Annotated in this window: 54 protein-coding genes; 24 read left to right on the forward strand and 30 right to left on the reverse strand. The window is 34.5% G+C overall.

Features of this window, described 5'->3' with window-relative positions; genetic code table 11:
- Nucleotides 1–139 precede the first annotated feature (139 nt).
- Entirely contained in the window at nucleotides 140–1027 is an 888-nt protein-coding gene (locus FLACHUCJ7_RS00400) for an SAM hydrolase/SAM-dependent halogenase family protein (protein WP_180907490.1), read from the reverse strand.
- A 192-nt stretch (nucleotides 1028–1219) separates the two neighbouring features.
- On the opposite strand from FLACHUCJ7_RS00400, the gene FLACHUCJ7_RS00405 reads away from it, so the two are divergent.
- A complete protein-coding gene (locus FLACHUCJ7_RS00405) occupies nucleotides 1220–3883 on the forward strand; it encodes a TonB-dependent receptor (RefSeq protein ID WP_180907491.1) in 2664 nt (887 codons plus the stop codon).
- A gap of 184 nt (nucleotides 3884–4067) precedes the next feature.
- Here the strand turns inward: FLACHUCJ7_RS00405 and FLACHUCJ7_RS00410 are convergent, their stop codons facing one another.
- The 7 genes from FLACHUCJ7_RS00410 to FLACHUCJ7_RS00440 all read right to left on the reverse strand — a co-directional run bounded on the left by FLACHUCJ7_RS00410 (nucleotide 4068) and on the right by FLACHUCJ7_RS00440 (nucleotide 13999).
- Nucleotides 4068–6833, reverse strand: a complete 2766-nt coding sequence (locus tag FLACHUCJ7_RS00410; RefSeq protein WP_180907492.1) for a M4 family metallopeptidase — start codon at nucleotides 6831–6833, stop codon at nucleotides 4068–4070.
- Nucleotides 6834–7266: 433 nt separating this feature from the next.
- Nucleotides 7267–7920 (reverse strand): CoA transferase subunit B, encoded by a 654-nt coding sequence (locus tag FLACHUCJ7_RS00415; RefSeq protein WP_180907493.1) that lies wholly within the window; start codon nucleotides 7918–7920, stop codon nucleotides 7267–7269.
- Between the two features lie 91 nt (nucleotides 7921–8011).
- Complete coding sequence (gene bla / locus FLACHUCJ7_RS00420) at nucleotides 8012–8902, reverse strand: class A beta-lactamase, subclass A2 (protein ID WP_180907494.1); 891 nt, start codon at nucleotides 8900–8902, stop codon at nucleotides 8012–8014.
- Nucleotides 8903–8992: 90 nt separating this feature from the next.
- A complete protein-coding gene (locus FLACHUCJ7_RS00425; RefSeq protein WP_078228931.1) occupies nucleotides 8993–9694 on the reverse strand; it encodes a CoA transferase subunit A in 702 nt (233 codons plus the stop codon).
- A gap of 167 nt (nucleotides 9695–9861) precedes the next feature.
- Complete coding sequence (locus FLACHUCJ7_RS00430) at nucleotides 9862–12171, reverse strand: penicillin-binding protein 1A (RefSeq protein ID WP_180907495.1); 2310 nt, start codon at nucleotides 12169–12171, stop codon at nucleotides 9862–9864.
- Between the two features lie 9 nt (nucleotides 12172–12180).
- On the reverse strand, nucleotides 12181–12660 hold the full coding sequence (locus FLACHUCJ7_RS00435; RefSeq protein ID WP_078228929.1) for a gliding motility lipoprotein GldH: 480 nt from the start codon (nucleotides 12658–12660) through the stop codon (nucleotides 12181–12183).
- Nucleotides 12644–13999 (reverse strand): PSP1 domain-containing protein, encoded by a 1356-nt coding sequence (locus FLACHUCJ7_RS00440; RefSeq protein ID WP_031456695.1) that lies wholly within the window; start codon nucleotides 13997–13999, stop codon nucleotides 12644–12646. Before FLACHUCJ7_RS00440 ends, FLACHUCJ7_RS00435 begins: the two co-directional genes overlap by 17 nt.
- 353 nt (nucleotides 14000–14352) lie before the next feature.
- On the opposite strand from FLACHUCJ7_RS00440, the gene FLACHUCJ7_RS00445 reads away from it, so the two are divergent.
- Together FLACHUCJ7_RS00445 and FLACHUCJ7_RS00450 are read left to right on the forward strand one after the other, a co-directional pair.
- Entirely contained in the window at nucleotides 14353–15534 is a 1182-nt protein-coding gene (locus FLACHUCJ7_RS00445; protein WP_180907496.1) for an ankyrin repeat domain-containing protein, read from the forward strand.
- 24 nt (nucleotides 15535–15558) lie between these two features.
- Entirely contained in the window at nucleotides 15559–16896 is a 1338-nt protein-coding gene (locus tag FLACHUCJ7_RS00450) for an ankyrin repeat domain-containing protein (RefSeq protein WP_230408768.1), read from the forward strand.
- 252 nt (nucleotides 16897–17148) lie between these two features.
- Here the strand turns inward: FLACHUCJ7_RS00450 and FLACHUCJ7_RS00455 are convergent, their stop codons facing one another.
- The 8 genes from FLACHUCJ7_RS00455 to FLACHUCJ7_RS00490 all read right to left on the reverse strand — a co-directional run bounded on the left by FLACHUCJ7_RS00455 (nucleotide 17149) and on the right by FLACHUCJ7_RS00490 (nucleotide 25803).
- A complete protein-coding gene (locus FLACHUCJ7_RS00455) occupies nucleotides 17149–17961 on the reverse strand; it encodes a virulence RhuM family protein (RefSeq protein ID WP_317170843.1) in 813 nt (270 codons plus the stop codon).
- A gap of 207 nt (nucleotides 17962–18168) precedes the next feature.
- Nucleotides 18169–19527, reverse strand: a complete 1359-nt coding sequence (gene trhO, locus FLACHUCJ7_RS00460) for an oxygen-dependent tRNA uridine(34) hydroxylase TrhO (RefSeq protein WP_180907498.1) — start codon at nucleotides 19525–19527, stop codon at nucleotides 18169–18171.
- A 270-nt stretch (nucleotides 19528–19797) separates the two neighbouring features.
- Nucleotides 19798–20208 carry a BrxA/BrxB family bacilliredoxin gene (locus FLACHUCJ7_RS00465; protein ID WP_031456700.1) on the reverse strand — a complete coding sequence of 137 codons (411 nt, stop codon included), beginning with the start codon at nucleotides 20206–20208 and terminating at the stop codon, nucleotides 19798–19800.
- 238 nt (nucleotides 20209–20446) lie between these two features.
- Entirely contained in the window at nucleotides 20447–21604 is a 1158-nt protein-coding gene (locus tag FLACHUCJ7_RS00470; RefSeq protein WP_078228921.1) for a lycopene cyclase family protein, read from the reverse strand.
- 17 nt (nucleotides 21605–21621) lie between these two features.
- The gene (locus FLACHUCJ7_RS00475) at nucleotides 21622–22086 is read right to left on the reverse strand and encodes a thioredoxin family protein (RefSeq protein ID WP_031456702.1); all 465 of its coding nucleotides are present in this window, start codon (nucleotides 22084–22086) and stop codon (nucleotides 21622–21624) included.
- A 108-nt stretch (nucleotides 22087–22194) separates the two neighbouring features.
- Nucleotides 22195–24417 (reverse strand): TonB-dependent receptor, encoded by a 2223-nt coding sequence (locus tag FLACHUCJ7_RS00480; protein WP_180907499.1) that lies wholly within the window; start codon nucleotides 24415–24417, stop codon nucleotides 22195–22197.
- A 115-nt stretch (nucleotides 24418–24532) separates the two neighbouring features.
- Nucleotides 24533–25438, reverse strand: coding sequence for an NAD(P)/FAD-dependent oxidoreductase (locus FLACHUCJ7_RS00485; RefSeq protein ID WP_180907500.1), 906 nt, complete (start codon nucleotides 25436–25438; stop codon nucleotides 24533–24535).
- 11 nt (nucleotides 25439–25449) lie between these two features.
- Complete coding sequence (locus FLACHUCJ7_RS00490; protein ID WP_180907501.1) at nucleotides 25450–25803, reverse strand: MerC domain-containing protein; 354 nt, start codon at nucleotides 25801–25803, stop codon at nucleotides 25450–25452.
- Nucleotides 25804–25899: 96 nt separating this feature from the next.
- On the opposite strand from FLACHUCJ7_RS00490, the gene FLACHUCJ7_RS00495 reads away from it, so the two are divergent.
- The 3 genes from FLACHUCJ7_RS00495 to FLACHUCJ7_RS00505 all read left to right on the forward strand — a co-directional run bounded on the left by FLACHUCJ7_RS00495 (nucleotide 25900) and on the right by FLACHUCJ7_RS00505 (nucleotide 28983).
- Nucleotides 25900–26292, forward strand: a complete 393-nt coding sequence (locus FLACHUCJ7_RS00495; protein ID WP_078228918.1) for a Fur family transcriptional regulator — start codon at nucleotides 25900–25902, stop codon at nucleotides 26290–26292.
- Nucleotides 26293–26366: 74 nt separating this feature from the next.
- Nucleotides 26367–28235: an Nramp family divalent metal transporter gene (locus tag FLACHUCJ7_RS00500; RefSeq protein ID WP_180907502.1), complete on the forward strand. Its 1869-nt coding sequence runs from the start codon at nucleotides 26367–26369 to the stop codon at nucleotides 28233–28235.
- Between the two features lie 94 nt (nucleotides 28236–28329).
- Nucleotides 28330–28983: a metal-dependent transcriptional regulator gene (locus tag FLACHUCJ7_RS00505; protein ID WP_031456708.1), complete on the forward strand. Its 654-nt coding sequence runs from the start codon at nucleotides 28330–28332 to the stop codon at nucleotides 28981–28983.
- 61 nt (nucleotides 28984–29044) lie between these two features.
- On the opposite strand, the gene FLACHUCJ7_RS00510 is transcribed toward FLACHUCJ7_RS00505, so the two are convergent.
- From FLACHUCJ7_RS00510 to FLACHUCJ7_RS00545, 8 genes are all read right to left on the reverse strand, one after another.
- Entirely contained in the window at nucleotides 29045–29572 is a 528-nt protein-coding gene (locus tag FLACHUCJ7_RS00510; protein WP_180907503.1) for a hypothetical protein, read from the reverse strand.
- Between the two features lie 55 nt (nucleotides 29573–29627).
- Nucleotides 29628–30029: a hypothetical protein gene (locus FLACHUCJ7_RS00515; RefSeq protein WP_078228915.1), complete on the reverse strand. Its 402-nt coding sequence runs from the start codon at nucleotides 30027–30029 to the stop codon at nucleotides 29628–29630.
- A 100-nt stretch (nucleotides 30030–30129) separates the two neighbouring features.
- Entirely contained in the window at nucleotides 30130–30912 is a 783-nt protein-coding gene (locus FLACHUCJ7_RS00520; protein ID WP_180907504.1) for an enoyl-CoA hydratase/isomerase family protein, read from the reverse strand.
- A gap of 10 nt (nucleotides 30913–30922) precedes the next feature.
- The gene (locus FLACHUCJ7_RS00525; protein WP_078228913.1) at nucleotides 30923–32338 is read right to left on the reverse strand and encodes an ATP-binding protein; all 1416 of its coding nucleotides are present in this window, start codon (nucleotides 32336–32338) and stop codon (nucleotides 30923–30925) included.
- 129 nt (nucleotides 32339–32467) lie between these two features.
- Nucleotides 32468–33016 carry a CopD family protein gene (locus FLACHUCJ7_RS00530; RefSeq protein ID WP_031456713.1) on the reverse strand — a complete coding sequence of 183 codons (549 nt, stop codon included), beginning with the start codon at nucleotides 33014–33016 and terminating at the stop codon, nucleotides 32468–32470.
- A gap of 82 nt (nucleotides 33017–33098) precedes the next feature.
- Nucleotides 33099–34112: a ferrochelatase gene (hemH, locus tag FLACHUCJ7_RS00535; RefSeq protein WP_078228912.1), complete on the reverse strand. Its 1014-nt coding sequence runs from the start codon at nucleotides 34110–34112 to the stop codon at nucleotides 33099–33101.
- Between the two features lie 153 nt (nucleotides 34113–34265).
- The gene (locus FLACHUCJ7_RS00540; protein ID WP_180907505.1) at nucleotides 34266–34739 is read right to left on the reverse strand and encodes a hypothetical protein; all 474 of its coding nucleotides are present in this window, start codon (nucleotides 34737–34739) and stop codon (nucleotides 34266–34268) included.
- Between the two features lie 68 nt (nucleotides 34740–34807).
- Complete coding sequence (locus tag FLACHUCJ7_RS00545; RefSeq protein WP_031456716.1) at nucleotides 34808–35674, reverse strand: AraC family transcriptional regulator; 867 nt, start codon at nucleotides 35672–35674, stop codon at nucleotides 34808–34810.
- Between the two features lie 367 nt (nucleotides 35675–36041).
- Here FLACHUCJ7_RS00545 and FLACHUCJ7_RS00550 point away from each other — a divergent pair, with 367 nt between their 5' ends.
- The 10 genes from FLACHUCJ7_RS00550 (at nucleotide 36042) to hemF (ending at nucleotide 43640) form a co-directional block, all read left to right on the forward strand.
- Nucleotides 36042–36476, forward strand: a complete 435-nt coding sequence (locus FLACHUCJ7_RS00550) for a hypothetical protein (protein WP_078228910.1) — start codon at nucleotides 36042–36044, stop codon at nucleotides 36474–36476.
- Between the two features lie 18 nt (nucleotides 36477–36494).
- Complete coding sequence (locus FLACHUCJ7_RS00555; RefSeq protein WP_078228909.1) at nucleotides 36495–37082, forward strand: globin family protein; 588 nt, start codon at nucleotides 36495–36497, stop codon at nucleotides 37080–37082.
- Between the two features lie 360 nt (nucleotides 37083–37442).
- Nucleotides 37443–38747, forward strand: a complete 1305-nt coding sequence (gene hemA / locus FLACHUCJ7_RS00560) for a glutamyl-tRNA reductase (RefSeq protein WP_180907506.1) — start codon at nucleotides 37443–37445, stop codon at nucleotides 38745–38747.
- Between the two features lie 43 nt (nucleotides 38748–38790).
- Nucleotides 38791–39714 carry a hydroxymethylbilane synthase gene (gene hemC, locus FLACHUCJ7_RS00565; RefSeq protein ID WP_180907507.1) on the forward strand — a complete coding sequence of 308 codons (924 nt, stop codon included), beginning with the start codon at nucleotides 38791–38793 and terminating at the stop codon, nucleotides 39712–39714.
- A complete protein-coding gene (locus FLACHUCJ7_RS00570; RefSeq protein ID WP_180907508.1) occupies nucleotides 39714–40379 on the forward strand; it encodes a uroporphyrinogen-III synthase in 666 nt (221 codons plus the stop codon). Before hemC ends, FLACHUCJ7_RS00570 begins: the two co-directional genes overlap by 1 nt.
- 86 nt (nucleotides 40380–40465) lie before the next feature.
- On the forward strand, nucleotides 40466–41491 hold the full coding sequence (hemE, locus tag FLACHUCJ7_RS00575; RefSeq protein WP_180907509.1) for a uroporphyrinogen decarboxylase: 1026 nt from the start codon (nucleotides 40466–40468) through the stop codon (nucleotides 41489–41491).
- Nucleotides 41492–41530: 39 nt separating this feature from the next.
- A complete protein-coding gene (locus tag FLACHUCJ7_RS00580) occupies nucleotides 41531–41893 on the forward strand; it encodes a hypothetical protein (RefSeq protein WP_180907510.1) in 363 nt (120 codons plus the stop codon).
- A gap of 14 nt (nucleotides 41894–41907) precedes the next feature.
- Nucleotides 41908–42294, forward strand: a complete 387-nt coding sequence (locus FLACHUCJ7_RS00585) for a hypothetical protein (RefSeq protein WP_180907511.1) — start codon at nucleotides 41908–41910, stop codon at nucleotides 42292–42294.
- Between the two features lie 33 nt (nucleotides 42295–42327).
- Nucleotides 42328–42726, forward strand: coding sequence for a hypothetical protein (locus FLACHUCJ7_RS00590; protein WP_180907512.1), 399 nt, complete (start codon nucleotides 42328–42330; stop codon nucleotides 42724–42726).
- 11 nt (nucleotides 42727–42737) lie between these two features.
- On the forward strand, nucleotides 42738–43640 hold the full coding sequence (hemF, locus tag FLACHUCJ7_RS00595; RefSeq protein ID WP_180907513.1) for an oxygen-dependent coproporphyrinogen oxidase: 903 nt from the start codon (nucleotides 42738–42740) through the stop codon (nucleotides 43638–43640).
- Between the two features lie 57 nt (nucleotides 43641–43697).
- On the opposite strand, the gene FLACHUCJ7_RS00600 is transcribed toward hemF, so the two are convergent.
- Both FLACHUCJ7_RS00600 and FLACHUCJ7_RS00605 read right to left on the reverse strand, forming a co-directional pair.
- The gene (locus FLACHUCJ7_RS00600) at nucleotides 43698–45494 is read right to left on the reverse strand and encodes a hypothetical protein (protein WP_180907514.1); all 1797 of its coding nucleotides are present in this window, start codon (nucleotides 45492–45494) and stop codon (nucleotides 43698–43700) included.
- A 14-nt stretch (nucleotides 45495–45508) separates the two neighbouring features.
- A complete protein-coding gene (locus tag FLACHUCJ7_RS00605; RefSeq protein ID WP_180907515.1) occupies nucleotides 45509–46141 on the reverse strand; it encodes a hypothetical protein in 633 nt (210 codons plus the stop codon).
- A 224-nt stretch (nucleotides 46142–46365) separates the two neighbouring features.
- On the opposite strand from FLACHUCJ7_RS00605, the gene hemB reads away from it, so the two are divergent.
- Complete coding sequence (hemB, locus tag FLACHUCJ7_RS00610; protein WP_180907516.1) at nucleotides 46366–47358, forward strand: porphobilinogen synthase; 993 nt, start codon at nucleotides 46366–46368, stop codon at nucleotides 47356–47358.
- Between the two features lies 1 nt (nucleotide 47359).
- A complete protein-coding gene (locus tag FLACHUCJ7_RS00615) occupies nucleotides 47360–47767 on the forward strand; it encodes a c-type cytochrome (protein WP_078228900.1) in 408 nt (135 codons plus the stop codon).
- A 70-nt stretch (nucleotides 47768–47837) separates the two neighbouring features.
- Here the strand turns inward: FLACHUCJ7_RS00615 and FLACHUCJ7_RS00620 are convergent, their stop codons facing one another.
- A complete protein-coding gene (locus tag FLACHUCJ7_RS00620; protein WP_180907517.1) occupies nucleotides 47838–49898 on the reverse strand; it encodes a M13 family metallopeptidase in 2061 nt (686 codons plus the stop codon).
- Between the two features lie 158 nt (nucleotides 49899–50056).
- On the opposite strand from FLACHUCJ7_RS00620, the gene FLACHUCJ7_RS00625 reads away from it, so the two are divergent.
- The 5 genes from FLACHUCJ7_RS00625 (at nucleotide 50057) to FLACHUCJ7_RS00645 (ending at nucleotide 54303) form a co-directional block, all read left to right on the forward strand.
- A complete protein-coding gene (locus FLACHUCJ7_RS00625) occupies nucleotides 50057–50995 on the forward strand; it encodes a DMT family transporter (RefSeq protein ID WP_078228898.1) in 939 nt (312 codons plus the stop codon).
- Nucleotides 50996–51067: 72 nt separating this feature from the next.
- Nucleotides 51068–51733, forward strand: coding sequence for an SCO family protein (locus tag FLACHUCJ7_RS00630; protein WP_180907518.1), 666 nt, complete (start codon nucleotides 51068–51070; stop codon nucleotides 51731–51733).
- A 102-nt stretch (nucleotides 51734–51835) separates the two neighbouring features.
- The gene (locus tag FLACHUCJ7_RS00635) at nucleotides 51836–52075 is read left to right on the forward strand and encodes a FeoA family protein (RefSeq protein ID WP_031457556.1); all 240 of its coding nucleotides are present in this window, start codon (nucleotides 51836–51838) and stop codon (nucleotides 52073–52075) included.
- Entirely contained in the window at nucleotides 52075–54174 is a 2100-nt protein-coding gene (feoB, locus tag FLACHUCJ7_RS00640) for a ferrous iron transport protein B (RefSeq protein WP_180907519.1), read from the forward strand. The genes FLACHUCJ7_RS00635 and feoB overlap by 1 nt, the downstream gene beginning before the upstream one ends.
- Nucleotides 54175–54180: 6 nt before the next feature.
- Nucleotides 54181–54303, forward strand: a complete 123-nt coding sequence (locus FLACHUCJ7_RS00645; protein ID WP_078228895.1) for a FeoB-associated Cys-rich membrane protein — start codon at nucleotides 54181–54183, stop codon at nucleotides 54301–54303.
- A gap of 110 nt (nucleotides 54304–54413) precedes the next feature.
- On the opposite strand, the gene FLACHUCJ7_RS00650 is transcribed toward FLACHUCJ7_RS00645, so the two are convergent.
- The 3 genes from FLACHUCJ7_RS00650 to FLACHUCJ7_RS00660 form a co-directional block, all read right to left on the reverse strand.
- Entirely contained in the window at nucleotides 54414–55067 is a 654-nt protein-coding gene (locus FLACHUCJ7_RS00650) for an HD domain-containing protein (RefSeq protein ID WP_078228894.1), read from the reverse strand.
- A gap of 225 nt (nucleotides 55068–55292) precedes the next feature.
- The gene (locus tag FLACHUCJ7_RS00655) at nucleotides 55293–56285 is read right to left on the reverse strand and encodes an acyl-ACP desaturase (RefSeq protein ID WP_180907520.1); all 993 of its coding nucleotides are present in this window, start codon (nucleotides 56283–56285) and stop codon (nucleotides 55293–55295) included.
- A gap of 53 nt (nucleotides 56286–56338) precedes the next feature.
- The gene (locus FLACHUCJ7_RS00660) at nucleotides 56339–57079 is read right to left on the reverse strand and encodes a lysophospholipid acyltransferase family protein (protein ID WP_180907521.1); all 741 of its coding nucleotides are present in this window, start codon (nucleotides 57077–57079) and stop codon (nucleotides 56339–56341) included.
- 126 nt (nucleotides 57080–57205) lie between these two features.
- On the opposite strand from FLACHUCJ7_RS00660, the gene rnpA reads away from it, so the two are divergent.
- Nucleotides 57206–57610, forward strand: coding sequence for a ribonuclease P protein component (rnpA, locus tag FLACHUCJ7_RS00665; RefSeq protein WP_180907522.1), 405 nt, complete (start codon nucleotides 57206–57208; stop codon nucleotides 57608–57610).
- Nucleotides 57611–57671: the final 61 nt, after the last annotated feature.

Raw genomic sequence — 57671 nt, forward strand, 5'->3', positions numbered from 1 at the left:
ATTACACTAAAAAGATACAAAAAAAGGAGCAGAAAACTTTTAGCTTCTGCTCCTTATTAATTAACAATTTATTTGTGAAAAGACTTTTTCAGTGCCCTCTAAAAATTGAGCGGTTTTTTTTATTTCTTCATGGTAAGGACTATTTACTAAGCAGGATACTCCAGTCTGCTCCACTGTAAATTTTATGTTTTGCTGAAAAACTACCTTGATTTACAGCTAGTGAAAAATTCAAAAGACTGTTAAAATAGCAAACATCTGTTCCTACTGAAACTTCTCCAAAAGTATTTACAAACTTTAATTTTCCTTCGTATGCTTTTTTAGTTCCGTTGAAAATTTGAATTTTAACCAAATCTCCTGCTTTTAAACCAAGATTAGCAAATGTTTTTTTATCAATATTTGTCCAGACATTTCCGTATTGAATATCCAAAATCGGAATTCCTCCTTTTATAATTCCTTTTTCGAAAACAGGCTTTTGGTAATCAATTTTTACCACTTCGCTGGCTAGTTTAGGACCGACTTCTTCAAAAGTAATCGTTTTAGAAGCTAAACGGGCTCCGGTAAAAGCATATACATCACGCCCGTGAAAGGTATAAGATTCATTTGAATTCTGACGGCGGTTTTTTACTTCATCAATTTCACGGACTTCCTGAATTCCTAATTGCTCAGCGATTAAGGTTAAAGTTCCATTATCCGGAGTTACAAAATAATGACCGGACTTTGTCAATAATACTACAGAATGTCTTGCTGTACCCACACCAGGATCACAAACCGAAACAAATACGGTTCCCGCAGGATAATACTGAGCCGTTTGCGATAAGCGGTATGCTGCTTCCCAAATATTAAAAGCAGGAATTTCGTGTGTTATGTCAAATATTTTCAAATCGGTTGAAACTCCCATTGCAACTCCTTTCATAGCAGAAACTGCTCCATCTTTCAAACCAAAATCTGATTGAAAAACCAATACGTTATTTTGTGAAAAGCCATTAAATGTAACGACAAACAAAAAAAGTAATAACCGTAATTTCATTTTTTTTATTTTTAGAATTTACGCAAAGGTATTTTATAAATATCAAAAAATAACATATAAAACTTATAAAAAGCATCATTTTATAAATCAATTTTAATGTTTTACAGTTACATTTGTATTTTATTAATTATCCCATGTAATTAATAGGGAATAACTATTCTTTGCAAAACAATACTTAAACCAAACGAATTTATGAGAAAAAAACTAAAACTTATAATTACACTGATTTTCACCTTATCGTGCAGTTTGTTTTTCGCCCAAAATCACGAAATCAACGGAACAGTCACAAACGAAAACGGAGATCCCTTAGAATTTGCAACAGTTCTTATTAAAGGTTCTCAAACCAGCGTTACAACCGATACATCTGGAAAATTTAAAATTACTTCCTCAACAAATTCTCCAAGCTTAATTGTTTCCTTACTTGGATATATACCAAAAGAAGTGGTAGCAAGAGATCATTTTGTTGAAGTTCAGCTCTTCTTTGAAAGCAATAATCTGGATGAAATTGTGGTTGTGGGAAGCCGGAATCCAAAGAAAAGTAAACTTGAAACTGCAGTACCTGTAGATGTTGTGAATTTAGCCAAAATCAGAAATATAACTCCACAAACTACTACAAACGACATATTGACTTATTTGATTCCGTCTTTCAATTCCAACCGACAATCTTCGGCTGACGGAACAGAACATATTGATCCTGCTTCTTTGAGAGGTTTGGGACCAGATCAGGTGTTAGTTTTGGTCAATGGCAAAAGAAGGCATACGACTTCGCTGGTTAATTACCAAAATACCGTCGGAAATGGCTCTGTTGGAACAGATTTAAGCGCAATTCCGGCATCGGCAATTAAGCGAATTGAGGTTTTACGTGACGGCGCAGCTGCACAATATGGTTCTGATGCCATCGCCGGTGTAATCAATTTAGTTTTAAAAGATAATACAGGCTTAGAAGCCAATGCAACTTATGGAGGAACTTCAAGAAATGACGGACAAACGACAAATTTAAATCTAAATTACGGTACAAAAATTGGAAGCAAAGGAGGTTTTATCAATCTTTCGGGAGAATTCAATAACCGTGAAAAGACAAACCGTTCTCAAAACCATAACCTGATTATTTTTGATCAAACCTCTATTGGAAATGGCTCTGGAACTACTTCTTATGATTTTGCAATTGATGCTGCAGAATCTCGTCAGTTTGATGATAACTTGTTAGCCCAAAACGGATTGAAGCGTGATGATTTTAATTTTCAGATTGGAGATGCTAAAATTCAAAATATACAGGGTTTCTTTAATACTTCTATTCCATTAAACGAACAAATCGAATTTTATGCATCAGGAGGTGTCAGTCACAGAAAAGGAACCGGTTACGGATTCAGACGTTTACCAAGTGAAACTGAAAATGTTGTAGCTTCTATTTTTCCATTTGGATTTCAGCCCGAACTAAACTCAGTTGTAACAGATCTTTCTTCTTCTTTTGGGTTTAAATTTAAATTTGGAGAGTGGAAGCTGGATTTAAGCAATACCATCGGACAAAATAAATTTGTTTACGAAGTATCAAATACAAATAACGTTTCATTAGGAAATGCAAGTCCAACAGAGTTTGAGGCCGGAAATCATTCTTTTCTTCAAAATACTGTAAATGCAGATATATCAAGATTATACAAAGAAATTTTTAATGGATTGAACGTTGCTTTTGGTGCTGAATATCGTTTTGAAAAATATAAAATTGTTCCTGGTGAAGAAGCTTCTTATATTGATGGCGGGGCGCAATCGTTTCCGGGATTTTCTCCCTTGAATGCAGTAGATGAAAACAGAAACAGTGTTGGAATTTATGCGGATGTTGAAGCGGATGTTACAGAGAAATTATTGATTGGAGTTGCCGGTCGTTTTGAAGATTATACCGATTTTGGAAATACAATTAACGGAAAATTATCTGCCCGATATAAAATTCTGGACAACCTTTCAGTTCGCGGTGCCATTGGGTCAGGATTCAGAGCGCCTTCATTGCATCAACAATATTTTAATAATATAGCAACCGATGTCGTTGATGGAGAAGTTCTAAATTCTGGTATTTTCAGAAATGACAGCGACGTTGCAAAACAACTCGGAATTCCGAAATTAAAAGAAGAGACCTCTAAAAATTATAGTTTTGGAATTGTTTATTCTCCAACAAAACAATTACATATCACGGCTGATTATTACCACATCAAAATCGACAACAGAATCATTTTGACCGGAAATTTAGGAAACGATGCTTATGGAGAACCCGTTGAGGAACTTCGCAAACTGTTTGCCCAATATGGAGCTGAAACCGGACGTTTTTTCACCAATGCAATTAATACCACTACAAATGGACTTGACGTTGTTATTGATTATGATTTAAACCTTGGAAAAGGAAAATTAAATCTTTCGTTATTGTACAATTACAATGACAACAAAGTTGATGATCAGTTAAACAATATCCCATCCCTATTTGTTGGTCAGGAAGATGTTTACTACGGTCCGCAGGAAAGAAGTTTGATTGAGACCAATACTCCAAAACATAAAGGTACTTTTGCCATTAATTATGGTTTAGACAAATGGAACTTTTTATTGAGAAATACTTATTTTGGAGAAGTAACCAGAGATGGTTTTCCGTTTGGGGGAATTCAGAAACATGACGGAAAAGTCGTAACTGATTTAACTGCAGCATATAAAATAACACCAAAAATTCAGTTTGCATTAGGGGCCAATAACTTATTTGATATTTTCCCGGATAGACAAATTTATGAAAACAGCTATTTCGGAGTATTCAAATATGCTCCGGTTCAGATGGGAACTACAGGGGCTTATTATTTTGGAAGATTGAGTTTAACTTTATAATTTTTAACCAAAAATAAGGCAAAAAGTAGCAAAACCCCGGAGAAGTAAAGTGTCTAAAAAAGCAATAACCGCCCAAATAGGCGGTTATTTTACTTCGGTTCTTTTTGAAATTACTAGTTGAAAATCTACATAAGAAAGCCCCGCAAAATTGCGAGGCATTCCGTTTTTACTAACTCAAATTCAATTATTTCTTAACAAATTTCTTAACGATTTTTTTACTTCCGTTATTTAATTCGATAATATAAACCCCCGTATTTAATGTACTTACATCAATAGGGTTTCCTGAAAATGCTCCAGTAATAATTTGTTGTCCTAATGTATTTACAATTTTAAAAGTATACCCTGAATTGTTTAAAAACGATACATTTAACTCATCGGCTACCGGATTTGGGTATAATGCAAAACTTGAAGTTTCAGTAGTTTCGACTAATCCTGCAGCAATTTCTTCGTTTGTAATGGCCCCTGAAGCTGTAATGTTTATCGAATAATCTTCTACCTGACCATAAGAGAAAGCCTCACAAGATGTTGGAATTCCGTTGTATTTCATAGAAACTCTAACTCTGGTTGTTCCAAGTGTTGCTGTTGCCGGTATTGTGATTGTTCCCGTTACCGGAGTTGTTGTTGATGTGGCTTTTGTCCAAACAGTTTCACCTGAATCGGCAAAATCACCATCCTGATTATAATCTATAAAAACAGCATAACCTTCGCTATAAACAGAAGAGGTCCAACTTGGAGTAATCGTAATAGTATAAGCATTTCCTCTTGCTGCATTTGTAGAAACAGCAGTGTAATTTTCATAACCGGTAGTTCCTGTTGAAGTATTATTAATTGTTCCAAATACCACTTTACCAATTCTCTCGTCTGCGGCACTATTTCCCTGAGAAGTACAATAGGTTACAGTCGCTGCAGTAGTAGTAATATTTACAGTATTGCTGGAAGCAGAAAGATTTCCTGCAGCATCTTTGGCTTTTACACTAAAACTATAAGCCGTTAAAGCGCTTAAACCTGTTACGGCATAAGTTGTTGTAGTAGATGATCCTTTTAAAGTTGTTCCCTGATAAATATTATACCCTGTAACAGCTACATTATCTGTTGAGGCCGTCCATGATAAGTTTGTTGTTGTGCCTGTAGTACCTGAAGCTGCCAGACTTGCCGGTGCCGTTGGCGCTGTTGTATCTGTAGAACTGCTGTAAGCTGCTCCAACCCCCACAGCATAAAATGCATTTGTTGTTGCAATTACCTCTGCTGATCCCGCACCATATAAATCAATTGCCGATTGTATTCCGGAAGTTCTTGCATTTGCAAAAGTTGAATTAGCGGTCAAATAAACGCTCTCCAGCCGATACGCTATTTTTGCTGCCTTGTCAATTGTAATACCCGTAACATTATAGGCATTTCCGATGTCATTTGTACCTGTCTTACCAACTGCTAAAATATAAAACCAGTGATTTAGTACCCCGGAATTTGTATGTACTCCGCAATAATCATTGGATTCTGTAGGTGTACAGTTTGGGTTGATCCAATAGGTTCCGCCATAAGTATCTGGTTGCCCTTCAGCATTTGGGTTACTCATTGATCGTAAAGCAGCATGTCCTGATCTTCTTTCTATATCTTCTCCAATTAACCATATAGATTTTGTTGGTGCGGCAAAATACTCAATACAGGCTCCCCAAATATCCGAAAAAGCTTCGTTCATTGCTCCGGACTCTTTTTGATAAGCTAAGTTTGCTGTGTAGGAACAAATGGCATGACCGATTTCATGACCAGCTACATCAATAGATGTTAAAATATCAAAATAGGTTCCGCTTCCATCTCCGTAAGTCATTACACTTCCGTTCCAGTAAGCATTATCATATGCATTGCTGTAATGCACATAACTTTTTATGATAGTACCTGCGTTATCAAAACTGTTCCTGCCATGTACACTAGACCAGTAATCATAAGTTTTTTCTGCTCCCCAATGCGCATCCAATGCACCATTATCTTTGTTTGTATTTGCATACTCAGCAGCAGTCCAGTTATTATCTGCATCTGTAAAATTTACTGCAGCAGTGTAGCTGGTTCCCTTTTGCATATTAAAGGTATTAATACCCAACCCTCTTGTTGCATCTGCCAATCTATAAGACGATCCGCTTAGAGTTGTTTGTATAACCTGCGTTCCGCTATAACGTGTAGCTGCATTTGCGGCTACAATGGCAACTTTAGAGCTTGAAGATGCTTTTGAGTGGTCTATACTTGTTGCTTTTGATTTGCCATGGCTATATTTTCCAAGATGCTTTATCGTTGCATTGTAAAATAAAACTTTTCCGGTAATAGCGTCTATGTAAACATCACCACGACTTACGGGATTTGTGGCATAAATATCAAACTTGTAAGCCAAACGAACATTATCCCTTGTCCTTTTTTGCCCCTGATCTTCCATCGCTGGTAAAAGGACCAATTCTCCTTTTGGTTTTTCATAATTCATTTCTTTTGCATCAAGCGGAGTCTCCCACAGATATTGCTTTGCGCCAATTTGGCTTATTGCTTTATTAAAAGCTTCATCTGTAGAAAGTTTAGGTGTTATTTCTACATTTTCAAGGTCATAATATTCACCATTCATAGAAATTAATTTGCCACTTTTATAATGTAGGCTATAGTTTGCAAACTCAACTTTAATTCCCTGATTATACAATTGAAATTTTTCATGAGTATAACCATCTTTATCCGTTTCGGTCCTGATTTTGGCAAAAGACTGATTCTCTTTTAGCCCTAATTGATCCTGAAAGACCTTTCTTGAATCGGAATCTTTGTAAGAAGCACTTTCGTTAAAGATAATTGAACTTGGTAATCCGTTTTCGGATACATTTTTCTGACTTACGCGTTTGTCTGTTATTTGCGAAAATGCGGTTAAAGAAAATGTGAACATAATAACTGTCGTAGTGACAATTTTTGGTAATTTTTTTTCCATAATAAAAGGGGTTTAAAATTTTGGTAAATAAATTAAAACAAAATATTTAATGTAGGTAAATACTTTAATTTATGACAAAAATATTTCAATTTTGTTATTTTATCGACGAATTTTGCCTTTAATCGATAAAATACAACGCTTTTTATCTTAAACTCACTTTTATTTAACAATATGTAAAGATTTTGTAAAAATTTACATCAAAAACGATATATTACTTAATTATAAAATATTGTAAAACAATAATTAATAGAAAAAAGAAAGGCATTTTAGAATTTATTCAACAAAAAAGAGGCTGTCCGAAAAGTCGAAGCTAGCCTCTGAGAATTGCATAAATGAAATTCGTCTCCAATAGGAGTCCAAATATTTTAGTATAAAAAAGAGGCTGTCCATACTTTTCGGACAGCCTCCTCCTATTTTAGCAGAACGAAATTAATTATCTTTCCATTTCCGGAATTTCTCCTTCAATTATCAAATCCGCTTCAGTTGAAGCAATAATATATTCAACAGAAACACCTGGCGCACGTTCTAAGAGCTTAAAACCATTTTTCGTGACTTCGAGAACTGCAAGCTCGGTTACTACTTTTTTAACGCATCCTACGCCTGTTAAGGGTAAAGTACATTTTTTAAGAATTTTAGATTCTCCTGCTTTGTTAACGTGCATCATGGCTACTATGATATTTTCGGCAGAAGCCACCAAATCCATAGCGCCTCCCATTCCTTTTACCATTTTACCCGGAATTTTCCAGTTGGCAATATCACCGTTTTCAGAAACTTCCATCGCTCCCAAAATCGTTAAATCAACTTTCTGGCTACGGATCATTCCGAAACTAAAAGCAGAGTCAAAGAAACTCGCCCCCAGGAGTGTTGTAATAGTCTGTTTTCCCGCATTGATAATATCGGCATCTTCTTCTCCTTCAAAAGGAAAAGGTCCCATCCCGAGAACTCCGTTTTCACTTTGAAATTCTACAGAAATATCATCTCTTACATAATTTGCAACCAGTGTTGGAATCCCAATACCAAGATTGACAAAATAGCCGTCTTTTACTTCTTTTGCAATTCGTTTTGCTATATCTTCTTTTGTTAACATATCTTCATGTTTCAATTTTTTAATGTGTCAATTAGATAATGCTCTAGTTATACTGAACATTAATTATTCAATTGACAAATTATCTCATTATCTAATTCTTTTTCGTAAAATACTCCCAGGTTGCTTTTGTAATATCTGCAATTATTTTCTCTGTATCTTCTTTGCTTTCAGTGATTTCTTTTAAATAAACCGAAAGAATAAAGTGCTTTCCATTTGGAAGTTTCACAATGCCTACATCATTCAGGGCAACTCTGAGATTGTTATCATTTGTTCCTGATATACCTGTTCTGTGTGCCAATTCCGTTCCTTCGGGAAGTCCGGCTTTCATCCAGGTAAGCCCTCTTGATGTTTCTACCATTATTTGGTATAAATATTTGGTTGTATTTTCTTTTAAAACTGCTCCTTTATAAAATTTTTCAAGCAATTCAGTTGTTGCTAAAGGAGTTGAAGTATTTACATAAAGGTTTTCCCAAGATTGCATTTGCTCTTCGTTGACCTTGATAACGAAATCCTTAATTCCTTGTTTATTTATAAATTTTTGTACTGTTTTTGTACCTCCAACTAAATTGATCAATATATCACATCCATTATTATCGCTATGCGAAACAGTATAACGCAGCAATTTATCCAGAGTTAAGTAAATATTCCCTTCTGGAAAATCTTCTCTGATAGGACTCCAGGTATCAGGAAGTAAATCTTTCTTTTTAATAAAAATCTTTTGGTCTAATGAAATTTTTCCATGATCAACCTGGCTTAAAACTGCTAAAGCAATATGAAATTTAAAAACGCTCATCAACGGAGCTTTTAGTTTTCCATTAATACTCAAAGTATCTTTATCTTCAATATTCTTAATAGAAATCCCAACCGTTGCATTCTTTCCTAAAATAATCTGATCTAATTTTTCACGAAGTTCATTTGTACTTTGGGCAAAAGTCTGAAACGATAAAAAAGAAACCAGAATTGTATAAAAAAGTTTAGTCATCTTATTAATTTTGAATGTGTTAATTTGATAATTAGACAAATGCTCTTCCTTACACTCAATATTTATTTAATTGACAAATTATCTCATTATCTAATTCCTTTGTCTTACAGTACGTTGTTCTATACGTTTTTCAAATTTTTCTCCCTCAAAAATACGCTGTACCATAATTCCCGGAATATGGATTTGGTTTGGATCTAAAGTACCAACCGGAACCAGCTCTTCTACCTCAGCAATGGTAATTTTTGCAGCACCCGCCATGCAGGCGTTGAAATTTCTGGCTGTTCCTTTGAAGATTAAATTTCCGGCTTCATCGCCTTTCCATGCTTTTACAATGGCAAAATCGGCCTTGAAAGCGTGTTCCATAATGTGCATTTTTCCGTTGAATTCTCGAATTTCTTTCCCTTCGGCTACTTCAGTTCCGTAGCCTGCAGGAGTAAAAAAAGCAGGAATTCCGGCCTGAGCAGCACGGCATTTTTCAGCCAAAGTTCCCTGAGGCGTTAATTCAACTTCGAGTTCACCTGAAAGCATCTGACGTTCGAACTCAGCATTTTCTCCAACGTAGGAAGAAATCATTTTTTTGATTTGTCTTTTTTGAAGCAGCAAACCTAGACCAAAATCATCAACGCCTGCATTATTAGAGATGCAGATTAAATCAGTAATTGGAGTTTTTACTAAGGATGCAATGGTATTTTCAGGAATTCCGCATAAACCAAATCCTCCAAACATAATGGTCATTCCGGATTCGATACCTGTTATTGCGTCGTGTACACTGTTTACTTTTTTTGTAATCATAACAAACTGTCTTTATTACTGGGTAATTTTAATAAAAATAAGATTTTTAGATTGAATTATAACGATTTCGTAAAAATAAATCTATTGTATATCAAAAAAATATCCTTTTGCATTCATCTAATTTAAGATGGTAACAAAAGGATATTTTTAAATTTAAAAAGCTAAAGCTATAGTTCGAACTCTTCTGTATTTTGTTCTGTCTGAGTAGTATCTTTTACAACGGCAGCAGGTCTGGTGTAACAATCTACTTTGATTGAAAGATTCGCCGGACGCTCAAACTCTGATTTTGAAACCTGAAGTGCAGGATCAGCATAACATTTTTTCATAAAGTAAGCCCAAACCGGCAATGCAGCTGTAGCTCCCTGTCCGTAAGTTAAACTTTTGAATCGTGCCGAACGGTCCTCGCAGCCAACCCAAACTCCTGTAACTAAATTTGGAACCATTCCCATAAACCATCCATCTGACTGATTTTGCGTTGTTCCGGTTTTACCCGCAATAGGGTTCGTAAACATATACGGATAACCTGTCCAACGGTTGTCTCCACTACCCCCTCCTTGCGTACGCAAACGAGCTCCCGAGCCTGTCTCTGTAACACCCTGAAGCAATTTGATCACAGCAAAAGCAATGTCTTTGTTTAAAACGTCGTGTGATTCAGGAATTGGTTCATAAATCACCTCTCCGCTTTTATTCTCAATACGGCTCAAAAACTGAGGTTTCACATATACACCCTGATTCGCAAATGTACTGTATGCGGCAACCATATCTTCAACCGTAATATCAACAGCTCCCAATGCGATAGAAGGCTGTACCGGAATTTCAGTTTTAACGCCTAATTTTCGTGTAAGCTCTACAACAGCCTCAGGACCAGTTCTGTCTATTAATTTTGCAGAAACGGTATTGATGGAACCGGCTAACGCCTGTTTTAAAGTTACCATCCCGCGATAGGTATGGTTTGAGTTTTTTGGTTCCCAGTCCTCTGTTACGTGATGGCGTCCTTTGTGAATCATAAACGGTCCGTCTAAGATTGAATCACAAGGCGACATATTTAATTGTTCAATTGCTGTAGCATAAACAAAAGGCTTAAAAGTAGAACCTACTTGTCTCGCCCCCTGCCCTACGTGATCGTATTGGAAATATTTATAATTAATTCCTCCAACCCATGCTTTGATATTTCCGGTTTGTGGTTCCATTGCCATTAAACCAGATTGTAAAAAGTGCTTGTAATAACGAATGGAATCCATTGGCGTCATAGTCGTATCACGCTCTCCTTTCCAGGTAAAGATTCTCATTTTTGTTTTTACTTTGAATGAAGCAATGATATCATCTTCGCTTTTGTCCATTTCTTTCATCTGGGCCCAACGAACAGAATTTTTCATCGCCTGCATCATGATTCTGTCTGTTTCAGCTTTGGTAATATTTACAAAAGGCGCATTTTTATTGGTTTTCATTTCAATAAAAAACTGCTGTTGCAGATTCTTCATGTGTTCTGCTACAGCTTCTTCTGCATAGCCCTGCATTCTTGAATCGATAGTTGTATATATTTTCAGGCCATCTTTGTAGATATCATAATCGGATCCGTCCGGTTTTTTGTTATCCGCCATCCACTTTTTCATGTAATCACGGAGGTATTCCCTAAAATAAGTTGCCATACCTTCACGGTGGCTTTCTAATTTAAATTTTAAAGCTATTGGTAATGCCTTGTACTTCTCTTTTTGAGATTCCGTAATCATCTTGGCTTTTACCATTTGACCGAGTACAACATCACGACGGTTTTTAACACCAGCAGGATTTCGCAATGGATTATAAAGAGATGAATTATTAAACATTCCAACCAATATTGCCGATTCGTCTATAGTTAAATCTTTTGGTTCTTTTGAAAAATAAGTTTGAGCTGCCGAACTTACCCCAACCGCATAATTTCCGAAATCATAAACGTTGCAATACATCGCTAAAATTTCATTTTTAGTATACTGTCTTTCCAAACGAATGGCAATAATCCATTCTTTTATCTTTTGCACTATTCTAAAGGGCAAAAAGCTAGATCCTCCACGATGAAATAACTGTTTGGCCAACTGCTGTGTTAAGGTACTAGCTCCTCCATTAGTTCCCAAGGAAAAAGCAGCACGTAAAGTTCCACGACCATCAATTCCTGAATGCTCATAAAAACGTGCATCTTCAGTTGCAACCAAAGCATCTACAAGATTTTTCGGTAAATCCGAATATTTCAATTGAGACCTGTTTGTTTTAAAATACTTTCCAATAACAACTCCATCTGAAGAGATAATTTCAGTGGCTAAATTAGAATCCGGGTTTTCTAAGTCTTCAAAAGATGGCATAGACCCAAAAATACCCCATGAAGCAAATAAAAAGAAGGCCAGAATACCAACTAATCCATAAGCAAAAAATCTCCAGAATTTTTTTTGATAGTATTTAATATCTTTTATACTATTTGTTTGATTGTTTTTTTTAGTAGCCATAACTATTTTCTAATCTTTTTGTTCTATTCTAAAACCTACATCTGTAATACCTTCTAATTCCTGAACTCCCGGAATTTTTCCTGACTGCCTGACAGCTTGTTTGATATTTACTTTATATTTTCCTCTAAACTTTACGTTTTCTTTGTAAAACAATTTACTTTCTTTAATATCCGTAAATCCGTTTCCTAACAGATTACCTTCGGCATCAGCCATATCATATTCTAATGTATCAATTTTTGTAAAGCCATTTGGCATTTCGAGAGAAACAATTAAAAACAGATTTTTAAAAGGATAATTGTTGTTATCTCTCAAATTTACAAACAAATTATATCGTTTTGTAGAGTCTAATACTGGCAAATCGAAGGTTACAATACTGTCTTTGTGCCAGGCACTTCCAACAGATTTGTACTCATCAAATACTCTTTTTTTATCACATGAAAAAAGAAGTACGGCTGCCAAAAGAAGAATTCCGCTATTTTTTATTCTCATTTTTAGTAATAATTATAGGTTTCCTTGGTTCAGCTGGTTTATTATCATTCGATTTGGGTTTATTCGAATGATTGGGTTTATTGTTATTGTTTGATTTATTCTGATTATTGGGTTTATTATTGTTCGGCCTATTATTACTTCCTGCTGCAGGCTTATTATTATTTCCCTGTTGAGGCTTGGCAGGAGTCGCTACTATTGCAGGTTCAGCATTCTGCTTGCGTTTGCGGTTTGGCTTTTTCTTCTTTTTAGGCTGGTCAAAACGCGTTAAACTTTCCTGACCCATTGCGTTATTAAAGTCTTTTTCAGGCTCTGAAGTTACTTCAATAGCAAAATCTTCTAATGAAGAAACTTTGTTTTTCTGTTTATTTTCTGCAATAATTTCTTTTACCTGATCAATTTTTAAAACATGCCAGTTTGCAAAATTGTTCGTGTAAGCAAACCACATTAAACCTTTAAAAATATCCTGTTTCTGACAAATAGCATCCCCTTTTTCGGTTACTAATTTAGTATCATAATCCGGAAAATCCTTCAACGCATCCATGTACGTGTCTAATTCATAGTTTAGACAGCATTTCAATTTTCCGCATTGTCCGGCTAATTTTTGTGGATTTAAAGAAAGCTGCTGATAACGAGCCGCTGAAGTATTTACACTCCTAAAATCGGTAAGCCAGGTAGAGCAGCAAAGTTCTCTACCGCAAGAACCAATTCCACCCAAACGAGCAGCTTCCTGACGGAAACCCACTTGTTTCATTTCGACTCTGGTACTGAATTCTTTTGCAAAATCTTTAATCAGAAGTCTAAAATCGACCCTGTCATTTGCTGTGTAATAAAATGTTGCTTTTGATCCGTCTCCCTGAAATTCAATATCCGAAATTTTCATTTCCAGTTTATGCTGAATTGCCAATTCACGGGCACGAACTTTCATAGGCTCTTCACGATCACGCGCCACAGACCAAATATCAATATCTTTTTGAGATGCTTTTCTGTAAATTTTAGGAACTTCATTACTATCAGGATTCACCCCTTTTTTCTTCATTTGAATTTTAACCAATTCGCCTGTCAGAGTAACAATTCCAATATCATGTCCTGGTGAAGCCACAGTGGCTACAATATCACCAATACTTAGGGTTAATTTCTCTGAATTTCTAAAGAATTCCTTGCGTCCGTTCTTAAAACGAACCTCAACACAATCAAAAATTGCATCTCCATTAGACGGACTCATGTTCGAAAGCCAGTCAAAAACCGTTAATTTATTGCAGCTGTCGGTACCGCAAGTCCCATTATTTTTACAACCTTTTGGTGCGCCGCCATCTGAGGTTGAACAACTTGTACATGCCATAATTATATATGTAGTGTTGCAAAAGTGCAACTTAAGTTCATAAACGTTTGATCGGTAAAGATAGTATTTTTTTTAGTTTGCATTTTATGGATAAAAACTAAAGGGTTGTTAAATAAAATATATAAATCTTTTTACGTTAATTTCTTTAAAACTTTAATCTTATTTTGCTTCAGTTTCAGGATGATTTCTATGAAAAAATGTATTCTGCATGTTTTGCAGCACAAATAGATATTTCTAATTTTCATTCTGAAATACATTTATGATTTTTATGTTTTATCTTACAGCGTAGTTTGGAAGTCAATGATTACAAACTAAAATTAAACTTATTTCATTTTAAAATACATTTCAATCAAATGCAAATACAAAACCAAATTGAAAGTTTCCTTTTTCAGGGAAAATTTGACGAGGCCAGAAAATGCCTGAATAACGGAGAAAATTTTAACGAACAATATCTAAAAAATAACTTTTCGCAAATAGCAGCCAAAATTATTGAAGCCAAAGAAATTGATTTCATCGAAAAATTAATAAAAGCCGGCTTTATTGAAACTGATGTTTACGAACTTGACAGTTTTGACAAATCAATTTTTAATCCGTTAACACGCTATTTAAAAGATGATGACGAATCTATTATTTTCTTCAAAAGATTGATGTCGAAAATAGACAATATCAATGATGAGATAAGCGATAAGACTTTATTGGGTTATTTCTTTGAAAATGGTGCTTCTGCAAAAATTGTTAAAATCCTGATAGATGATTTTGGGGCGAACACACAATATAAAAACAATGCAGGAGAAAATTTCATTTATAATGTACTAAGCTCTTATGGCTTAGATCCAGAGAAAGCTAAAGAATATATTTCTTTACTTTTGGAAAGTGGTGTTGACATTAACGAAAAAAACATCGTCGGAACAACTCCGTTAATCTCTGCCGTTAAAAGAAACAAAAAAGAACTTATACTATTTTTAATTGAAAACGGTGCAGACACCAATGAAACCGACAACCTCAACAATACTGCATTTTATTATGCCGTAGCAGAACAGTTTTCGTATGACATGTACGATACTCTGGCCTCAATTTCTTCACCTGATTTTAATATTCTCAATAAAGACGGGCGAACTTTATTAACTAATTTTATCATTTCAGTTTCAGGTGCTCCCGGCGATATTAAATTTTTAGAAAGGTTGTTGGCTGATGGTGCCGATGTGAATTTCTGTGCTCAATATTACGGACAGCCAAAATCAGGAATAGATTTTATTGTAGAAAAGAAATCGGATATTTTAAAATCGGTTTTAGACAATGTTTCTTTGGACGTGAATGAACAGGACAATCAAGGAAACACTATTTTACATAAAGTCTGCGCTTATAATGTCAATTATGATACCGAAATGGCGAAAGAAACCTATCGAAAAGTAAAATTATTGCTCGATCACGGTGCCGATATTTCGATTACAAATGATAAGGATGAAACGGCTTTAATACTGGCATCTGCAGACAATCTGAAAATTAAAACGGTTGAACTTTTAATGAAACAATAAAACTTAAAAAACTTATACATGTCAATGTCATTTATAATTGCCTGTGAAAACGGCAACCGAAAAATAGCCGAATTACTACTTCAAAACAAAGAAGTCGATGTAAAATATACTGACGAAAAAGGAAGAACTGCAATTCACTATGCTGCACACAGAGGTTATCTGGATATTGTAAAAATCCTAACCGAAAATGGAGCCGATATCAACTACGAAGATCATCAGGGAGAAACTCCTTTATATTTTGCATGTCTGCAAAAGCAAAAACAAACTGCCCTGTATCTTTTAGAAAATGGCGCTGAAATTACAAAAAATGATAAATACGGAAATAGTCTGCTGCATTTAGTTGTTCAGACTGCGCAAATCGAAATCGCAACAAAGTTGCTTGAAGCAGTAACTGATGTTAATTTACTGAATAACAATGGAGAAACTCCGCTATTGTTGGCTTCGGCAAAACTAAACAGAGAAATTATTCAGTTGCTTTTAGACAAAGGGGCCGATATTAATGTAACCGATAAACAAGGAAATACGCCTTTGCTGTATGCATGTTATACCAAATCAATCCCAATGGTTACTTTGCTTTTGGATAATGGAGCAGATATTAATCAGGTCAATTATTCCGGTGAAAATGCCCTTTTGATTGCCTGTTACGAAACCAACAGAATGCTTGCAAAATTATTGGTAGAAAGAGGAGCAGATGTTTTCACATCGAACAATACTGGTTATTCACCTGTTTGGTACGCCTGTGCCAATAATCAAAAAGAGATTGTTTCCTTGTTTTTGGAGAATGGCGTTGATGTCAATTACAGCAAACCTGTTGCGGGCGATACCTCTTCAATGAATGATTATCTGGATTGGATTGTCAGTGCAACCAATATTTCAATCGATTCTGGTTTCACATTGAACAGTTCTTACTCTTATGGCGGAGAAAGCCTGTTGCATGTAGCAACAAAAAAAGGCAATTTAAGCATGGTGAAGTTATTAATTGATGCCGGAGCCAATATCAACATCCAGGACGAATCCGGAAATACACCTTTGCATTACAGCGCTGCAAACGGAAAGAAGGATGTTGTAAAATATTTACTCGAAAACAAAGCCGACGCATCAATCGTAAACATAAAAGAGCAAAAAGCGATTGATTATTCGAATGTAAAAAGTTTTAATGAAATTACGGAATTGATTTTGCAATACGCTCCTTCTGGAACTGTTGTAAGACCAATTCAAAGAGATGAAGTTCCAAAAGCTGATGTTTCAAATGCTATGGAAGGAAAGAAAAAAGCCTTATTAGATTTGAAGGAACTTTTGGATGCCGGAATTTTGACATCAGAAGAATTTGAAAGTGAGAAAAGCAAAATTTTGAAAGGGTAAATTACAAAATAATAGTGCTATATTGCTAGATATTAACCAACGGTTTCAACCGTTGGTTAATTTAAATCTCAGGTTTTACTTTAGAATTGACAAAAGAAAATGTTTACCATATATCTTAAAAGAAAGAAGAGCGAATAACTATTTTTCTATTTCAATAAATTATCGAATATTTTTCTAAATCTCTTACTTTAGTCTTTTTATTTCTTTATCAAAATCAGAAATTATTTTTTGGGTTTTATTGAATACTTCATATTAAATAATTGCTTTTTTATCGGCTTGTATTTTAGACGTTTTTCCTTTGCCTTCCAGAATTTTATAATCGTTAAACGTTAGGAATTTGTTGACGCTGGTTGCCAATTGTTCCATCGTAAAAGTATTCTCACGTTCAATCAATCCTTCTATATAATCAAAATATCCTGTTACCGTACGTTCCAATTGTTTGATTTCTTTTTCCTCTAAATAATTTTTAGCAACAATCACATCCGATTTTAAAACTCTCCCGTTTGGACCGTTTTTCCAGCTAGTCAGTCCCATATTTTCTTTTTTGGCATCAGCCGTTTTAAAAATGATTTCGGCAGCTGTTTTTCCTGTTATGGCGAAATGAAATTTATTTTGAACGATGGCATAGAAGTTCTTTGTTACTTCAGAATTACTGTCATAATCAATACTGCACTCTGCAAAAATATCGGTTACCTGTTGGTAAATCCTTCTTTCGCTCGACCGGATTGAACGAACCCTTTGCAATAATTCTTTGAAATAATCTTTGCCAAAAATAGCCTGACCTTGTTTTAAACGGTTGTCGTCTAAAACAAATCCTTTGATAATGTATTCTTTTAAGGTTTGAGTCGCCCAAATACGAAACTGGGTGGCTTTGGCAGAATTTACTCGATAGCCAACTGAAATTATGGCATCCAAACTATAATGTTTTACTTTATAATTTTTACCGTCTGATGCAGTTGTCGAGAAAACCTCGGTAACTGAATTTTCTTCTAATTCATTACTTTCAAAAATATTTTTTAAGTGTAATGAAACATTGTCAGTTGTACAGTTGAACAATAATGCCATTGCTTTTTGTGAAAGCCACACCGATTCATTCTAAAGCAAAACATCAACACGAATTTCTCCGCTGGGTGCTGTATATAAAATAAAATTCTTCAAATCATCCTTCATAACATGTAGGTAATGCGTTTTAACAAATGTAGCTAATGTCCACAAAAAAAACCTATTCTGTTAAATACAAAATAGGTTTCCTGAATTAGTTTTAAAATAAATTTATCCTAAAATCTTATATATTTTATCTGACAATCTGATTCTGAATGGCACTTCAAAAGTCACCTTGTCTCCAATTTTTGCAGATTGAGTTTCGGCACCATCAACAATGAATTTTTCCAAAACCAATTCCTGTTCACCTGTTGTTGGCCCTGAAATTAAAATTTTGTCCTCTGCATTCAGTTCGCCATTCTCAACAGTAAATTGACCTACTTGTGCTTTTACGTAATAATGTTCTGCTTTTCCAAGAAGTACTTTTTTGACTTTTACTTTTTGACGAATATCGGCAGGTTTATTAGCAGCTCCCAAAGCAACGTTAGGCAACTCCCCTGAGTGTTTGAATTTTAGATTTTCTGATTTTCCTTTTCTAAAAACTTTATTACCAACTTGTTTTCCGGCTCTTAATCTTACCTGATCTACCAAAGGCATGTTTACAACTTCAAGGCATTCAGCAGAACAGCAGTTTTGCATAGCCGATTTACATTCGTCACATTGAATGAACAATAAATGACATCCGTCGTTCTCGCAATTGGTGTGATTGTCACAAGGTTTTCCGCATTGGTGACATTGTGAGATAATATCATCTGTAATTCTTTCGCCAAGGCGATTATCAAATACAAAGTTTTTCCCGATAAACTTGCTTTCCAAACCTTCTTCTTTAAGCTGTTTAGCATAATTGATGATTCCGCCTTCTAACTGAAAAACATTTTTAAAACCCTGATGTTTAAAATAAGCACTTGCTTTTTCACAACGAATTCCACCTGTGCAGTACATTACGAGGTTTTTATCTTCCTTATGATTTTGAAGCTGTTCGTTGATAATCGGCAGACTCTCTCTGAAAGTCTCCACATCCGGAGTTATAGCGTTTTTAAAATGCCCTACTTCACTTTCGTAATGATTTCTAAAATCAACCACAATTGTATTTGGATCATCAAGAATTTCGTTAAATTCTTTAGCTTTCAGGTGAATACCTATATCGGTTACATCAAATGTTTCGTCGTTTAAACCGTCAGCAACAATTTTATCGCGAACTTTAATAGTCAATTTTAAAAAGGAATGGTCGTCATGTTCTACTGCTTCATTTAAACGGATGCCTTTCATGAAATCGTAAACTTCGAGAGTGGCTCTAAAAGCCTCCAGATTTTCTTCAGGAATACTCATTTGAGCATTTATTCCTTCTGTGGCAACGTAAATTCGGCCTAAGGCATCGAGCTTGTTCCAGGCTACAAATAAATCGTCGCGAAATTTTTTGGGATCTTGAATTTTGGCATACGCATAGAAAGACAACGTTAGTCGTTGTTTACCGGCATGATCGATCATGATGGCTCTTTCTTCTGCGCTTAAGGTGTTGTACAGTTGCATGCTATAAACAGTTTAAGTTTAGAATTATTTTTTGAAAGGTGCAAAGTTAGAAAAAAGCGCTTAAGTTGCAAAGATTCTAAGTTCCTATGTTTTAAAAAGTCGTTGAAAACCTAAAGGTCTTTGAGACTTTGATTTTTAGCCCGGATGGGAGCGGCATCCTTTTGTGCAGGGGTTCGGCACAAAAGATAGAGCGGACAGCCGGAATAGCTTCAAATAAAAAAGACTGCCTAAATAAATAGACAGTCTTCATATAGCTTCTTCGTAACTTAATTAACAGAACTCGTTAAACGCGTCTTGCAAATTCTCAGCAATCAATTCTGCCGGACGTCCTTCGATGTGGTGACGCTCTAACATGTGAACCAATTCTCCGTTTTTGAACAAAGCCATAGATGGCGATGATGGAGGAAAAGGAAACATATGTTGTCTTGCAGCATCAACCGCTTCTTTGTCAACACCAGCGAAAACCGTAATTAAATGATCTGGTTTTTTAGCACCTTCTAAACTCATTTTTGCTCCCGGACGTGCGTTTCTTGCAGCACAACCACAAACAGAGTTTACAACTACTAAAGTGGTACCTTCAGCTTTGATAGCGTTATCTACGGCGTCAGCACTATGTAAATCTTGAAAACCAGCAGATGTCAATTCAGCTTCCATTGGTTTTACCATTTCTTGTGGATACATATTATTTATCTTTTAAATTTAACTTTTGATTTTGCAAAGTTACAAAGTTTAGTGGCAACAACTTAATTTGAAGTATAAAGTTTTGTTATAGTTCAATTGTTAAAAAGTCGAAAGTTTGAAAGGCATAAAGTTGAAAGTCAAAAGGCATCCTGATATAAGTTCAATCTTGTCATGCTATAGAAATCTAAATTTGTAGCTTACAGACTTTGAGATTCCTATGGAATGACAAAAATTATGTTTAAAATAAATACCGACACAATGCCTTTATAAATGGTATTTTAGGGCATTTTAAAATCACTTTGAGGTCTTCTATTAAATTGGTTTCTTCATCTAAAAACTTAAAAATCAATGCTGGATTATCTTTTTTAAATAAAGATGAAAAAATACGGCTTCCTAATTCGTTATTTCTATACAGAATATCCAAAAGTAATAAATCATAAAACCAGAATTTGCTTTTTTTATGAAACGATGACATTTTAAAATTTTCAGTCTCAAGAAAAGCAATCAATTCAGATGATTTTTTATCTGAATTTTTAAACGTATAACCTGTACTTGCTTTTGTCCAGCCTCCTGCAGTACCAATATTTAATACTCTTTTAGTGTTTTTATTCCAAAATGGAAAACAGGTCATCGGAATGCTGCCTTGTTCTTTTTCGATAATTTCATACTGATCGGCGCCAAAATTCTTAAGATAAATTTGAATTTCCTTTTCATATTCTGCTTTTTCAAGCAGCTTCTCTGAAAACAATGTATATTCGACCAAAGCTTCAGTTTTAGAAGTAGGCAAAACATACATAAACCTTGTATTTCCTTTTTGTTTTACCGAAAAATCCATAAAAGTTACTTTTTCAGGATTAAAAACTTCGGCTTCTGTTTTCACAAACCAACCTGTAAAATGCTGTTGTAAAACGGGATATTTTTTCTGATTCTGAGTAAAATCCTTAGTATAAATGCTGTTAAATAAGTAATTGGCCGTATATCTGTTTTCTTCTGTACCTACAAAAACATGAGTATCTAGTTCATTGATATCCGTTACTTTTTCAGTCAAAAAAGTGATATTGGAATTATTAGAAATCTCTTTAAAAATAAAATTATAAAAATCTAACCCGTTAATTTTATTGTATTGATAAGGCCTGAGCTCTAAATCTCGCTTGAAATTTTCATTGGCAAACAAAGCCAAATCCCATTTTTTTGAAATAACAGAATCCCACATACTTTCATTCTTATCCCAAAAACACCAGGTTCTGTCGTTTGTTTTTTTTGAATCCTGATCTAACAATAAAATAAGTTTATCCGCGAATTTTCCGGACAAAATCATCTTGTAAACCGTCATCAAAGCAGCCTGACCTGTTCCTGTAAAAATATAATCGAAGTGTTTGATTTCTGAAGAATTCATTCTCAAAAATAGCAATTTTATTCTTCCAATTTTTGTAAAAGAATTTTAAAATCCTTCGGGCTTAAATAACTATTATACTGAAAGATGATTTCATTTTTTTGATTTAAAACACATAAAACCGGATATACAATCTGGTTATTTATCCTTCCCAGCTGTAAAGCCAGTTCATGCACACCCACATTATTTCCTGAAGGTTTATATCTAAACAACTGATTATTAAAAGTTATATCTCTTCTTTCTTCTGCATTCAAATCAATAAAATAAAAATTTGAATTTAATTTTTCAATAATTTCCTGATTTTTGAAAGTCGTCGCTTTCATACGCTGGCAAAACTGACACCAGTCAGTATGGATAAAAACGATTATTTTTCGCTTTTGAATTTGCTGTAAACTATCCATTGCTTCAAATGATCTGTTTTGAAGCTGACTGAATCCTGTTGAGTTGATTCCGAGAAAGAGGAGAATTATAGCTAGCTTTTTCATTTGTTAGTTTTTTAAATCCGATGTCAACCTGAGCGGAGTCGAAGGCTAGTAAATTGGAAAGGGCTTCGACTCCGCTCAGCCTGACAAATGTTTTCCAGACATCTGCATTTACCTGAAAGTATACCGCAACCCAAAAAAACCTCGAATAGTTTGATTCTGCCCATATACATAGGTGGTATCAAAAGGTAAACCATCCGGATTTTTATCAAACGGATCATCAGCACCGGAAATCAAAAACGGGTTATTCTGCATTGGTGTAAAATTTAGCAGATTCTTGATTCCACCGTAAATTTCAAAATCCTTCCAGCCGGAATACGTAAACTGAATATTCTGAATGCTGTACCTGGGCGACTCAGGACTTCTTGGATCGGTTTCGCCCAGCAAAGGCAATTTCATTGGGCTGTATACATTACCTGTATAGTCTATTAACAACTTTAGTGGTTTTACTTTATAGGAAACACTCCAAGTTGCTGTAAAATTCTCTGTCAGAAAAGGCCGTTCCGAAATCACATCCTGTACATTTTTGTTATCTAAAAATGTTGCGCCAAGAATAAATTTTAAGCCCGAAGGAAAATTCAGATCAACATTGGTACTAATTCCCTGGCTTAAAGCATAACCATCGATATTGTCGTAAATGATTTTATTGGGATCGGTTTCGTAATCTGAAATGATTTTATTGCTGAAACGAGTATAAAAAGCTGTCGTTTCAATTCCTATAAAAGTTCCATTTCCAAAATTTATCTTCTGAATATAATTTAAATTCACATTTACAGATTTCTCCGGTTTTAAATTATTAGCAATTACAACATCTCTTGAACCTGTAAGTGCAGCGTGATCTTCTGTAAATAAATTTACAACGCGAAATCCGGTTCCGGCATTTAATCTGAAGATGGAGTTTTCATTTGCTTTGAAACGATAAGCAAATCTTGGTGTAAAAATGGAACCATGAATAGAGTTATAATCGTAACGCGCTCCCAACAAAACCTGACTTTTTGGCGAAAACGTAATTTCATCCTGAATAAAAATTCCGGGTAGCCATGTACTTTCGGCATCTTTTGTTCCTGCTGTATTGTCGTCATAATATGTATAGCGATTTGCAATTCCGGCAAGCAAATCATTTTGACCAATCTTTCTATCCCAGGTTAACTGCAAAAAACCAATTTTTTGGTTAGCAATATACGATGTCGTCCCGTAGCGGCTGTCCTGGTAATGTATGTTCCCGGAGAATGAAAGCATCAGTTTTTCTTCAAAAGGCAATTGGTAACTTCCTATTAATTCTCCTCTTTTTGTGTATATGCTTTCACCGTAAATCTCATCACCTCCACGGTATTTCTTCTCCCAGCGTACATCTCCACCCCATCGATCTTCATACATTCCGCGGGCTGCGATAGTAAATAACCGATTATTATTTCGCTGAAAACTCCATTTATTAAAAACCGAAATTCTTTCTGAAAGAGTTACATCTGTAAAATTATCCTTGTCTTTATCTATTGTCTGATCATAGTTAAAGTAACTAACCCCTAAAATTGAAGTTGCTTTTTTTCCGGCATTAAACTTCATTCCTAAATCGAGATTACTTTCAAAATAAGTAGTTGTAAAATAGTCTGCAGAAAAAACCGGTGCATTTGTTGGACTTTTAGTGATAATATTAATTAGGCCTCCAACCGCTTCACTTCCATACAGAGAAGAAGCCGGCCCTTTTACAATTTCAATTCGTTCCACCAAAGAATTTGGAATTCCGGATAATCCGTAAACTGTCGATAAACTGCTGACAATGGGCATACCATCAATTAAAACCAATGTATACGGTCCTTCTAATCCGTTAATGTGAATATCTCCTGTATTGCAGACACCACAATTGAGCTGTGGTCGAACACCGTTAATGTTTTGCAGTGCATCATAGATACTTGGAGTTGGATTTTTTTTGAAGAAAACTGAAGAATAAACTTCAACAGGTACAGCACTTTCTAATCGTTTTACCGGTTTTAAAGTTCCGGAAACTACCACTTCATTTAATTGATTATCATTATCAGTAAATTCAAAATTATAGGATTGTACAGCATCTTTAATAACTTGAATTTTCTTTTTCAAGCTCTGAAAACCCATTTGAGAAATTTGAATCGTATAATTTCCAACAGCAACATTTTCGAGCGAATAATATCCTAAACTATCCGTAACTGTTTTTTGTTTTGTACCTAATAAATGAACGTTTGCAGCTTGTATTTTTCTTCCTTCAGCTGAAATAAAACCGGAAACAGAAGTGATTTCCTGTGCATAAGAAAATTGTAAAGTAAACAGAATCAATATTACTATTGAGTTTTTCGTTATCATAAAATTAAATTTAGACAAAACTAAAAATTAAATTTGACAAACAATGATTATAAATCAAAAAAAACAATTCAATTTAAATCAAGATGTTATATTTCTCTTTAAACATAACAATAGCTCAAACAAATGATTCCTCAATAAGTCCTTTGTTAATTGCCGCCCCAGCAAAAGATCCGGACGAAACTGCCAAAGCCACAGAACGCATTTGAGTCGTAGCATCTCCGCTTGCATAAACACCGTAAACAGTTGTCTTTTGCATCAAATCGACTTTTATTAATCCTTGATCACTGAGCCCACAGCCTAAAATTTGTGGCAACGAACAATGCTGTTTAAATGCCGGTCTTGCATAAATGTCTTTTACATCAATCTTTTCTCCGTTTTTGAAAACAATATTCGAAATGTATCCGTCATTATGTTCAAAAGACTCTAATTCTTCTTCCAAAATCAAAACAGCATGCTTTTTAAGAATTTGCGTTTGTTCAGAAGTTAATTCTGATTTACCGTTTGTACATAAAATTAAATCTTTAGTCCAGTTCGAAATCAGTTTTGCATATTCAAAACCCATTTCGCCATTGGCAACAATAGCTGTTTTTTGATTTTTGACTTCATAACCATGACAATACGGACAATGTAAAACCGATATCCCCCAACATGCTGCAAAACCTTTAATCTCCGGAAATAAATCTTTAACGCCTGTTGCAAATAATAGCTTTTTAGACGTAAATAGTTCCCCCAATTCTGTTTTTATTTCAAAACCATTTTGTGTTTTAACAACTTCACTGGCAAGTCCATTGTAAAATTGAACTGTCTTGTAAAATTCAACCTGCAATTTAGCTTTCGCCAAAATTTCTGCAGGAGTTTCCCCATCGTGAGTAATAAAATTATGAGAATGTGGTGTTTGCCTATTACAAGGCAAACCACTGTCGATAAGTAAAACCTGACGTAAAGAACGTCCTAAACTCATCGCTGCAGATAAACCGCTGTAACTGCCTCCAATAATAATCACTTCAAAATTCTTTTCCATAAGGGTAATTTTTAATGATTTTGTTTTTTGTGTAATTTATAATTCAATAAATGTCCGATGATCATTCCGATTCCTCCTAAGTAAATTAAGTCAATATGAATTTCAAATATCATTTCACCTAAAATACTAATCCAAATAAGACTCATCGAAACAACCAGAATTGAGGATACTAAAACCGATGATTTTTTTATAATTTTGAAAATAGCAAAAACACCAATTAAAGCAAACAACAAATCAATTACCGGATTATGATTTAGCCCAAAAGGGAGAATAGTTAAAAGTGGAAAAATCAAACAATGCACTAAACAAATAGTAGCTGTTGACAATCCTAAAATATCATAAAAAGATGTTGCAGTTTTCTTCATTTCACGTACATTTGCTTTAATGCAATTTTGTTGCAAATATATACATAAAAACCAAATTGCAACAATGTTGCGATATTATTTTTTATTCGAAAAAAAATGAAAACAACTAGAAATACCACAGCAAAGACGGCCGTTTTAGAGATTTTTGGGAAATCTAAAACTGCTCTGTCACACACAGAAATTTACAAACAAATTGAAGATGTCTGTGATCGCGTTACTGTTTACAGAATTTTAGACCGTCTGGTTAATGATGATATCGTGCACAAAATAGTTGATCTTGACGGTACTGTAAAATATGCAAAATGTAACCATCATGCACAACGGGTTCACATTCATAATCATGCTCATTTTAGCTGTGAAAAGTGTCTTGAAATAACTTGCCTCGAAAATGTAAAACCAAGTTATATCATACCCCATAATTATAAAGTAAATAATATAAATTTCACTTTATCAGGATTATGCCCTAATTGTTTAAATTCAAACATTTAGTTTTAGACTTGTCTAAAAATTTTGTTGTGCGAATATGATTTTTATATATATTTGTTAAAACAACATTTTTAAAAATGACAAGATCTTTAGACGAAGTAAACCAATCGGTTGCTACAGAGCACAAAAAAACCGGATTCCGTAAAATATTAGCCTTTTTAGGTCCCGCTTATTTGGTAAGCGTTGGATATATGGATCCCGGAAACTGGGCTACAGATATTGCCGGCGGTAGTCAGTTTGGATATTCTTTGCTTTGGGTTTTATTGATGAGCAACTTAATGGCTTTGTTGCTTCAAAGTTTAAGTGCAAGGCTGGGAATTGTGACTCAGCGTGATCTGGCTCAGGCATCTCGTGAAACGTATTCGAAATTCATCAATTACATATTATACTTTTTAGCCGAAATTGCCATTGCAGCCTGTGATTTAGCAGAAGTTTTGGGAATGGCAATCGGGATTAATTTATTATTTGATATTCCGCTTATTGAAGGGGTTTTGATAACTGTTTTGGATACTTTTCTATTACTGTTTCTGATTAACAAAGGAATTCGAAAAATGGAGGCCTTTATTATAGTTTTAGTTGCCATTATTGGTTTTTCTTTCATCTTTGAAATGATTTTTGCTGAACCGGAGCTTAACAAGGTGATTTACGGACTGGTTCCATCAATGCCAAGTTCAGCAGCTTTATATATCGCAATCGGAATTATTGGTGCAACGGTAATGCCTCACAACTTGTACCTGCACTCTTCATTGGTACAAACCAGAAAATTCGACAGAACACCAGCCGGAATCAAACAGGCTTTGAAATACAACTTTATTGATTCGACAATTGCTTTAAACTTAGCCTTTTTTGTAAATGCAGCCATTCTAATTTTGGCAGCAGCCACATTTTACAAAAACGGAATGTTTGAAGTGGCCGAAATTCAGGATGCACATCAGTTTTTAGAACCTTTACTGGGAACCAAATGGGCCCCAATATTGTTTGCTGTTGCCTTAATTGCCGCTGGACAAAGTTCAACTGTAACCGGAACCTTAGCCGGACAGATTGTGATGGAAGGTTATTTGAATTTAAGGATTCAGCCCTGGGTTCGTCGAATCATAACACGGTTGATTGCGATTGTTCCCGCTGTTGTTGTGATTCTAATTTACGGAGAAAGCGTAACCGGAAAATTATTGATCTTAAGTCAGGTTATTTTGAGTCTACAATTAGGGTTTGCGATTATTCCATTAATACACTTTGTGAGCGATAAAACTAAAATGAAAGGTTTTCATATTTCAAAAACTACTCAAATTGCTGCCTGGATTATTGCTTCTATCATCGTTTCCCTAAATGCCAAATTAGTTTATGACGAAATCACTTCCTGGCTAGAAAACTCCAGTAACCCAGCGATTCTCTGGTTTACGGTTGTCCCTTTAGCATTTGGATTTCTCGGACTTTTACTTTATATCGTTTTTAAACCTTTTATTGCAAGAGCAAAATCAAATATTGAAAATCATTCACCTCATCATTTAAAATTACAATACACTCCAAAAGAAACTTATACTAAGAAAAATATAGCCATCTCCGTCGATTTTTCAAAAGCTGATGAAGCCGCACTAAACAACGCTTTCGAGCTGGGCGGAATCGATGCACAATATACCATAATTCATATTGTTGAAACTGTTGGTGCCTTAATGTATGGCGGCAATGTTGATGATCACGAAACAACAATAGACGAAAAATTATTATTAGAATATAAAGAGCTGCTTTCGAATAAAGGCTTCAAAATAGAAACTGCACTTGGTTTTGGAAAACCTGACAGCGTGATTCCGAAGATAATCAATCAGGGCAATTTTGATATTTTAGTAATGGGAACGCACGGTCACACAGGATTAAAAGATATTCTTTTTGGCACAACAGTAGACAAATTGAGACATAAAATTTCAATACCTTTGTTGATTGTTAAATAAAAAAGGTGCTGAGGCCCTAAGTTGCTAAGGTTTTTCTTTGAATGCTTTTAAACTTAGAACCTTAGTATCTCAGAACCTTAGAACCTCAAAAGAAATGACTTTCTCAGAAGAAAACTACCTTAAAGCGATATACCATCTTACGGCTTCATTAGAAACTGAAGTCAGCACTAATGCCATAGCCGAAATGATGGAAACCAAAGCATCATCGGTTACTGATATGCTTAAAAAACTGTCCGAAAAGGATTTGGTGAATTATAAAAAATACCAGGGAGTTTCATTGACTGAGAACGGAAAACTATCTGCAAAAATGATTGTTAGAAAACATCGTTTGTGGGAAGTTTTTTTAGTAGAAAAATTAAATTTCAGCTGGGATGAAGTGCATGATATTGCTGAACAGCTTGAACACATCAAATCAGAACAACTAATCAACCGTTTAGATGATTTTCTGGGAAATCCAACAGAGGATCCGCATGGAGACCCCATTCCGGATGCTAACGGACGAATCATTAAAATTGAAAAACACTTACTTTCAGAATTGGCAGAAAAACAAATTGGTGTTTGTGTAGGTGTAAAAGATACTTCGTCTGAGTTTTTAAAATATCTGGATAAACAAGGAATAGCTTTGGGATCTAAAATTATGTTTCAGTCGAAAGAAGCTTTTGATTTATCCGTAAAAATCAAAGTGGATGAAAGAGAGTTATCTATTTCGAACAAAATTGCTTCTAATTTATTTGTGAAACTGATTTAAGTTCAACATTACTATTAAAAAAGACCAAAAAGAAAATTTAGTCTTTTTGGCCTTTTGCAATTTAGTCTTTCAAACTATATAATATCTTTTGAAAATCGGCTTTAAACGTATCTTTCTTTTCTTTAGAAGTCCATGACAACACTTTATAAAATGCTTTTTTAGTTTCAACAATCCCAATCAGATAATAAATCTCCATATTGGCATCTTTATCAAAATAAGTAGCATCTGACTCTATAAAATTATTTTCCCCTATTTTTTTAGAAACAGATTTAGAAATCTCTTTCTTGTCTTCATCCGTTAAAAAATCTTTCATAAAATCGTCGTAAAAATCATTTATAGAATTGTAATTTAATTCTAAATACCCTAATTCTTCTTTAGTATCATATATGACAAATCCGTAAACTTCCTTAACCTCGCTTTTATACTGAATAGCCGAAGATGTATTTATTCCTGCCGTTTTATTCATATAATCCGGTAGACTAATATTAAAAACATGTCCGGCTTTATATTCTTTCATTTTAGTCTGAGCAGTAACGCCAGTACCTATAAAAGCCAAAGCAATTATAATAATGATAATTTTTTTGTTCATTGGTTAAATTTTAATTATTGGATTTCTTAAACTTAAATTTTAGTTATAAGCTCTGTTAAACAATACCTTTCTCAATCATTTCCAACATAACCGGCGACGCATTTTTGAAAGTCGGCGGCTGTTCGATAATGCTTCCGGCATTTTTTTTATTCACTTTGAAAGTCAAATCATTTTCTATTGTGAATAAAAGTGCTGTCAAAAATGGATTTTTGATATAAGTGCCTAAAACCAACAAAGCTTCATCGAGAGTATGGATACTTTCCATTTCTTCAGTTTTATAGCGGAAAGTTAACGAAATTGAGAAGGTCTCATCTTCATTTAAAACCAATCTGAAATAAATATTTTTCAGTTCTGTATCGCCAATGGTTTTAGCTAACGTAAGTTTGGCAAAGGTACCGCTTTGAATGCTTTCTTTCACGCGTTCACAAAAAAGAGCAAATATAGGTTCGTATGACATTTTTTAATGTTTTAGTTGCTAAGGTTTCAAGATTCAAAGTGTGTTTTTTAATTACTTTGTGTACCTGTATAAAATCTCTATACAACTTTGTGGTATAATTTTATTTTCCTGTAAACTGCGCTTTTCGTTTTTCTAAAAATGCCGTTGTTCCTTCTTTAAAATCCTGAGTTCCGAAACATTTTCCGAATGATTTTATTTCTGTTTCGAAACCATCTTTTCCATCTTTATAATTTGCATTGATCGCTTTTATTGCTTTATTGATTGCAAACGGAGCATTTTTGATGATTTTTTGGGCAATTACACTTGTAAATGATAGAAGTTCTGCCTGGGGAACAACATGATTTACTAATCCGTATTGTTTTGCTTCATCGGCAGAAATCATGCCTGCCGTCATAATCATTTCCATCGCTCGTCCTTTGCCAATTAATTGCGGTAAACGTTGTGTTCCTCCATAACCCGGAATTAATCCTAAAGAAGCTTCCGGCAAACCCATTTTGGCATTGTCAGAAGCTATTCTGAAATGACAGGCCATTGCCAGTTCTAATCCGCCACCCAATGCAAAACCATTTATAGCTGCAATGACTGGTTTCTTTAGATTTTCGATATAATCAAAAAGCGATTCGTGTCCTTCAGCGGCTAATTGTGTTCCTTCGATAATAGTATAATTTACAAATTCTGAAATATCGGCTCCGGCTACAAATGCTTTTTCGCCACTTCCGGTAATAATAATTACACGAACTTCTTCATTTTTACCCAATAACTTTACCGCTTTACTCAAATCACTAATGGTCGCTTTATTTAAAGCATTTAGTTTTGCAGGTCTGTTGATTGTTACGGTTGCAATTTTTTCTTCAATGGCTATTAAAAGATTTTCGTAGTTCATGACGCTGTTTTTATGAGTTTGTAATAGGTAAGGAAACTGTAAACGTCGTTCCTTTACCATAAGTTGACTCAAAGGTAATTGTTCCTTTGTAATTTTCGATAATGTTTTTTATAATTCCGAGACCAAGTCCCATTCCGCTGGTTTTGGTGGTAAATTTTGGTTCGAAAATACGGTTGGTATCCAACTTTTGAATTCCGACTCCGTTATCTTTTACTGCAATTTCAACATTATTATTTTTGCGTTTTACAGTAACCAGAATTGATTTCTGAAACTGGCTTTCCGGAATCGCCTGTGTAGCATTTTTAACTAAATTTGTAATGACACGAATCAATTGGGTACGATCCATTTTTGAGATGATTTCTTCTTCATCACTTTCAAAAACAATATAATCTTCGTTAAAAATATCCAATGCCAGTTCTACTACCTCAACAACATTTAGGGTTTCATTTTGCTGTGCCGGCATCGAAGCAAAATTTGAAAATGCAGAAGCTACGGCTGTCATTGTATCAATTTGCTGAATTAAAGTTTCAGAGTAATCGTTCATTTTCTGTTTCACATCAGGATCATTAGGATCAAACTTTCTCTGAAAACTCTGGACCGTCAAACGCATAGGTGTCAGCGGATTTTTAATTTCGTGTGCGACTTGCTTCGCCATTTCCCGCCAGGCTTCTTCACGTTCGCTTTGGGCAAGTTTAATGGCACTTGTTTCGAGTTTATCGACCATTCCGTTGTAGGCCTTAATCAAAAAGTTCACTTCTTTACTGTTTGCTTCCAAAACAATTTTTTCGTTTTTCTGATCTAAGTTTGTTTCTTCCAGACGATCAGAAATCGTTTTAAGTGATTTTGTGATGTAAGTCGAAAGAAAATAAGCCAATGCAAAAGCCACAACCAACATAAAAGAATATACCTGACTTAATCGAATTAGAAAAGTATTTAATTCGTTGTCATAATAACCATCGTCCTCCAAATAAGGCAAATTTAATATCCCGAGAGGTTTAAATTTCTCATCTTTAATTAAACTGTAAGAAGACCTGTTTTTGACTCCGTCGATAGTTTTAATATCTACAAAACGTTTTTCAATAGAAGAACGCACTAATTTCAGAATATAATCCGGAACAGGCGGGGCTACTTTATCAACAGCAAAAGATTCTTTGGAAGTTTTAAGCAATATTCCGTTCAGACTGTAGATGTTGATTTCTATTTTATGAATCTGAGCCAGTTCGTGAATTTTATCTTTGAAAATCAGATCTAAATTACCCGTTTTCAATGGATAAGTTGTCGTTGCCAAGACATAATTGATGTGCTCTTTTACGGCATTTTCTTTACGCTCTAATCGTTCCTGATGGTATTCTTTGGCTTCATTTTTAAACTGAATAATCGATATGGAAGCCATTAAAAAAGATGCCACAACAATCAATACAATCATCGACAGAAAAATCCTGATTCGCAGTGAAAGCATTGACATTTTGAAGTTGTTCAGCATTACTTTTGTTTTATTTGTTTCAGGTTTCAGGTTACGTTACATTTTTCAACTTGAAACCTGAAACTAAAAAAACTATTTTTTTTCTCTAATTCGTTTATAAAATTTAAAGCCTAACATAAGTAAAACGGAGAATAAAATGATTCCGACTACGCCGAAGATCCAGTTGAAAGCACTTTTTAAAACTACTAAAAAAACAATAGCAAATAATATAATAGTGGCGCCTTCATTCCATAAACGCATATAATTACTGGAATATTTCACCTCATTATTTTGTAATTGTTTAAAAATCTGATGGCATTTTAAATGATACAGATACAATAGAAAAACGAAACCTAATTTAATGTGCATCCAGGGCATTTTGAGCCACGCATTTCCTAAATCCGTGAAAAACAGCATCCAAAAAGCAAAAATACTGGCTAAAATTGCTGATGGCCATGTGATAATATACCACAGACGATAACTCATTATTTTGAATTGCGCCTGCAAAATTTCTTTTTCGGGAGATGGCTTATCATTTGCTTCTATTTGATATACAAACAAACGCACAATATTAAATAATCCTACGAACCAGGTTAGTACGAAGATAATGTGCAGTGATTTTAGATAATTATAGTATTCCATTAATTATTTGTTTCAAGTTTCAAGTTTAAGGTTTTCTCAAAGTTGAAACTTGAAACTTGAAACCTTAAACCTGAAACAAATATTATTTCGCCCAATCATTAATCCAGTTAGAAACCGTCTCACACCATTCATCATCGTCATTCAAACATGGAACTGCAAGAAACTCTTCTCCTCCATTTGCTTCAAAATCTTCTTTGGCACGCATGGCAATTTCTTCCAGAGTCTCTAAACAATCTGAAACGAATGCCGGTGTTACAACCGCTAATTTCTTGATTCCTTTTGCAGGCATGTTGTCAATTTCAACATCAGTGTAAGGCTCTAGCCATTTATCACCTGCCAAACGAGACTGGAAAGTTAAACTGTATTTATCTTCTGGAAGTCCCAGCAATTTAACGACTTGTTTCGTAGTTTCATAACATTGGTGACGATAACAGAATTCATGTGCCGGAGATGGCGTGTTACAGCAGGAACCATCGATTTTACAATGTGATTTTGTCACATCCGTTTTTCGGATATGACGCTCCGGGATTCCGTGGTACGAAAACAATAAATGATCGTATTCAAATCCAACTAAATGTTTCTGGATTGAATCTGCTAAATTTTTGATGTAATCCGGTTTATTGTAAAATGCCGGAACATCTGTAAATTTCATGTGAGGAAATTTCTTTTTGCGAATTTCTTCGGCTTTAACCAAAATAGTTAAGGTAGAAGCCATTGCATATTGCGGATATAATGGAAAAAGCATTACATCAGTAACTCCTTTATCGTGCAGCTCCTGAAGTCCTTTTTCGATTGTCATGCTTCCATAACGCATTGCCAGAGAAACCGGGACATTTACTAAAGGCTGAACTTTTTTCTGCATTCTTTCAGACAGCACAACTAATGGAGAACCTTCTTCCCACCAGATTTTCGCGTAAGCGTGTGCGGATTCTTCGGGTCTTTTTCTCAGAATAATCCCTCGAACTAATAATGCTCTTAATAAATACGGAACATCGATTACGTATTTATCCATTAAAAATTCATCTAAATACGGTTTTACATCTTTTGGTGTTGGACTTTCCGGGGAACCTAAGTTTACTAATAATACGCCTTTCATATTTTTTGCTTTAGGCTTTAAGCACTAGGCTTTAAGCTTTTTATTTGTTTTTAAAAATTTCGTCAAAAGTAGTACTTGTTACTTCTTCGAAATATGATAATTATTACTTTTCTATTATGGTGTTATTTTTAAAATTGATCGTTAGAACATGTTTTAATTTTTATACTTCTTGTAAGTACTAAATAATTTTCCTAACGATTCATAGTCTCTTTCTGTCCCAAAATCTTCTGTATTAATCTCTTTTTTAGAACTAACAAAATAAAAATGACCACAAGAAAGACAGATTTTAGCAATCCCCGAAATTTCATTCTCCTTCTTAAAAACTAAAATATCCCGATACTCTGGGGCACAGGCTTTACTCATTTCAAACATTTTCAGAGAAAATTTTTCTACAAAAACATCATTTTTTAAATACTCAACATCTTCTTGAGATAATTCAGATTTAGAAAATCCATCAGAATTAATTTTTTTGTAAAAAACACCATTATTTAGCTTCTCTGGAAATTCAGAATACAGAATATTGTTTAAGATTGAATCTTTAATACCTTTTCTATTATTGTCATTTACTTCTTCATCTTTACTTTTATTCAAGGAATAATATTCAACACTATCAAAATCAAAAAACATTTTATCTTCTTTTAATTTACAAGACAGCATTATGAAAAGCAATAAAACAATTGAATACTTTCTAACCATTAAACATTCGCATTAATTGACATCAAATATTTTTTAGGCGTTGTGCCAAATTTCTTTTTGAATGCCGCTATAAAATGACTTCCTGTGCTATAGCCGATTTTCAATCCAACCTCGTTTACGTTATAAGAACCGCTGTCTAACAATTTTCTGGCGAAATCCATTTTGTAATCAAACAGAAATCCGTAAACCGTGTCGCCATAAATTTGCTTGAAACCCATTTTCAGTTTTTTCAGATTCAAACCAATCTGATCTGCTAATTCTTGTAATCCTGGAGGCTCTGCCATATTAGCAATTACGATTTCTTTTGCTTTTCGGATTTTCAAAACATTATCCTCATCAATCAAAAACGGACATTGTTCTGCGTTTGGGTCTTCGGTTCTGTTGAAATACAAACTCAACAATTCGTATCCTTTTCCTTTATAATACAAGTTTTTTATGGATGGATGAAGATTATAATGAAACAGCTGGCTTAAAACAATTGCCATTGACGGGCTGATATTTCCCTCGTTGTAATATTTTTTATCCTTATTATCAGGACTTAAAAACGTGATATAATTCGCCTCGGCAGAAAATAAAGCGTGAAATTTCTTTATAGAAACAATTACAGAGATTACCCAGGAATTTTGAGCTAATTCTAAATTGAGTGGCAATTCCTTCTGCGGGTTATACAATAGCAAAGATTTTTCTTCTTTTAGTTCCAAAGCATAATTGCCCTGATTGAAAAGAAATTTAGCATTGCCTTTTAGTCCGAAATGAAACTGTATCAGGCCACTGCCTACTTCACGCTGAGCAAAAAATGGTTCTGAGCCGTCGTTTTGAAAACGTATAAGCGTAAAGTCATCCTCAATTTTTATTTCTTCCTCCATTGATTTCTTTATTCAGGTTACTATTCCCGTTTTTGATAAAACGAATAATTGGACATCCAAAATTAAATCTTTTTGATGGTTTATCGATTATCTGCACCTAAATTTATAAAATCTTTATCGTTTTAGTCTTTAACAAATTCAAATCCTTTGGCTGTAATGATTTTTGTATGGCAACGCCTTAAGCTATAGGCTTTGCCACTCCCTTTCAGGATTAAAACCCGCAATAAGTTTACTTTCTAAAAATGAACGATAACGTTTTAGCTATTTATAGCGATTCTAAATTAATACTTTTCTTATAAATAATAAAACCAAGCCAAAAAAGCTCTCGTATGTAATTTCAAAATCTAATCATTTTAAAATTATCGATATGAAAACGAACAAAACAATTAAAAAGATACTTTGGTCAGGACTCATAGTCATTGTATTATTTATCGGCATTTTCCTTTTCCACATTATTACAGCCAAACCGGCAGTTTACGAAAGTCCAAATTTGCAGGTAAGCAGAATCGATTTCAAACAGGATATAGATTCTCTTCAGGCAAAGCAAATATGTTCGGATTTACGATCTATCAAAGGACTCACTTCTGATTCTATTATTGTTAAAAGAAATGTGGTAGTCTATTTCCACAACAATAAAATTACTGACTCTAAAAAAGTATTTGATGAATTAATGACCAAAGGACAATATGATGCCCAGCGTTATATTTTACCGGCACACCTGGCCAGTAAGGAAGTTTGCCCGGTAAATCAAAACAGTATGAGTTATAAATTATCTAAAAAAGTAAATCAATTTTTTAATTAAACCTTTAAATATTTTATCATGAAAAATTTCTCAAAAATCACACTTAGTGTATTAGTAGCTGCATCAGCAACTTTAACTTCCTGCAATAATGACGATGACGCTCCAGCACCAGCAAAAGCATCTATATACGAACGTTTAGGCGGAACAAAAATGGTTGCAGATCCTGATAACTCAGGACAGATGATCGAACAGGGCCGTTTAAGTTTTCGTAAAGTAGTGAACTCAACAATAGGATTAATCGTAGCCGATATTCAGTCTAATGCTTCAGGAAACTTACAGGCACATTTTGCTCCGGTTTTAGCAGAAACAGGAAATACTCAGGCTACCAGTATTGCAAAATTATCTGACAATTTAACTGATTTCTTCTCTTACAATACAGGAGGAACAAATGCTGTTAATACTTATTCCGGTTTGAATATGGTTGCTGCACATGATCCGGCAATAAATGCACGTATGGGAACAAAATCCAGCAATGCAGATTATACCAAATTTGAAGGGTATGTTGGCGCTGCTGCCAATGCAAATGGTGTTGCTTCAAACACAGTTCTTTATACGGATATCGTTGCTGTATTAGAGTCTTTGAGAACGCCAATCGTTCAAAAATAATTTATTTCTTTTGAAACCCTGCCTTAATTTAAGGTAGGGTTTTATTTAACGAAGCTGTTTTTATATCTAAACTTTCCAGAATCGTGAAAGTGAATGGGATATAAAACCCAAAAAGCATTTATACGAACTCATAGCGATATTTTTTCGTAGAATATTTAAAACAAAAGCCAGACTGTTATTTAGAACAAATATACATAACGGGTTGTCGAATCCTTGATATCATTATAAATGGCAATAAATACTATTTAGAATAGCCAAAATGTATCAATTTATTCCATAGCGATATAAAAAGTACCTCTAGCGTTGTTTTTATAAATTAGTTAGTAATAATTTTGTTGCACTTTTTAACAAAAGTATAATATGGAAAATTTTAATATGTCCAGAACTACCACTTTTTACGCCTTAGGTTTAAGTTATAAAAAAGCAGATGCCACTATTAGAGGAAAATTTAGTTTAGATGCTAAAGCACAATCTGATTTACTGGCTCAGGCTAAAACCGAAGGAATAGAATCATTAATTGTCACTTCTACCTGCAACAGAACTGAAATTTATGGTTTTGCCAATCATCCATACGAATTAATCAAATTACTTTGCGATAACAGTAATGGTTCCGTTGAGGAATTTCGCGAAGTTGCCTATATCTACAAAAATCAGGAAGCCGTAAACCATATGTTTCGTGTAGGAACAGGTTTAGACAGTCAGATTTTAGGTGATTTTGAAATCATCAGCCAGATTAAAATCGCTTTCAACCTTAGTAAATCAGAAGGTTTAATTAATACTTTTATTGATCGACTTGTCAATAGCGTTATTCAGGCAAGTAAAAAAGTCAAAACAGATACTGAAATTTCTTCTGGTGCAACATCCGTTTCGTTTGCATCGGTTCAATATATCATTAAAAACGTAGAAGAGATTGGAAACAAAAATATTCTACTGTTCGGAACTGGAAAAATAGGCCGAAATACATGCGAAAATTTGGTAAAACATACTAAAAACGGTCACATTACGCTTATCAACAGAACCAAAAACAAAGCCGAAATCCTGGCTGGCAAACTAAATGTTATCGTAAAAGATTATGCTAACTTACAGGAGGAACTGCAACAAGCTGATGTATTGGTTGTAGCTACAGGAGCAAAAAACCCAACTATTGACAAAACATTACTGAATTTAAAGAAACCTTTATTGATTCTGGATTTATCTATCCCAAGAAATGTAAATCCTGATGTAGAACAAATACCGGGCGTAACTTTAATACATTTAGATTATTTGTCACAGATGACAGATGACACTCTTGAAAGAAGAAAACAGCATATTCCTGCTGCCGAGGCGATAATCGAGGATATGAAATTAGAATTGAATACCTGGATGAATGGCCGTAAATATGCGCCAACTATTCATGCTCTTAAAGCAAAACTAAACGATCTTGTTGCCGGAGAACTGGCCTTTCAAAAAAAGAAAATGCTTAACTTTGATGAAGAACAGGCTGAACTAATAAGTTCCCGAATTATACAAAAAATTACCAGTCAGTTTGCCAGTCACTTAAAAGACGAAAATACATCAATTGATGAAAGTATCGAGTTTATTGAAAAAGTATTTCAGATTGGACAGCTTGCACCAAAAAATATTCCTTCCCCGGTTGAAGAAAAATATAAAATCAACCTCTCATAATAGTTAAACAGAATGTTCCTTACTTTTAAGGATCCAAAAAAATATGGCTCAAAAAGTTATCAGAATAGGAACCCGCGATAGTGAGCTCGCGCTTTGGCAAGCTCATACTGTCGAAAAAAAATTAAACGATTTAGGCTTTAAAACTTCAATTGTTGCTGTAAAATCTCAAGGAGATATTATACTCGACAAACCACTCTACGAACTCGGCATTACGGGAATCTTTACCAAAACTTTAGACATTGCCATGATCAATGGTGATATTGATATTGCGGTACATTCTATGAAAGATGTTCCAACGGCTTTGCCAAAAGGAATTGTTCAGGCAGCAGTTTTGGAAAGAGCTAATGTTCTGGATATTTTAGTTCATAAAGGAAATCCTGATTTTGACAATCCAAGTACCATTGCAACCGGAAGTCTGCGTCGCCAGGCACAATGGTTCAATAAATATCCAAATCATACGGTTGTTGATTTGCGCGGAAACGTAAATACGCGTATGCAGAAACTTCAGGATAACGACTGGGACGGAGCTGTTTTTGCTGCTGCAGGTTTGGAACGCATCAACCTAAAACCGGAAAATGTTATTAATCTGGATTGGATGATTCCCGCACCTGCACAAGGAGCAATGCTGGTTGTAGCAATGGAAAATGACAATTATACACTTGATGCGCTTTCGCAGTTAAATCATATTGAAACTGAGATTTGTACTTATATAGAACGTCAGTTTTTAAGAACACTTGAAGGTGGATGTACAGCACCAATCGGAGCTTTGGTTACCTATAATGAAGATGAAGACACTTTGCATTTTCAAGGCGTTTTACTTTCTATTGATGGGAAACAAAAATTGGAAATCGATAAAACAGTTGATATCTCAGAATGGAAAAAATTAGGTTTTAACTCGGCTCAGGAGATTTTGAATAATGGAGGAACTGAATTAATGCAAAAAATCAAAGAATCCTTGAAAAAATAATGGCAAACCAGGTTCAAATACTATCAACTAAAATATTATCGCCTCTTCATAAGCAGGAATTGATGAAATATGGTATTGAAGTAATCGAAGCCGATTTCATCAAAACCGAAAACAAACCTTTCGAATTAAAAGACCTCAACGAAAGTCTGATTTTTACAAGTCAGAATGCCGTTCATAGCGTTTTATCACATCCAAAATCGGAAGAACTCAAAAAGAAAAACGTGTATTGCGTTGGACTTAAGACCAAAACCTTATTGACCGATAACGGATTCAATGTTGTTGCCTATACAGGTTACGCTTCAGATTTGGCAGAAATTATCACTTTGATTTACAGCAGTGAGAGTTATACCTTTTTCAGCGGGAATCTTAGAAGAGATACTTTGCCCGAAGCTTTAAAAGAAAACGGAATTAAATTCAATGAAATTCAGGTTTACGACACAGCATTGCAGCCGCAGAAAATAAAAGAAAATCCTGAAGCAGTATTGTTTTTCAGTCCTTCTGGTGTTAAGAGTTATCTGAAAGACAATTCCATAAATAAACAAATCTGTTTCTGCATTGGTGATACAACTGCAGACGCTTTATCAAAAATCACTAAAAACATCATCGTCGCAGATCAGCCTACAATTGAAGATGTGATCGAAGATGTAATTCAGGAATATAAATAGCAATAGGCTTTAGGCTCTAAGCCGTAAGCTAAAATTTAAACAACAAACGCTTAAAGCCTAAAGCTTAAAGCCTAAAGCAAAAAACAATGTTAAAAAACGACCTATTTTTAAAAGCATTAAAAGGAGAAACAGTTCAGCGCCCACCGGTATGGATGATGCGTCAGGCAGGAAGATATTTGCCGGAATTCAGAGCCCTGCGTGATAAATATGATTTCTTTACCCGTTGCGAAACTCCGGAATTGGCTGCAGAAATTACAGTTCAGCCTATTCGCAGAATTGCTCCGGATGCAGCGATTTTATTCTCGGATATTTTGGTGGTACCACGTGCTATGGGAATTCACGTAGAATTGAAAGACAATTTAGGCCCGATTATCCCGGATCCGATTCGTACGATGGAACAGGTAAATCAGGTTTTTGTTCCGGATGTAAATGAAACTTTAGGTTATGTTTTTGACGCTGTGAAATTGACTAAAGAAATGCTGAACGATGAGGTCCCGCTTATTGGTTTCGCAGGTTCACCATGGACTATTTTTTGTTATGCAGTTGAAGGTAAAGGTTCTAAGAGTTTTGATACGGCAAAAGGATTCTGTTTTTCAAACCCTGTTGCTGCACATACTTTATTACAAAAAATTACCGATACGACTATTTTATATTTAAAAGAAAAAGTAAAATCGGGTGTAAATGCTGTTCAGATTTTTGATTCATGGGGCGGAATGCTTTCTCCTGTTGATTATCAGGAATTCTCATGGAAATATATCAATCAGATCGTTGAAGCTTTGGCAGAAGTTACTCCGGTTATCGTTTTCGGAAAAGGATGTTGGTTTGCTTTAGGCGAAATGGGTAAAAGTAAAGCTTCAGCATTGGGTGTAGACTGGACTTGTTCGGCCAGAAATGCGCGTTATTTGTCTGGTGGAAATGTTACTTTGCAAGGAAACTTTGATCCGTCACGATTGTTTTCTCCAATTCCGACTATCAAAAAAATGGTTCATGAAATGATCGACGAATTCGGAAAAGATAAATACATCGTAAATTTAGGTCACGGAATTTTACCAAATATCCCTGTAGATCATGCTAAAGCGTTTATTGACGCTGTTAAGGAATACGGGAACTAATTTAATAGTAAGATTTGATCTGCTAAAACCCAAACCTGTATGGAACAAAACAATACTGTTTCTGCAACTGAAGAAATGGGTAAAAATTTCATTAGATTTAATACCGTTGTATTGTTTGTATTTATAATTTGGTGGTATAATGTAATCAGTACTTTTGGTTTTGGTCATTTTTATTTATCCGGAGAAAAACAAATATTTGAAATTATCATTTATAACATTGGTTCATTTGTTTTACCTTTTTTATATACTTTTTATATTTTAGGTCATATTCAATACGCCAAAATAAAAAAACAGTCCTTGTATTTTAAACTTATTGGAATTGCGTGGCTTCCAAGCCTGATTCTTTTAGTTATTATTTGCTATACTGCAATGACATTTGACAATCGGGTATATTTCGAATAAAAAACAACTCATAAATGCTCAACAAAGGTTTAAGAGACGAAGAGAAAATCAGAATCGACAATGTTCTAAAAACATTGCGTACTCTTGTTTTTGTACCTCAGCCTTTGAATGATTTAGATAAAACGAATATTGAAAATCAATTAAAAGAATTCGCGCTAAACATTGAAACCTTAGTTGATCATTCCAATGAAGATTTAATCGAATTATTGATGCGTCTTCATTTTGACTGGGAAGAATTAGAACAGTTTGCAGATTTTTTAATAGATTTTTCAAAAGTCGAAAACTACAATTTTGAAGATAAGGCTTTGGCTGTTTATCAATATATCCAATCAGAAAGCAAAGTCTTTTCTTTTGGAATAAATTCGAAAATTGCTTCTCTAAAAAATATTAACACAAAATAAGTCATCTGCTACGGATCATAAAAAGTAAATTAAATGTTTACAGAAAGAGAAAGTATCTTAGATTTAGAGTTTAGTAATTCCTGGACTAAATATTTTTTCTTTGCTTTTATAATTGGTTTGGGATTTTTTATTATTGGGTATAACATTCACAAAGATGCAAATTATGATTATCGGGGAGAATTTTACAAAGACCATATAAAAGATGAGTTTCAGGGAATTGTACATCGAAAATGGCCTTATCATCATGTTGTTTATGTAAAACTAACAGATTCTACAGAAATAGTAGGTTACTATTCTATTTATAACAAAGTAAACAAAGGCGATTCAATTATTAAAAAGAAAAATTCTAAAGAAATAATTCTTAATAAACCAGATAGTATAATTTATAATGATATTTACGATGAGAACAAATTTCATTTTAAATTAAAATAGATTTTAAATCAATGAAAGACAAATTTTACGCCTACATACAAAACCTGCAGGATCAAATCTGTGCAGGATTAGAAGCCGTTGACGGAACCACTAAATTCCGCGAAGATCTTTGGAAACGTCCTGAAGGCGGTGGCGGAAGAACACGCGTTATAGAAAATGGAACTGTTTTCGAAAAAGGCGGTGTAAACATTTCAGCCGTTCATGGGAAATTGCCTGAAACCATGCAAAAAATGTTTGGCGTTGGAGAAGCAGACTTTTTTGCTTGTGGATTAAGTCTGGTGATTCACCCAAAAAACCCAATGGTTCCGACGGTTCATGCCAACTGGCGCTATTTTGAAATGTACGATGAGTCTGGAAATGTGATTCAGCAATGGTTTGGCGGTGGACAGGATTTAACGCCTTATTATTTGTTTGAAGAAGATGCCAAACACTTTCACCAAACTTGCAAAACGGCCTGCAATAAACACAATCCGGAGTTTTATCCAAAATACAAAAAACAGTGTGATTCATATTTTTGGAATGCTCACAGAAACGAAGCCCGCGGTCTTGGCGGTTTATTCTTTGATTATTGCAAAGCAAATGAGTCAATGTCAATGGAAAACTGGTACGATTTCGTAACTGAAGTTGGAAACAGTTTCCTGGAAGCGTATGTACCAATTGTAGAAAGAAGAAAGAATCTTTCTTACACTCCGGAAAACAGAAACTGGCAGGAAATCCGACGTGGCCGTTATGTGGAATTTAACCTGGTTCACGACAAAGGCACATTATTTGGTTTAAAAACCAACGGAAGAATCGAAAGTATTTTGATGAGTTTACCTCCGCACGTGCAATGGGTTTATGATCATCATCCGGAAACAGGAAGTAACGAGGAGAAATTATTAAAAGTGTTGGAAAATCCTGTAGACTGGATTTAATCACTTCAAAACATAAAAAAGCCCTAAAATTGATTTTTTAGGGCTTTTCATTTAGAATTATTTAGTACTTAGTTCGTCAACTAAATCTAAGGTCTGAAGAATAATATTTTTATCTCCTTTGGATGAGTTTAGCTTTAACTCGAATTTCAGTTTGTTATCTGTTAGTTTTTTGGCCGAATATAAAGTAACATCCGTAAACTGCTGCGCCAGTCGATTGAAGCTTTTAATTTCAGATTCCTTGGCTTCACCTGTATTAGAATAGGCTGTTACCAATTTATCCAAACTCACTTTTGCCGAAATATAATGCTGTTTCAGTTCTTTTTTAACTTCTTTCGAAAATGAATTGTCTTTCGGAAAAATTGCATCAATATTATTACCAACAACTACAACATCTTTATCCTTAAAAATAAACAAATTACCGTATTCCTGAGTTCCTTTTATTTCGTAATAATTCCCTTTTTGAACTAATCCTTTTTTGCGAACTCCTAACTGGATGAGTTTATCAGCAAAAGTTGGATGTGTCGAAGTAAAAATCACTGAAAACTGCGGTATTGCTTTTTTTATCGTTTTCACAACTTCTTTTGACTCATAATTCTCATCATATTCGAAAGTTTTTGAAGTCACTTCTCTTTCGACAACATCATAAAGAAATACGCTTATATCACCATCAAAAAGAGTCGCTGTGGCTTCTTCATCAATAATTGTTGAAATAAGATCTGTTGCAACACTAATATCCTCTTTTAAAATATAAGGATTGGAGAAAATCTCGGTACTAAAAGCAGGAAAACTATTGAGTATTTCTTTTGTGTTAAAATGATACGTCATGTAACCCAGCGGTTTTTGAGACGGAAAATAATTAAAGATGTTTTTATTTACTTTCCGATTACTGATTTTGCCCACTATATCAGCCATTGGTTTCGAGTATTCCACAATTTCTTCTACTCTGGCATTATCATTATCAAAATAAAAATCAACATTTATCCCTTTAACGAAATTGCCTAAGTTATTTTGGCTTGGCAAAAATTTATTATAAGTCGTAAACCGTGCCAAAGCCGCATAGGCAGTATTAAAACTCGACATTGCCGCACCATAATCTACCCAGCATGAAATATCAGCATTTTCATGTACTTTCTCAGAAGCTGGAACTCTAAAACCATTTTCAAAAAGCAATTTTACAAATCTGTTTTGACTGATGGCCTGAATGCTGTCAAAAGCAATCTGTTCTTTTTGAAAATTAGGATAATAATTATCCGAATAATCTACATAAGCTGTATCTACAACCGGTACCTCGTTTGTTTCTACAACAACTTCCGAAACTTCTGAAGTATCACCTGTTACTGCAGTCGCTGCAGAGTCTACCTCAACTTCCGGATACGAATAATCTTTATACTCGTGTTTTTTTGTTAATCCAAAAAACACTAAATAGCTGTCATTCCAGGCTACGGTTGTTTTTTTATCTGGAGAATTATATACTGAATACTGACCAAAATCTTCAATAAGAGGTTTTCCAAGTGAATCATTTTCCTTGTTCTTTTGAATCAGAAAGTTTTTAATAGCATTTTTATCTTTTATAGGAATGGTAACCTGATAATACGGAATACTGTCAGAATAATTACCGTGAACAGTTATTTTCTGATCTAATTTTATAAGATCTGCATATTGATTGATGTCCAGATTCATTTTTCCGTCTTTATATTTCTTTAAGACAGAATGATTTAGAACCTCAGCAATACTTACTTTTTTAGAAAGCTGACTGCCGTTAAACTGAACAAAATAATCCTGTTTTGGAGACAGTGTCTGGCTGTGAGCCAGAGTGAATGTAAGCAGAATTAAAAAAGTAAAAAATTGTTTCATGTGATGTATAAGGATTATTGATTTAATTGAATAGTATTATTCATAAGTGACGATTTTTTAAGAACGCTGTACATACTTTGCTTTAAAAAAACGGTCTTTTTGTTTGGAGAAATTTTGCAATTGGCATTACTTGCATTTAAAACGTCACGGTCAAACGTGTAAATAGATACAATATTGGCTTTTTCCAGATCTTCTTTTTTCTTTTCGTCTTTCAGCAGATTTTCAGGAATTGGGTACGATGCGATTCTTTCAAAACTCTTTGAATTTGCTGTAAAATGAATCTGATTTTTTTGCTTATTCAATGTATTAACTACTTCGTTCAGCGCTTTTAAACTTTTATAATCCAATTTGATGATAAAAATATAACGATCAAAATCTGTTTTGGTGGTGACATTTGAAATGCCTTCAATTTTTGAAACTTTGGATTTAAAATCGGTTAACTTTTGTGTGATTTCCTGCTCATTAGGAATTTTCACACCGTCAACTTCTTCCAGCCAGATAGCTGATTTTGTCTTAAGCCATGACTTCGAAAAATCAACCATCAAGGTATATTCGCCACTCTGGTCATCATGATGTTTGATTCTTTCTGTTATTTCGAAACAGCTTGTTAAGAGTAAACAGCAACATAATGCAAATATTTTCTTCATTTGGGAGATTTAAAGTTGAAAAAACATTCCATAAGAAGATTCTTAACAGAAGTTTAAAAAAGCGATACGAATTTAGATAATATTAACGAATTCTACGGCATTACTCACTCTTTATTTGGACGTTTTTTCTTTAACTTTGCGGCACTTATTTTAATTTCACTTTAATAATGAATATGAACTCTTTAGAGAGAATATTCTTTTTAGATTTAATAAAAAAACACTCTATGTTCCCATTACAAAGAAACCGCCGTTTAAGAACTAATGAATCTATTCGTTCTTTAGTTCGTGAAACCAGTTTAAGTCCACAGGATTTTATGCTTCCAATGTTTGTGGCCGAAGGAAAAGATATAAAAGTCGCCATTCCGTCTATGCCCGGAATTTATCGCCATTCACTGGACAACACTATCAAAGAAGTCAAAGAAGCCTGGGATTTAGGAATCAAAGCAGTGAATATTTATGTAAAAGTAAGTGAGAGCCTTAAAGACAATAAAGGCGTTGAAGCCTGGAACAAAGATGGGTTGATGCAGCAAACTATTCGGGCTATTAAAGATGCAGTCCCTGAAATGATTGTCATGCCCGATGTAGCATTAGATCCTTATTCGATTTATGGTCACGACGGAATTATAGAAAACGGCCAATTGATAAACGATGCTACTGTTGATGCTTTAACCCGAATGAGTCTGAGCCATGCTGAAGCCGGAGCCGATTTTGTAGCACCAAGCGACATGATGGACGGAAGAGTTTTGGCCATTAGAAAAGCGCTGGAAGAAAATGGTCACCATAATGTGGGAATCATGAGTTACAGTGCAAAATACGCATCTGCTTTTTACGGGCCTTTTCGTGATGCGTTAGATTCTGCTCCGGTGGATTCTCAAAATATTCCAAAAGACAAGAAAACTTACCAGATGGATTATGCTAACCGAATTGAAGGAATTCGTGAAGCATTATTAGACGTTGAAGAGGGTGCAGATATCGTTATGGTAAAACCAGGAATGGCCTATTTAGACATTGTTCGCGAGGTAAAAAATGCCGTTCATGTACCGGTTGCAGTTTACCAGGTATCTGGTGAGTACGCTATGGTAAAGGCCGCAGCAGAAAAAGGGTGGCTGGATCATGACAAAATTATGATAGAGCAACTTTATTGCATTAAGCGTGCAGGGGCTAGTATCATCTCAACTTATTTTGCTAAAGAAGCTTCGATAATCTTAAATAAATAATATGAAAAAAACTATATTTTTAATAGCTGTTTTAGCATTTATATCCTGCAAAAAAGACAGTCAGGAGCCATTTGGAAAATCTACCGAAAAGACAGAAACATATTCAGAAGGTGAATCAGAAGAAACTAAAACTCCTGAAGAATTAGGTAAATCGATTTTTGAGGGTAAAGGAAATTGTACTTCTTGTCATCAGGTAGATCAAAAAGTAATTGGCCCAAGTATTCAGGAAATCGCCAAAATCTATAAAGACAAAAAAGGAGATATAGTTACTTTTCTCAAAGGAAATGGAGAACCAATTGTAGATCCAAGTCAGTTTGCAGTGATGAAAACCAATTTTCCGGTAACACAGGCAATGTCTGATGAAGAACTAAAAGCAATTGAAACTTATATTTATAGTAATTTGAAATAAAACACTATTTCAAACATACTATAATTAACAAAAAATGGAGCTAAATTTAGCTCCATTTTTTTGTTCTGAATTACCAGATTTTTACTCTCTTCTCCGGATCGACATACATTTTATCTCCTTTTTTGATATCGAAAGCATCATAAAAAGCATCAACATTCTGAATTGGGACATATGCTCTGTACATTCCCGGTGAATGCGGATCTGTTTTTACCTGGTTTTTAATAGCCTCATCTCTTGATTTAGTTCTCCAGACTGTAGCCCATGAAATAAAGAAACGCTGTTCAGGTGTAAATCCGTCAATTAATCCCGGATTACCTTTTTTCTTTAAATACAACTGTAGTCCATCGTAAGCGGCATTAATTCCGCCTAAGTCACCAATATTTTCACCTAAAGTAAATTTACCATCAACATGAATTCCTGGCAAAGGTTCCAAAGCGCTATACTGATCAGCAAGAGCAGTTCCTAATTCTGTAAATTGTTTCAGATCTTCTGCAGTCCACCAGTCAACAAGATTTCCGTCAGCATTGTATCGGGCACCTGAATCATCAAACCCGTGTGAAATTTCGTGACCAATTACAGCTCCTATTCCACCATAATTTACTGCTTCATCAGCCTGATAATTGTAAAATGGCGGTTGCAAAATAGCAGCAGGGAAAACAATTTCATTATAAGAAGGGTTATAATAAGCATTTACAGTCTGAGGAGACATTCCCCACTCTGACTTATCTACTGGCTTTTTTAATTTTTCCAGACCTTTGTTAAAATTCCATTTAGCCAAATTTCTTGAATTCTCAAAGTAACTGCCTCCATCAGCAACACTTTTGATTTCTAAAGCAGAGTAGTCTTTCCACTTATCAGGATACCCAACTTTTATTGTAATTTTATTCAGTTTTTCGATAGCTTTCACTTTAGTAGCATCAGACATCCATGATAAATTATTAATACGGTTCTGGTAAGCCAGAATTATATTGTGAATCATATCAGTTGCTTTTGCTTTTGCTTCGGCAGGAAATACTTTTTCTACGTATAATTTACCAAGAGCTTCTCCAATACTTCGGTTTACAATTTGCAAAGCAATCTCTTCTCTGGGCAATTGTTTCAGGGCACCTCTCAGGGTTTTACTGTAAAAATCAAAGTTTGCGGCTTCAATATCAGTAGTCAAATGCGATGTTGACCTGTTTAGTAAAGTCCATTTTAAATACTCTTTCCATTGTGAAACTTTGTTTTCAGTATAAACATTTTGAAGTGCTTTCATGTAACGTGTTTCTGAAACCACGACTGTATCTAACTTTGCAAGACCAAGCCCGGTAAAATAAGCATCCCATTTAATAGCCGGAGTTAATTTTTGAAGATCTGCCACAGTCATCGGATTGTATTGTAAACGACTGTCTCTGCTTTCGACACGGTCTAATCTTGGAGTTGATAAAGCTTTTTCTAATGCTACAATTTCTGATGCACTTTGTTTGGCTTTTTCAGCAGATTCTCCAATAAACTGCATCATTCTTGCTACATGAAGTTCATATTTAGCAAGTTTCTCTTTAGAATCTTTATCTTCAGCAGTGTAATAATCTTTATCAGACAAACCTAATCGGCTAACGGCGAGAGTTACAGAATTTTTAGAACTGTTTTTTTCATCAGCTCCTATGTAAATCTTAAAAAAGTCATTTCCTCCCTGAGGTTCCATTTCGACTAAATATTTTTGAAGATCAGCCACATTTTTTATAGCATCAATCTTTTTCAAAAACGGCTTCAATGGTTCAATACCTCTTTTGTTTCTGCCAACAGTGTCTAAAACTGTGGCGAACAAGTTCACTGCTTTGCCTTGATCTGTATTCGATTTATACTTTGGATTTTTTGAAGCACTTTTCAAAATTTCCATTGCATCCTTGTCTGTTTTTTTAATTAATTCATTAAAACTTCCCCAGGTTGTACGATCACTCGGGATTTCTGTTTTATCCAGCCATGTACCATTTACATATTGAAAGAAATTTTCTTTAGGGCTAATGTCTTTTTTCATATAAGAAACATTAATCCCCGGTTCCTTTTGAGGTGTGGTTTGTGCTTGTACTGCAGCAAAGGAAAGCATTGCAGAAATAGCATAAAAAGTAGGTTTAGTAAGCACTTTTTTCATTTTTATTTAAGTTTATAGACAATATGCAAACATATTGTTATTATTTGAAAAGTTGTGTTAAAAATCTGATTTTTAACTTTCCTAAAAAGATAACATTTCATGTATTTACTTCCTGAATTCAAATTGTTTTTGGAATATTTGCTTAAAAATAATTTAAGGTGAAAGCAAAAATCCAAAATGCCTTTTCAAAAAGAATAGATGCCATCGGATTACCGATTTTAGCTTTGTGCTGTGTGAGTTTTTTTTGGGGAACTACCTGGCTGGCATCAAAAGAAGGGGTCAAACATATGCCAGCTTTACAACTGGTAACAATAAGACAGTTCATAGGAGGAATGATATATGTTTTGTATTTTATTATCAAGAGAGAACCCTGGCCAAAAGGGAAGCAATGGAGAACAATTTTGGTTCTGGCTTTCCTAAACTTTTGTCTGAGTAATGGTTTGAGCACTTGGGGTGTTAAATATATCAGTAGCGGACTTGGGGCAATTATTGCTGCCATATTTCCGATTTGGATTGTAATCATTTGTTTTTTTAGAGGAGAAAGAGTATCAAAATTGGCCGTATTAGGACTGTTGATCTGCTTTTGTGGAATTTGTGTTATTTTCATGGATCATTTAGCTGATTTCTTAAAACCTGATTTTCAATTTGGAATTATTTTATCTGTTATCGCAACTATTACCTGGGCATTCGGAACTTTACATATTAAGAAAAAAGCAACAAGTTTCAACCCGTACTTTAGTTTAGGATTACAAATGCTTATATCCAGTTTTATTCTTTTAGGAATTACAGAATCTGCAGGGATTAATATTCCGCTAAACCAAATTCCGGTTACATCCTGGTGGGCAATTGGATATCTGGTAATAATTGGCTCAGTATTAACCTTTATTGCTTTTATCTATTCGCTCCAACATCTTCCAAAAGAAATCAGCAGTATTTATGCTTACATTAATCCAATTGTAGCCATTGTTCTTGGTTTTTTTATTTTTGGAGAAATACTTACAAAGGCTATTGCAATTGGCGTTTTAATAACCTTGGCAGGATTATATCTGGTGAACAGATCCATACCAAAACCAAAAAAGAAAAAGCAATTGCAGTAATTTGGTTAAAATCATGACAATTTAAAGTTTTAAAAAAAGTCCTTTTCGTATTTTTGCATTCAAATTATTTTTATGAAATCGCTTCTTTATAAATACCGAAAATTTTTTATCGTTTTAATTGTATTTTCGGCTATTACCATAACCCTGTTTTACTTCGCTTTAAAACCGCAAAAAATCTTGCCTGTCTACAATCCGGCTGATGTAAATCCTGAATTGGTAGACAGCACGGTACAATACAAAAGTAAATATCATACCATTGCCGATTTTTCTTTTGTGAACCAAAATGGCGATACCATTACCCAAAAAAATTATGAAGGAAAGATTTATGTTGCCGATTTCTTCTTTACAACCTGTGGATCAATCTGTCCAAAAATGACAACCAACCTGGCTGATGTTCAAAAAGCAGTTTTAAATAATCCAAAGGTTATGCTGCTTTCTCATACCGTTTTTCCTGAAACAGACAGTATTCCGGTTTTAAAAGCCTATGCGATAAAACATGGAGTGGTTGACAGCAAATGGAATCTGGTTACCGGCGATAAAAAAGAGATTTATACCATGGCCAGAAAATCGTATCTGGCCGTAAAACTAGGAAGACCTGATCAGCTTTATGATATGGTTCATACAGAAAATTTTATCCTGGTGGATCAAAAACGACGCGTTCGCGGATTTTATGATGGAACAGACAAAGAAGATATTAAACGTCTTTTAGAAGATATTGATTTCTTGTGTAAAGAATAAAACCCTTATTTTTAGAAACATTTAGCATATTCGGCTGTATTAAATTCCCTTAAATAAAGAATTATTGCCTATTTTTGCAATCTAAATTCAATCTAAATAAGCTTGCAAAATACTATCCACACTCTGAAAAAAGGCGACAAAGCCATTATCAAAGATTTTGATATCGATCTTATTCCTCTAAAATTATTAGAAATGGGTTGTTTGCCTGGCAGCTTGGTTGAATTGCTTCAAATTGCTCCTTTTGGAGATCCTTTATATTTGGATATCAATGGCTCCCATGTTGCAATTCGTATTGAAACAGCTCGTGAAATTGAAGTTGAACTTATCAAAAACAATTTATAATGAGCGTTCAGAATATCAATGTTGCCCTTATTGGGAATCCAAACACAGGAAAAACTTCTGTTTTTAATCAGCTTACGGGTTTAAACCAACAGGTTGGAAATTATCCCGGGATTACTGTTGAGAAAAAAATGGGTTTCTGTAAACTGCCACACAACATTAAAGCCAATATTCTCGATTTACCCGGAACGTACAGCCTGAATGCCAGTTCAATGGATGAAAGTGTGGTGATCGAACTTTTACTGAACAAAAACGATAAATTATATCCGGATGTGGCAGTAGTAGTAACAGATGTTGAAAACCTGAAACGAAATCTGCTGATTTACACTCAGATAAAAGACCTGGAAATTCCAACAATTTTGGTCATCAACATGTCTGATCGTATGGAACGTAAAGGAATTACTCTTGATATTCCGTATTTAGAAGAAAAACTAAAAACCAAAATTGCGCTAGTTAGTTCACGCAAAGGTTTAGGAATCGATGCCTTAAAAGAATTAATAGTTTCCTATCGAACTGTTCCGCACGAACCTTGCTTAAATGCTTCGGTTATTGATTCTGACTATTTTGAAAAATTACAACATGCTTTTCCGAACCAGTTGTTATACAAATTGTGGCTGGTTATTACTCAGGATGTCAATTTTTCGAATTTAGACCGAAATGAAATCCGAAGTACTTTTACAAAATCACACTCTGAATTAAAACGTCTTCAGCAAAAAGAAACTATTAAACGGTATCAGTTTATAAATGATGTTTTGAAAGAAGGTTTAAAAGTCGATCCTTCGATGGCAAAAGACATCCGTGCAAAACTGGATCGTGTATTAACACACAAAATATGGGGATACGCTATTTTCTTTGCCATTTTATTTCTGATCTTTCAATCTATTTTTAGCTGGTCCACGATTCCGATGGATTTCATTGACAGCACTTTTGCCTCTTTAAGCAGCAGGGTTGCCGAAGAACTTCCAAGCGGTATTTTAACCGATTTGCTTTCGCAGGGAATCATTCCGGGAATTGGCGGTGTTATCATTTTCATTCCGCAAATTGCTTTCCTATTCTTGTTCATTTCGATTTTAGAAGAAAGTGGTTATATGAGCCGTGTTGTATTTTTAATGGACAAAATCATGCGCAGATTCGGTTTATCTGGAAAAAGCGTAGTACCTCTCATTTCAGGAACAGCCTGTGCCATTCCGGCAATTATGGCAACGAGAAATATTGAAAACTGGAAAGAACGTCTGATTACGATTTTGGTTACTCCTTTTACAACCTGTTCAGCAAGGTTACCGGTGTATGCGATTATCATTTCATTGGTAATTCCCAGTAAACGTGTTTTTGGAGTTTTAAATGTGCAGGGACTAACCTTAATGGCGCTTTACGTTTTAGGTTTTTTTGCTGCTATTTTATCGGCATATATTTTAAATAAGGTTTTAAAACTGGAATCCAAAACGTATTTCGTTGTTGAAATGCCAAGTTATAAATTACCCCTTTTTAAGAACGTTGGAATCAATGTTGTAGAAAAAACCAAAGCTTTTATTGTTGGTGCCGGTAAAATCATTCTTGCCATATCTATTATTTTGTGGTTTTTAGCCTCATACGGACCCGGAAAAGATTTTAACGAAGCAGAAACCATCGTAAAAGATAGATTTGCAAATACAACCCTGACAGAAACTCAATTTGAAAACGAAGTAGCTTCTCAAAAATTGGAGAATTCCTATATCGGATTAATGGGTCATGCAATTGAACCGGCGATTGAACCTTTGGGTTACGACTGGAAAATCGGTATTGCCTTAATTAGTTCGTTTGCTGCTCGTGAGGTTTTCGTGGGAACTCTTGCCACAATTTACAGCGTTGGCGATAGTGAGAACGAAGCTACCATAAAAAGCAAAATGCAGGCTGAAGTTCACTCTGACACAGGAGAAAAAGTCTTTAATTTTGCAACCGGAATTTCATTATTACTGTTTTATGCTTTTGCCATGCAGTGTGCGAGCACATTGGCTATTACCAAAAAAGAAACCAATTCGTGGAAATGGCCTGCCATGCAATTGGGCTTCATGAGTGCACTTGCCTATTTAACCGCCTTGATTGCGTACCAAATATTAAAATAATGAGTCATGATTCAGGAAATTATTGCTTTTGCCATATTAGGATTTGCAGTTGCTTTTTTGATTAGAAAATTCTTCTGGAAATCTAAAAAGAAAAAGGACTGTGGTGATGGGAATTGTGGCTGCAGCTGATTTTTTATTCCGCAGAGCTACACAGAGAAAAAACACAAAGATCCGCAAAGAAATGTAAAATAACTTTGCGGATCTTTGCGCTTATTAGTGAATCTTTGCGAAATACAAACTTACTTAATACCTTCCCATTCTGCATAAAACTGTGCAAGGAACGTTTCCATAAAACGATGCCTTTCTTCGGCAAGTTGTTTTCCGGTTTCGGTATTCATTTTATCTTTTAAGAGTAACAGCTTTTCGTAAAAATGATTTATGGTGGGCGCATTATTCTTTTTGTATTCTTCTTTGGTCATGTTGGTTACAGGTGTAATTTCCGGATTATACAAAGCTCTGTTTTTAAATCCCCCATAATTGAATGCCCTTGCTACACCAATTGCACCAATTGCATCCAGACGATCAGCATCCTGAACAATATCCAATTCAAGAGAAGAAAACTTCTTTTCGAAATTTCCGCCTTTATATGAGATATTTTCGATGATATTAACAACATGTACAATAATGTCTTCGGAAACATTTTCTGATTCTAAAAACAAACGTGCTGTTTTGGGACCAATTGTTTCATCTCCGTTATGAAATTTACTATCGGCAATATCATGAAGCAAAGCTCCTAATTGAATTACTGTTAAATCGCAATCTGTATTTTTAGCAATCAATAATGCATTTTTATAAACACGCTCGATATGAAACCAGTCATGACCTCCTTCTGCATCATTAAGTTTTTCTTTTACAAATTGGATTGTTTTATGTATTAAGGCTGTATTATTCATGATATTTTTAATGCTTAACCGTTTGCTTTATTTTTTAATAACAACAGTATTTTTTATAATTTATTTGAAAATTCAAAAACATTTTTATTCAAAAAAGAGACCCCGAAATATTAAAAAAATGCTGACTGTCAAAGATTTAAAAACCTCAACAATCAACATCTTTATACTCTTTGTTTTTAAACGCAACGAAATTGCATTTAATAAAATTGATTTAAAATCTAAATATTATAATCTCGCCGGCTCTACCCACTTGAAAATATGAGACTCTTTTGGAATTACGATTCTCTCTGAAATTCTTGCCATACGGGCCGGTAATTTCATCAGATAATCACGTGCTTTTTCAGCTTCATCTGTTAGGTTTGTAATCTTATCAACTTCCCATTTATCTATTAATTTCTGCATGATATCTACATAATCGTTTGCAGTGTAAACTCCGATACGCTGTGCAGAATCTGAAAATTGCTCAAAAGCAGTACTGATTTTTTGACCTGATTCTCTTAAAAAATGCGCCGGCATTACGATTTTTTGTTTCATCATATATTGAAACGCCAACATCATTTCGCTTGGATCAACCTGAAAAATACGGGTAACAAATTCGCTGTACGCATGATGATGGCGCATTTCATCACCAGCAATCATTTTACACATTTTAGACAACTTGTTATCACCAAATTTTTTCGCCATTTGGGCTACTCTGTTATGCGAAACATAAGTTGCTAACTCCTGGAAACTAGTGTATACAAAGTTTTTGTATGGATCGGATCCGGTTCCAATATCAAAACCGTCGTTGATTAAGTGCTGTGTTGTCATTTCGATTTCACGCATGTTTACACGACCAGACAAATACAAGTATTTATTTAGTAAATCTCCGTGTCGGTTTTCTTCTCCCGTCCATTGACGAATCCATTTAGACCAACCGTTTCCACCATTTTCAACCTGATTCACTCCTTCTACATCCATCAGCCAGGATTCATAAGTTGGTAAAGCTTCCTCGGTGATGGTATCACCTACTAAAGTTACCCAGAAATCATAAGGTAATTCTTTGGCAATTTCACGTAATTCTCTAACCTCCTCAAAGAAGTTTTCTCCTTGGGAATTAGGTAAAAAATCGGTAGGCTGCCAAATTTTTTCAACAGGGATTAAATACTGTTCTACGAAGCTATCTACATTTTTTTCCAAAAACTGCATCACTTCTAATCTAATGTTTTTTATAGACATTACTTGTTTAATTTGGGATTTAAGTATTAGAATTCTCTCTCTAAATACAAAATCTATTTATATTCATTCACTCCTTCTACAACTGCCTTTTCTGTCAATCTCATTAACTCAGCAAAATCATAATCTTTAACGGCCATTGCTTTATGGGCGGTAAAGGTAAGATGATTTGCTAAACCAACAGGGAAAAACCCATATTTTACCATTTTCCATGAATTGTTAATACTCACTGGAACAACATAAGCTGAAGGCGCATATTTGCAAAGGATTTTTAAACCACTTTGGGCAAATTCTTTAGGCTTTCCTGTTTTACTTCTGGTTCCTTCGGGAAAAATCACAGCAGATCTTGTGTTCTTTTCAATATATTCAGACAAGCCTTTGATTACAGGAATCGCTTGTTTAGGGTCTTTACGGTCAATTAGTACTGAACCTCCATGGCGTAAATTGTATGAAACGCTTGGGATTCCACTACCTAACTCTTTCTTACTTACAAATTTACAATGAAAACGTCTAAAGTACCAAATCATTGCCACGATATCGTACATACTTTGGTGATTCGATACAAAAATCAATGGAACACCTGTGGGAATTGTCTCTCTGTTTTTAATTGTATATCTCGTTCCTACCAGATTGGTGCATCTTAAAAGAAAAAAATTCAAATAATCAACGCTAATTTTGTGAGCCTGATAACCAAAAATATTTAGTGAAATCCATTGTATAGGATGAAAAACAACCAGACACAATCCAAAACATAGATAATAAATTATGGAGATTGGATATGAAATTATCTTCTGCATGCTTTAAAAAATTAATTGCCAAAAGTAATAAATAAATTTTTAGCGGTATAAAAATTGAAAACAATAACCGCTTTTCTGGTTTAATTGTACCTTTGTCCTTAAAATTGCAAATTTTTTCTGAACTAAATGAATTTTACTTACCCTAAAAAAGAGCGCTTAAAGAGCAAAACGACAATTGGATTACTTTTTTCTGAAGGAAAATCTGTTTCAAAATATCCATTACGTTTAGTTTATCGTCAGGCGGAAGCAGATTCAGAAGAAAAAATTAAAATTGGAGTTTCGGTTTCAAAGAAGTATTTCAAAAAAGCAGTAGACCGAAATTACTTCAAGCGTGTTTTAAGAGAAACCTATCGATTAAACAAACATTTGCTTTGGGAAAACGTACAACAGCCTTATTCTTTGATGTTTTTTTATCAGACTAAAGACAAATTATCTTACGAAGAAATCAATACCAAAACGATTCAGTTGTTTGAGAAATTTCTTCTGCAAATAAATAAAACTACAGATTCTGAAAATAAAACAGAAATGTAATCCATCATTTCAAATACCAATTGAGATTCACCTGAACGAATCGCCTTAATTGGTGATTTAT

It is taken from the genome of Flavobacterium salmonis (assembly GCF_903819435.1).
Taxonomy (GTDB): Bacteria; Bacteroidota; Bacteroidia; order Flavobacteriales; family Flavobacteriaceae; genus Flavobacterium; species Flavobacterium chungangense.

Bases quoted from the DNA above. Each gene is read 5' to 3' on its own strand.
- feoB (WP_180907519.1), top strand. From the start codon at position 52,075: ATGAGCGTTCAGAATATCAATGTTGCCCTTATTGGGAATCCAAACACA.
- FLACHUCJ7_RS00410 (WP_180907492.1), bottom strand. From the start codon at position 6,833: ATGGAAAAAAAATTACCAAAAATTGTCACTACGACAGTTATTATGTTC.
- FLACHUCJ7_RS00500 (WP_180907502.1), top strand. From the start codon at position 26,367: ATGACAAGATCTTTAGACGAAGTAAACCAATCGGTTGCTACAGAGCAC.
- FLACHUCJ7_RS00520 (WP_180907504.1), bottom strand. From the start codon at position 30,912: ATGAACTACGAAAATCTTTTAATAGCCATTGAAGAAAAAATTGCAACC.
- FLACHUCJ7_RS00415 (WP_180907493.1), bottom strand. From the start codon at position 7,920: ATGTTAACAAAAGAAGATATAGCAAAACGAATTGCAAAAGAAGTAAAA.
- FLACHUCJ7_RS00515 (WP_078228915.1), bottom strand. From the start codon at position 30,029: ATGTCATACGAACCTATATTTGCTCTTTTTTGTGAACGCGTGAAAGAA.
- FLACHUCJ7_RS00615 (WP_078228900.1), top strand. From the start codon at position 47,360: ATGAAAAAAACTATATTTTTAATAGCTGTTTTAGCATTTATATCCTGC.
- FLACHUCJ7_RS00530 (WP_031456713.1), bottom strand. From the start codon at position 33,016: ATGGAATACTATAATTATCTAAAATCACTGCACATTATCTTCGTACTA.
- FLACHUCJ7_RS00555 (WP_078228909.1), top strand. From the start codon at position 36,495: ATGAAAAATTTCTCAAAAATCACACTTAGTGTATTAGTAGCTGCATCA.
- FLACHUCJ7_RS00440 (WP_031456695.1), bottom strand. From the start codon at position 13,999: ATGGCATGTACAAGTTGTTCAACCTCAGATGGCGGCGCACCAAAAGGT.
- FLACHUCJ7_RS00470 (WP_078228921.1), bottom strand. From the start codon at position 21,604: ATGAATTCTTCAGAAATCAAACACTTCGATTATATTTTTACAGGAACA.
- FLACHUCJ7_RS00480 (WP_180907499.1), bottom strand. From the start codon at position 24,417: ATGATAACGAAAAACTCAATAGTAATATTGATTCTGTTTACTTTACAA.
- FLACHUCJ7_RS00490 (WP_180907501.1), bottom strand. From the start codon at position 25,803: ATGAAGAAAACTGCAACATCTTTTTATGATATTTTAGGATTGTCAACA.
- FLACHUCJ7_RS00655 (WP_180907520.1), bottom strand. From the start codon at position 56,285: ATGTCTATAAAAAACATTAGATTAGAAGTGATGCAGTTTTTGGAAAAA.
- FLACHUCJ7_RS00450 (WP_230408768.1), top strand. From the start codon at position 15,559: ATGTCATTTATAATTGCCTGTGAAAACGGCAACCGAAAAATAGCCGAA.
- FLACHUCJ7_RS00580 (WP_180907510.1), top strand. From the start codon at position 41,531: ATGGAACAAAACAATACTGTTTCTGCAACTGAAGAAATGGGTAAAAAT.
- FLACHUCJ7_RS00455 (WP_317170843.1), bottom strand. From the start codon at position 17,961: ATGGCATTATTGTTCAACTGTACAACTGACAATGTTTCATTACACTTA.
- FLACHUCJ7_RS00485 (WP_180907500.1), bottom strand. From the start codon at position 25,438: ATGGAAAAGAATTTTGAAGTGATTATTATTGGAGGCAGTTACAGCGGT.
- hemF (WP_180907513.1), top strand. From the start codon at position 42,738: ATGAAAGACAAATTTTACGCCTACATACAAAACCTGCAGGATCAAATC.
- FLACHUCJ7_RS00405 (WP_180907491.1), top strand. From the start codon at position 1,220: ATGAGAAAAAAACTAAAACTTATAATTACACTGATTTTCACCTTATCG.
- hemB (WP_180907516.1), top strand. From the start codon at position 46,366: ATGTTCCCATTACAAAGAAACCGCCGTTTAAGAACTAATGAATCTATT.
- FLACHUCJ7_RS00425 (WP_078228931.1), bottom strand. From the start codon at position 9,694: ATGATTACAAAAAAAGTAAACAGTGTACACGACGCAATAACAGGTATC.
- FLACHUCJ7_RS00550 (WP_078228910.1), top strand. From the start codon at position 36,042: ATGAAAACGAACAAAACAATTAAAAAGATACTTTGGTCAGGACTCATA.
- FLACHUCJ7_RS00505 (WP_031456708.1), top strand. From the start codon at position 28,330: ATGACTTTCTCAGAAGAAAACTACCTTAAAGCGATATACCATCTTACG.
- FLACHUCJ7_RS00435 (WP_078228929.1), bottom strand. From the start codon at position 12,660: ATGAGAATAAAAAATAGCGGAATTCTTCTTTTGGCAGCCGTACTTCTT.
- FLACHUCJ7_RS00545 (WP_031456716.1), bottom strand. From the start codon at position 35,674: ATGGAGGAAGAAATAAAAATTGAGGATGACTTTACGCTTATACGTTTT.
- bla (WP_180907494.1), bottom strand. From the start codon at position 8,902: ATGACTAAACTTTTTTATACAATTCTGGTTTCTTTTTTATCGTTTCAG.
- FLACHUCJ7_RS00630 (WP_180907518.1), top strand. From the start codon at position 51,068: ATGAAATCGCTTCTTTATAAATACCGAAAATTTTTTATCGTTTTAATT.
- FLACHUCJ7_RS00430 (WP_180907495.1), bottom strand. From the start codon at position 12,171: ATGGCTACTAAAAAAAACAATCAAACAAATAGTATAAAAGATATTAAA.
- FLACHUCJ7_RS00605 (WP_180907515.1), bottom strand. From the start codon at position 46,141: ATGAAGAAAATATTTGCATTATGTTGCTGTTTACTCTTAACAAGCTGT.
- FLACHUCJ7_RS00400 (WP_180907490.1), bottom strand. From the start codon at position 1,027: ATGAAATTACGGTTATTACTTTTTTTGTTTGTCGTTACATTTAATGGC.
- FLACHUCJ7_RS00660 (WP_180907521.1), bottom strand. From the start codon at position 57,079: ATGCAGAAGATAATTTCATATCCAATCTCCATAATTTATTATCTATGT.
- FLACHUCJ7_RS00445 (WP_180907496.1), top strand. From the start codon at position 14,353: ATGCAAATACAAAACCAAATTGAAAGTTTCCTTTTTCAGGGAAAATTT.
- hemH (WP_078228912.1), bottom strand. From the start codon at position 34,112: ATGAAAGGCGTATTATTAGTAAACTTAGGTTCCCCGGAAAGTCCAACA.
- FLACHUCJ7_RS00600 (WP_180907514.1), bottom strand. From the start codon at position 45,494: ATGAAACAATTTTTTACTTTTTTAATTCTGCTTACATTCACTCTGGCT.
- FLACHUCJ7_RS00495 (WP_078228918.1), top strand. From the start codon at position 25,900: ATGAAAACAACTAGAAATACCACAGCAAAGACGGCCGTTTTAGAGATT.
- FLACHUCJ7_RS00475 (WP_031456702.1), bottom strand. From the start codon at position 22,086: ATGAAAAAGCTAGCTATAATTCTCCTCTTTCTCGGAATCAACTCAACA.
- FLACHUCJ7_RS00585 (WP_180907511.1), top strand. From the start codon at position 41,908: ATGCTCAACAAAGGTTTAAGAGACGAAGAGAAAATCAGAATCGACAAT.
- FLACHUCJ7_RS00465 (WP_031456700.1), bottom strand. From the start codon at position 20,208: ATGTATCCACAAGAAATGGTAAAACCAATGGAAGCTGAATTGACATCT.
- FLACHUCJ7_RS00620 (WP_180907517.1), bottom strand. From the start codon at position 49,898: ATGAAAAAAGTGCTTACTAAACCTACTTTTTATGCTATTTCTGCAATG.
- FLACHUCJ7_RS00510 (WP_180907503.1), bottom strand. From the start codon at position 29,572: ATGAACAAAAAAATTATCATTATTATAATTGCTTTGGCTTTTATAGGT.
- trhO (WP_180907498.1), bottom strand. From the start codon at position 19,527: ATGCAACTGTACAACACCTTAAGCGCAGAAGAAAGAGCCATCATGATC.
- FLACHUCJ7_RS00650 (WP_078228894.1), bottom strand. From the start codon at position 55,067: ATGAATAATACAGCCTTAATACATAAAACAATCCAATTTGTAAAAGAA.
- FLACHUCJ7_RS00590 (WP_180907512.1), top strand. From the start codon at position 42,328: ATGTTTACAGAAAGAGAAAGTATCTTAGATTTAGAGTTTAGTAATTCC.
- rnpA (WP_180907522.1), top strand. From the start codon at position 57,206: ATGAATTTTACTTACCCTAAAAAAGAGCGCTTAAAGAGCAAAACGACA.
- FLACHUCJ7_RS00570 (WP_180907508.1), top strand. From the start codon at position 39,714: ATGGCAAACCAGGTTCAAATACTATCAACTAAAATATTATCGCCTCTT.
- FLACHUCJ7_RS00540 (WP_180907505.1), bottom strand. From the start codon at position 34,739: ATGTTTTTTGATTTTGATAGTGTTGAATATTATTCCTTGAATAAAAGT.
- FLACHUCJ7_RS00525 (WP_078228913.1), bottom strand. From the start codon at position 32,338: ATGATTGTATTGATTGTTGTGGCATCTTTTTTAATGGCTTCCATATCG.
- hemC (WP_180907507.1), top strand. From the start codon at position 38,791: ATGGCTCAAAAAGTTATCAGAATAGGAACCCGCGATAGTGAGCTCGCG.
- hemA (WP_180907506.1), top strand. From the start codon at position 37,443: ATGGAAAATTTTAATATGTCCAGAACTACCACTTTTTACGCCTTAGGT.
- FLACHUCJ7_RS00645 (WP_078228895.1), top strand. From the start codon at position 54,181: ATGATTCAGGAAATTATTGCTTTTGCCATATTAGGATTTGCAGTTGCT.
- hemE (WP_180907509.1), top strand. From the start codon at position 40,466: ATGTTAAAAAACGACCTATTTTTAAAAGCATTAAAAGGAGAAACAGTT.